This is a genomic window from Paracoccus sp. PARArs4 (assembly GCF_947311865.1).
GTDB lineage: Bacteria > Pseudomonadota > Alphaproteobacteria > Rhodobacterales > Rhodobacteraceae > Paracoccus > Paracoccus zeaxanthinifaciens.
Window position 1 is genome coordinate 55,921 of the sequence record NZ_CAMZMW010000011.1, and the last position, 55,904, is coordinate 111,824.

The 55,904-nt window shown below is 66.8% G+C and carries 53 protein-coding genes and 2 tRNA genes (2 of these 55 only partly in view); 20 read left to right on the forward strand and 35 right to left on the reverse strand.

The window, feature by feature from the left end:
* A protein-coding gene (locus QMZ16_RS10690; protein ID WP_282603237.1) for an oligopeptide/dipeptide ABC transporter ATP-binding protein crosses the window boundary here: on the forward strand, positions 1–223 show its 3' portion. 797 nt of this gene lie to the left of the window's left edge; the window shows 223 of its 1,020 coding nt (coding positions 798–1,020); its start codon lies beyond the left edge, outside the window; it ends in the stop codon at positions 221–223.
* A 78-nt stretch (positions 224–301) separates the two neighbouring features.
* On the opposite strand, the gene QMZ16_RS10695 is transcribed toward QMZ16_RS10690, so the two are convergent.
* Positions 302–378 (reverse strand) — tRNA-His (locus QMZ16_RS10695).
* Positions 379–480: 102 nt separating this feature from the next.
* Here QMZ16_RS10695 and QMZ16_RS10700 point away from each other — a divergent pair.
* Complete coding sequence (locus tag QMZ16_RS10700) at positions 481–693, forward strand: DUF6324 family protein (RefSeq protein WP_282603238.1); 213 nt, start codon at positions 481–483, stop codon at positions 691–693.
* Here the strand turns inward: QMZ16_RS10700 and QMZ16_RS10705 are convergent.
* Positions 674–1,135: an MmcB family DNA repair protein gene (locus tag QMZ16_RS10705; RefSeq protein ID WP_282603239.1), complete on the reverse strand. Its 462-nt coding sequence runs from the start codon at positions 1,133–1,135 to the stop codon at positions 674–676. The two genes, QMZ16_RS10700 and QMZ16_RS10705, sit on opposite strands and share 20 nt — an antisense overlap.
* A gap of 112 nt (positions 1,136–1,247) precedes the next feature.
* On the opposite strand from QMZ16_RS10705, the gene QMZ16_RS10710 reads away from it, so the two are divergent.
* Positions 1,248–1,595 (forward strand): RidA family protein, encoded by a 348-nt coding sequence (locus tag QMZ16_RS10710; protein WP_282603240.1) that lies wholly within the window; start codon positions 1,248–1,250, stop codon positions 1,593–1,595.
* Here the strand turns inward: QMZ16_RS10710 and lpxB are convergent.
* From lpxB to QMZ16_RS10750, 8 genes are all read right to left on the reverse strand, one after another.
* Entirely contained in the window at positions 1,579–2,733 is a 1,155-nt protein-coding gene (gene lpxB / locus QMZ16_RS10715; protein WP_282603241.1) for a lipid-A-disaccharide synthase, read from the reverse strand. The genes QMZ16_RS10710 and lpxB overlap by 17 nt on opposite strands.
* A 63-nt stretch (positions 2,734–2,796) precedes the next feature.
* Entirely contained in the window at positions 2,797–3,618 is an 822-nt protein-coding gene (gene lpxI / locus QMZ16_RS10720; RefSeq protein WP_282603242.1) for a UDP-2,3-diacylglucosamine diphosphatase LpxI, read from the reverse strand.
* Positions 3,615–4,403 carry an acyl-ACP--UDP-N-acetylglucosamine O-acyltransferase gene (gene lpxA / locus QMZ16_RS10725; RefSeq protein WP_282603243.1) on the reverse strand — a complete coding sequence of 263 codons (789 nt, stop codon included), beginning with the start codon at positions 4,401–4,403 and terminating at the stop codon, positions 3,615–3,617. The genes lpxI and lpxA overlap by 4 nt, the downstream gene beginning before the upstream one ends.
* Positions 4,396–4,875, reverse strand: a complete 480-nt coding sequence (gene fabZ / locus QMZ16_RS10730) for a 3-hydroxyacyl-ACP dehydratase FabZ (protein WP_022707617.1) — start codon at positions 4,873–4,875, stop codon at positions 4,396–4,398. Before fabZ ends, lpxA begins: the two co-directional genes overlap by 8 nt.
* Positions 4,876–4,933: 58 nt before the next feature.
* Positions 4,934–7,012 carry a hypothetical protein gene (locus tag QMZ16_RS10735; RefSeq protein WP_282603244.1) on the reverse strand — a complete coding sequence of 693 codons (2,079 nt, stop codon included), beginning with the start codon at positions 7,010–7,012 and terminating at the stop codon, positions 4,934–4,936.
* Positions 7,009–9,717 carry a DUF4159 domain-containing protein gene (locus QMZ16_RS10740; protein ID WP_282603245.1) on the reverse strand — a complete coding sequence of 903 codons (2,709 nt, stop codon included), beginning with the start codon at positions 9,715–9,717 and terminating at the stop codon, positions 7,009–7,011. Before QMZ16_RS10740 ends, QMZ16_RS10735 begins: the two co-directional genes overlap by 4 nt.
* On the reverse strand, positions 9,717–10,589 hold the full coding sequence (locus QMZ16_RS10745; protein WP_282603246.1) for a DUF58 domain-containing protein: 873 nt from the start codon (positions 10,587–10,589) through the stop codon (positions 9,717–9,719). The genes QMZ16_RS10740 and QMZ16_RS10745 overlap by 1 nt, the downstream gene beginning before the upstream one ends.
* Positions 10,586–11,593, reverse strand: a complete 1,008-nt coding sequence (locus QMZ16_RS10750) for a MoxR family ATPase (protein WP_282603247.1) — start codon at positions 11,591–11,593, stop codon at positions 10,586–10,588. Before QMZ16_RS10750 ends, QMZ16_RS10745 begins: the two co-directional genes overlap by 4 nt.
* Before the next feature lie 63 nt (positions 11,594–11,656).
* On the opposite strand from QMZ16_RS10750, the gene QMZ16_RS10755 reads away from it, so the two are divergent.
* The 7 genes from QMZ16_RS10755 (at position 11,657) to metK (ending at position 18,673) form a co-directional block, all read left to right on the forward strand.
* A complete protein-coding gene (locus QMZ16_RS10755) occupies positions 11,657–12,202 on the forward strand; it encodes a DUF1285 domain-containing protein (protein WP_282603248.1) in 546 nt (181 codons plus the stop codon).
* Positions 12,202–12,957, forward strand: coding sequence for a TIM barrel protein (locus tag QMZ16_RS10760; protein ID WP_282603249.1), 756 nt, complete (start codon positions 12,202–12,204; stop codon positions 12,955–12,957). The genes QMZ16_RS10755 and QMZ16_RS10760 overlap by 1 nt, the downstream gene beginning before the upstream one ends.
* A gap of 10 nt (positions 12,958–12,967) precedes the next feature.
* Positions 12,968–13,138 carry a hypothetical protein gene (locus QMZ16_RS10765; RefSeq protein WP_022707610.1) on the forward strand — a complete coding sequence of 57 codons (171 nt, stop codon included), beginning with the start codon at positions 12,968–12,970 and terminating at the stop codon, positions 13,136–13,138.
* Positions 13,139–13,300: 162 nt separating this feature from the next.
* Entirely contained in the window at positions 13,301–15,121 is a 1,821-nt protein-coding gene (typA, locus tag QMZ16_RS10770) for a translational GTPase TypA (RefSeq protein WP_022707609.1), read from the forward strand.
* Between the two features lie 256 nt (positions 15,122–15,377).
* The gene (locus QMZ16_RS10775; RefSeq protein WP_282603250.1) at positions 15,378–16,016 is read left to right on the forward strand and encodes a WHG domain-containing protein; all 639 of its coding nucleotides are present in this window, start codon (positions 15,378–15,380) and stop codon (positions 16,014–16,016) included.
* An 87-nt stretch (positions 16,017–16,103) separates the two neighbouring features.
* Complete coding sequence (ahcY, locus tag QMZ16_RS10780; RefSeq protein ID WP_282603251.1) at positions 16,104–17,489, forward strand: adenosylhomocysteinase; 1,386 nt, start codon at positions 16,104–16,106, stop codon at positions 17,487–17,489.
* Positions 17,490–17,494: 5 nt separating this feature from the next.
* The gene (metK, locus tag QMZ16_RS10785; RefSeq protein WP_022707606.1) at positions 17,495–18,673 is read left to right on the forward strand and encodes a methionine adenosyltransferase; all 1,179 of its coding nucleotides are present in this window, start codon (positions 17,495–17,497) and stop codon (positions 18,671–18,673) included.
* Between the two features lie 36 nt (positions 18,674–18,709).
* Here metK and QMZ16_RS10790 read toward each other — a convergent pair whose 3' ends face one another.
* Positions 18,710–19,171: a type II toxin-antitoxin system RatA family toxin gene (locus QMZ16_RS10790; protein ID WP_022707605.1), complete on the reverse strand. Its 462-nt coding sequence runs from the start codon at positions 19,169–19,171 to the stop codon at positions 18,710–18,712.
* Positions 19,172–19,250: 79 nt separating this feature from the next.
* Here QMZ16_RS10790 and QMZ16_RS10795 point away from each other — a divergent pair, with 79 nt between their 5' ends.
* The gene (locus QMZ16_RS10795) at positions 19,251–19,424 is read left to right on the forward strand and encodes a hypothetical protein (RefSeq protein WP_348984666.1); all 174 of its coding nucleotides are present in this window, start codon (positions 19,251–19,253) and stop codon (positions 19,422–19,424) included.
* Positions 19,425–19,559: 135 nt separating this feature from the next.
* Here QMZ16_RS10795 and QMZ16_RS10800 read toward each other — a convergent pair whose 3' ends face one another.
* Positions 19,560–20,387 carry a neutral zinc metallopeptidase gene (locus QMZ16_RS10800; protein WP_282603253.1) on the reverse strand — a complete coding sequence of 276 codons (828 nt, stop codon included), beginning with the start codon at positions 20,385–20,387 and terminating at the stop codon, positions 19,560–19,562.
* A gap of 119 nt (positions 20,388–20,506) precedes the next feature.
* Between QMZ16_RS10800 and QMZ16_RS10805 the strand changes: the two genes are divergently transcribed.
* The 4 genes from QMZ16_RS10805 (at position 20,507) to QMZ16_RS10820 (ending at position 25,567) form a co-directional block, all read left to right on the forward strand.
* A complete protein-coding gene (locus QMZ16_RS10805) occupies positions 20,507–21,085 on the forward strand; it encodes a YqaA family protein (protein ID WP_022707601.1) in 579 nt (192 codons plus the stop codon).
* Entirely contained in the window at positions 21,082–21,558 is a 477-nt protein-coding gene (locus tag QMZ16_RS10810; protein WP_282603254.1) for a disulfide bond formation protein B, read from the forward strand. Before QMZ16_RS10805 ends, QMZ16_RS10810 begins: the two co-directional genes overlap by 4 nt.
* 161 nt (positions 21,559–21,719) lie before the next feature.
* Positions 21,720–24,422, forward strand: coding sequence for a DNA gyrase subunit A (gene gyrA, locus QMZ16_RS10815; protein WP_282603286.1), 2,703 nt, complete (start codon positions 21,720–21,722; stop codon positions 24,420–24,422).
* Positions 24,423–24,478: 56 nt separating this feature from the next.
* Positions 24,479–25,567, forward strand: a complete 1,089-nt coding sequence (locus tag QMZ16_RS10820) for an AI-2E family transporter (protein WP_282603255.1) — start codon at positions 24,479–24,481, stop codon at positions 25,565–25,567.
* Positions 25,568–25,617: 50 nt separating this feature from the next.
* On the opposite strand, the gene QMZ16_RS10825 is transcribed toward QMZ16_RS10820, so the two are convergent.
* The 4 genes from QMZ16_RS10825 to QMZ16_RS10840 form a co-directional block, all read right to left on the reverse strand.
* Positions 25,618–28,065, reverse strand: coding sequence for a DUF3772 domain-containing protein (locus QMZ16_RS10825; protein ID WP_282603256.1), 2,448 nt, complete (start codon positions 28,063–28,065; stop codon positions 25,618–25,620).
* 8 nt (positions 28,066–28,073) lie between these two features.
* Positions 28,074–29,105, reverse strand: coding sequence for a cysteine synthase A (locus QMZ16_RS10830; RefSeq protein ID WP_282603257.1), 1,032 nt, complete (start codon positions 29,103–29,105; stop codon positions 28,074–28,076).
* A 96-nt stretch (positions 29,106–29,201) separates the two neighbouring features.
* On the reverse strand, positions 29,202–30,272 hold the full coding sequence (locus tag QMZ16_RS10835) for an NUDIX domain-containing protein (protein ID WP_282603258.1): 1,071 nt from the start codon (positions 30,270–30,272) through the stop codon (positions 29,202–29,204).
* Entirely contained in the window at positions 30,269–31,126 is an 858-nt protein-coding gene (locus QMZ16_RS10840) for a DUF2059 domain-containing protein (RefSeq protein WP_282603259.1), read from the reverse strand. Before QMZ16_RS10840 ends, QMZ16_RS10835 begins: the two co-directional genes overlap by 4 nt.
* A 110-nt stretch (positions 31,127–31,236) precedes the next feature.
* Between QMZ16_RS10840 and QMZ16_RS10845 the strand changes: the two genes are divergently transcribed.
* Positions 31,237–31,326, forward strand: a tRNA-Ser gene (locus QMZ16_RS10845).
* 50 nt (positions 31,327–31,376) lie between these two features.
* On the opposite strand, the gene QMZ16_RS10850 is transcribed toward QMZ16_RS10845, so the two are convergent.
* The 14 genes from QMZ16_RS10850 to QMZ16_RS10915 all read right to left on the reverse strand — a co-directional run bounded on the left by QMZ16_RS10850 (position 31,377) and on the right by QMZ16_RS10915 (position 46,861).
* Positions 31,377–32,273, reverse strand: a complete 897-nt coding sequence (locus QMZ16_RS10850) for an alpha/beta hydrolase-fold protein (RefSeq protein ID WP_282603260.1) — start codon at positions 32,271–32,273, stop codon at positions 31,377–31,379.
* 16 nt (positions 32,274–32,289) lie between these two features.
* Positions 32,290–33,756, reverse strand: a complete 1,467-nt coding sequence (locus QMZ16_RS10855) for a hypothetical protein (protein ID WP_282603261.1) — start codon at positions 33,754–33,756, stop codon at positions 32,290–32,292.
* Between the two features lie 4 nt (positions 33,757–33,760).
* Positions 33,761–34,600 (reverse strand): hypothetical protein, encoded by an 840-nt coding sequence (locus QMZ16_RS10860; protein ID WP_282603262.1) that lies wholly within the window; start codon positions 34,598–34,600, stop codon positions 33,761–33,763.
* Positions 34,597–35,922 (reverse strand): DUF3131 domain-containing protein, encoded by a 1,326-nt coding sequence (locus QMZ16_RS10865; protein WP_282603263.1) that lies wholly within the window; start codon positions 35,920–35,922, stop codon positions 34,597–34,599. Before QMZ16_RS10865 ends, QMZ16_RS10860 begins: the two co-directional genes overlap by 4 nt.
* Positions 35,919–37,697 carry a glycosyltransferase gene (locus QMZ16_RS10870; RefSeq protein WP_282603264.1) on the reverse strand — a complete coding sequence of 593 codons (1,779 nt, stop codon included), beginning with the start codon at positions 37,695–37,697 and terminating at the stop codon, positions 35,919–35,921. The genes QMZ16_RS10865 and QMZ16_RS10870 overlap by 4 nt, the downstream gene beginning before the upstream one ends.
* Positions 37,697–38,827 (reverse strand): acyltransferase, encoded by a 1,131-nt coding sequence (locus QMZ16_RS10875; RefSeq protein WP_282603265.1) that lies wholly within the window; start codon positions 38,825–38,827, stop codon positions 37,697–37,699. Before QMZ16_RS10875 ends, QMZ16_RS10870 begins: the two co-directional genes overlap by 1 nt.
* Positions 38,824–40,527 (reverse strand): DUF3131 domain-containing protein, encoded by a 1,704-nt coding sequence (locus tag QMZ16_RS10880; protein ID WP_282603266.1) that lies wholly within the window; start codon positions 40,525–40,527, stop codon positions 38,824–38,826. The genes QMZ16_RS10875 and QMZ16_RS10880 overlap by 4 nt, the downstream gene beginning before the upstream one ends.
* Positions 40,528–40,530: 3 nt before the next feature.
* Positions 40,531–40,986 (reverse strand): hypothetical protein, encoded by a 456-nt coding sequence (locus QMZ16_RS10885; protein ID WP_282603267.1) that lies wholly within the window; start codon positions 40,984–40,986, stop codon positions 40,531–40,533.
* Complete coding sequence (locus QMZ16_RS10890; RefSeq protein ID WP_022707585.1) at positions 40,983–41,399, reverse strand: ATP-binding protein; 417 nt, start codon at positions 41,397–41,399, stop codon at positions 40,983–40,985. Before QMZ16_RS10890 ends, QMZ16_RS10885 begins: the two co-directional genes overlap by 4 nt.
* Complete coding sequence (locus QMZ16_RS10895; protein ID WP_022707584.1) at positions 41,399–41,746, reverse strand: STAS domain-containing protein; 348 nt, start codon at positions 41,744–41,746, stop codon at positions 41,399–41,401. Before QMZ16_RS10895 ends, QMZ16_RS10890 begins: the two co-directional genes overlap by 1 nt.
* Complete coding sequence (locus tag QMZ16_RS10900; RefSeq protein WP_282603268.1) at positions 41,743–42,954, reverse strand: SpoIIE family protein phosphatase; 1,212 nt, start codon at positions 42,952–42,954, stop codon at positions 41,743–41,745. The genes QMZ16_RS10895 and QMZ16_RS10900 overlap by 4 nt, the downstream gene beginning before the upstream one ends.
* A gap of 80 nt (positions 42,955–43,034) precedes the next feature.
* Complete coding sequence (locus QMZ16_RS10905) at positions 43,035–43,505, reverse strand: molybdopterin-dependent oxidoreductase (RefSeq protein ID WP_282603269.1); 471 nt, start codon at positions 43,503–43,505, stop codon at positions 43,035–43,037.
* Positions 43,506–43,625: 120 nt separating this feature from the next.
* Positions 43,626–44,804 carry an MFS transporter gene (locus tag QMZ16_RS10910; RefSeq protein ID WP_282603270.1) on the reverse strand — a complete coding sequence of 393 codons (1,179 nt, stop codon included), beginning with the start codon at positions 44,802–44,804 and terminating at the stop codon, positions 43,626–43,628.
* Positions 44,804–46,861 (reverse strand): TonB-dependent siderophore receptor, encoded by a 2,058-nt coding sequence (locus QMZ16_RS10915; protein WP_282603271.1) that lies wholly within the window; start codon positions 46,859–46,861, stop codon positions 44,804–44,806. The genes QMZ16_RS10910 and QMZ16_RS10915 overlap by 1 nt, the downstream gene beginning before the upstream one ends.
* Before the next feature lie 187 nt (positions 46,862–47,048).
* Between QMZ16_RS10915 and QMZ16_RS10920 the strand changes: the two genes are divergently transcribed.
* On the forward strand, positions 47,049–48,020 hold the full coding sequence (locus QMZ16_RS10920; RefSeq protein WP_282603272.1) for a siderophore-interacting protein: 972 nt from the start codon (positions 47,049–47,051) through the stop codon (positions 48,018–48,020).
* A 174-nt stretch (positions 48,021–48,194) separates the two neighbouring features.
* On the forward strand, positions 48,195–49,472 hold the full coding sequence (locus tag QMZ16_RS10925) for an MFS transporter (protein ID WP_342662162.1): 1,278 nt from the start codon (positions 48,195–48,197) through the stop codon (positions 49,470–49,472).
* 42 nt (positions 49,473–49,514) lie between these two features.
* On the opposite strand, the gene QMZ16_RS10930 is transcribed toward QMZ16_RS10925, so the two are convergent.
* On the reverse strand, positions 49,515–50,729 hold the full coding sequence (locus tag QMZ16_RS10930) for a multidrug effflux MFS transporter (RefSeq protein ID WP_282603273.1): 1,215 nt from the start codon (positions 50,727–50,729) through the stop codon (positions 49,515–49,517).
* Positions 50,730–50,823: 94 nt separating this feature from the next.
* On the opposite strand from QMZ16_RS10930, the gene QMZ16_RS10935 reads away from it, so the two are divergent.
* Positions 50,824–51,399 carry a TetR/AcrR family transcriptional regulator gene (locus tag QMZ16_RS10935; protein ID WP_282603274.1) on the forward strand — a complete coding sequence of 192 codons (576 nt, stop codon included), beginning with the start codon at positions 50,824–50,826 and terminating at the stop codon, positions 51,397–51,399.
* A gap of 6 nt (positions 51,400–51,405) precedes the next feature.
* Here the strand turns inward: QMZ16_RS10935 and QMZ16_RS10940 are convergent, their stop codons facing one another.
* The 4 genes from QMZ16_RS10940 to QMZ16_RS10955 form a co-directional block, all read right to left on the reverse strand.
* The gene (locus QMZ16_RS10940) at positions 51,406–53,670 is read right to left on the reverse strand and encodes an adenosylcobalamin-dependent ribonucleoside-diphosphate reductase (protein WP_282603275.1); all 2,265 of its coding nucleotides are present in this window, start codon (positions 53,668–53,670) and stop codon (positions 51,406–51,408) included.
* A gap of 64 nt (positions 53,671–53,734) precedes the next feature.
* The gene (locus tag QMZ16_RS10945) at positions 53,735–54,571 is read right to left on the reverse strand and encodes a lysophospholipid acyltransferase family protein (RefSeq protein ID WP_282603276.1); all 837 of its coding nucleotides are present in this window, start codon (positions 54,569–54,571) and stop codon (positions 53,735–53,737) included.
* Positions 54,568–55,296, reverse strand: a complete 729-nt coding sequence (locus QMZ16_RS10950) for a GNAT family N-acyltransferase (RefSeq protein ID WP_282603287.1) — start codon at positions 55,294–55,296, stop codon at positions 54,568–54,570. The genes QMZ16_RS10945 and QMZ16_RS10950 overlap by 4 nt, the downstream gene beginning before the upstream one ends.
* A gap of 209 nt (positions 55,297–55,505) precedes the next feature.
* Entirely contained in the window at positions 55,506–55,685 is a 180-nt protein-coding gene (locus QMZ16_RS10955) for a DUF3553 domain-containing protein (protein WP_282603277.1), read from the reverse strand.
* A 39-nt stretch (positions 55,686–55,724) separates the two neighbouring features.
* On the opposite strand from QMZ16_RS10955, the gene QMZ16_RS10960 reads away from it, so the two are divergent.
* On the forward strand, positions 55,725–55,904 hold the 5' portion of the coding sequence (locus QMZ16_RS10960; RefSeq protein ID WP_282603278.1) for a histidine phosphotransferase family protein. 438 nt of this gene lie beyond the right edge of the window; 180 of the gene's 618 nt are visible here — the first part of the coding sequence; the start codon lies at positions 55,725–55,727; the stop codon falls past the right edge of the window.

Here is a 55,904-nt window from a genome sequence, read left to right on the forward strand (position 1 = left end):
CGAGGTCCAGACCGCAAGGACGATAGTGCCGCTGACGGGCGACCTGCCCTCGCCCATGGCGCCGCCCTCGGGCTGCGTCTTCCGCACGCGCTGCCCGCGCGCCACGGATCGCTGCGCCGCCGAGGTGCCCGCGCTGATGGGCAACGACCACGCGACCGCCTGCCACTTCCCCGGCCCCCTGACCGAGGCCGAGATCGCGCGCGCCCGCGGAGAGGCCGCCTGACGCAAGAACGCCCGCCATGCGACATGCGTGGCGGGTGATCCATCGGCGATGGACATGAACCGGACATCTGGGGGAAGATGGTACCGCCTCCCCGGCTCGAACGGGGGACCTCTAGATCCACAATCTAGCGCTCTAACCAACTGAGCTAAGGCGGCACTGCGCGGGTCTTTAGCCCTGTCACGAGATGGTTGCAAGCCCTCCTTGCCCGGAAAATGACGTTCGGATACAGAAAGTTCTTCCAAGCGAAAGGACAGGCCATGGGTATCAACAGCGAAAGCGAAGTTTCGACCAATCTGCAGGTCGGCCCAACGGATCAGGGGATGGTCCGCATCTACATCCAGGGCGACGGAATCGACCTTCCGATGGATTTCGACCCCGAGGAAGCGACCGAGATCGCCGAGGAACTGATGGCCGCCGTCGAGGCTGCCCAGCTGATGACCGGCAAGGGCGCTAAGAAGCCGAAGCGCTGATCCCCTCGGGATCGGTCAGCCCCTGAAGGCGCAGCGCCGCGGCGCGTGCGAAATCGCGCTGCACCCTGGTGCGGCGCGCAGGCGCCAGCTTCGCCTCGGGCGCCATGCGGATGATCTCGGCGCCGAATCCGTCGGCCACGATCAGGCCGGTATCCTCGGGCAGCAGCTCGGTCGGGAAATCGCGGTCCACCGCCCAGAAATAGCGGTCGCACCAGTCGAGATAGCCCTGCCACTTGCGGTCGGACCGGAAATCCGCGCGTCCGCTCTTGCATTCGACGATCCACAATTCGCCCTTGGGGCCAAGGCTGATCACATCGACGCGCAGCCCGCGCACGGGCGTGAACTCGCTAAGGACGGCGTGGTCCAGGCTGCGCAGCAGGCGGCCCGTCCCGCGGGCAAGCCGCTGCCCCGGCATCGCGGGCATCGTCTGGTCAATCTGCATGCAGAAACTCTAGAACAAACCAGCAACGCCCGCAACCCGCCTTGCGGCGATCCCCCGCCACGGCTAGCGTCCGCCCGCCGGGACGTGCCCGGCCTACTATCAGGAGAACAGGATGACCGACATCCAGCGTTTCGAGACCGGCCAGCGCATGAGCCAGGCGGTCGTGGCCAACGGCTTCGTCTTTCTTGCGGGCCAGGTCGGCGAACCCGGCACCTCGGTGACCGATCAGACCAAGGCGATCCTGTCGCAGATCGACGAGCTGCTGGCGAATGCAGGCACCGACAAGACCAAGATCGTCTCGGCCCAGATCTGGGTGGCCGACATGTCCGACTTCGCGGAAATGAACGCCGTCTGGGACGCGTGGGTCCCGCAGAATCACGCACCCGCGCGCGCGACCGGCGAATCGGCGCTGGCGACCCCCGACTACAAGGTCGAGATCATCGTCACCGCGGTCCTGTGATCGCCTGAATGACCGAGCGCGCCGCGCGAAGGCCCGGCGCCTCACCCCCCTTGCCCAGACGGTCCATGGTCAGATCCATCGCGTCCAGCTGGGCATTGCGGGCCTTCGGATCCTCGAGCGCGGCCTGAAGCGCCTCGGCCAGCGGTCCGGGCTGACATCGCCCCCCAAGGAATTCCGGCACCACGCGGGTCTCGCTGACCAGGTTCACCAGGGTCACCGTATCCGTGCGCAGCAGCATCCCCACGATCAGGCGCGACAGCGGCGCCATGTCATAGCCGATCACCATCGGCACCCGGTGCGCGGCCAGCTCCAGGCTGACCGTTCCCGACGCCGCAAGCGCCAGATCGGCCGCCGCGAAGGCCGCACGTTTCTCCTGCCGTTCTTCGATGACGATGGGGGCGGTCGGCCAGCGGCGGGTCATGTCGCGCACCATGCCGGCGACACCGGGCACGGTCGGCAGCACCACGCGGATCTCGGGGACACGGTCGCGCAGGCGCATCAGCGCCTCGTCGAAGCGGGCGCCGAGGCGCGAGACCTCGGACCTGCGAGAGCCGGGCAGGCACAGCACCACCGGCGCATCGGGCGCGATCCCGTGGCGGCTGCGGAACAGCTGCGCATCGTCGGGGCCAGCGACATTCCAGGTGGCGACCGGATGGCCCACGAAATCGCAGGTCATGCCGGCAGCCTGCATCAGCGGCGGTTCGAACGGCAGGATGGCCAGAACGTGGTCCACGACCTTCGCCATCTTGGCCGCGCGGCCCGCGCGCCATGCCCAGACCGACGGCGCGACGTAATGGACGACGCGCATGTCCGGACGCGCCTCCTTGACCAGCCGCGCCACGCGCAGGCAGAAATCGGGGCTGTCGATGGTGATCAGCACATCCGCGCCGCTGTCCAGGACGGCCTGCGCCGTCTGCGAGATCCGGCGCCGGAGGTGGCGGTATTTCGGCAGCACCTCCCAGATGCCCATCAGGCTCAGCTCGTCCATGGGAAAGATGCTGTCGATGCCGCGGGCGGTCATGCCCTGCCCGCCGATGCCGATGAACTGCGCGTCCGGGTCCAGCTGCGCCAGCCCCTCCATCAGCGCCTCACCCAGCTGGTCGCCCGAGGCCTCGCCCGCGATCAGAAAGTAACGCATGTCGTCCGCCCTGCTGCCTTCGCCTTCATGAATGGACCAGCCCGGCGGACCCGGGCCAGCCCCTCAGCCCTGCTGGCCGTCAAAGGGACCGGCCGACCACAGGAAGATGCCTGCGGCTTCGGCACGGCGCACGGATTCGTCGCGATCCAGAAGGATCACCTTGCCCGCCTGCCACGCGATCCCGCCAAGACCGGCCTCCGCCGCCTGGTCCACGGTATCGGGACCGATGGTCGGCATGTCGATGCGCAGGTCCTGCCCGGGCTTGGGTGCCTTCCACAGCATGCCCCTTGCCCCGTCTGCGCGGGGACGCAGATGCGTGTGCTGCCCTGCGAATTCCAGCATCGCCCGCGTTCCCGGAAGGCTCTCGATCGCAAGGCAAAGGCCCTGTGCGACGACGGCGCCCTGGCCCACATCCAGCGGCCCGAGGGTCTCGACGATCCGGGCGGCAAGCGCTGCGTCGCGGCGGTCGGCAGTGGTGACCTCGCCCACGATCACGCCCTCGTCGGGCGTAAGATCTGGCGCTATTTCACTTGCAGAAGAAATGCTTAGATCGTTTTCCTCGAAAATGTCGAGGACCGTGCGCAAGGCCGCATCGTCGCCGGATTGCATCGCCGTCAGAATGCGCGGGACCAGCATCGCCGTGCGCTGATCGAAGCTTTCGGGATCGAGGCGCGGGCGCTGGATCGCGCCTGCAAAGACCACGCGGTCGATCCGTTCCTGATGCAGGTGATCAAGGAAGGGCACCAGCCGTTCCAGCCGGAACGGGGTCGCCTTTATTCCATCGGGCTCGAAACCCTCCAGCGCATAGACCTGCGGATCGTCGATGGCGCGGGCAAGGATCGCCGGAAGCGCCCCCCGGCCCGCGATGATGGCCGTCCTGCTCATGCGGGGCGTGCCGGTGTCAGGAAGCTGCGATCCGAGGGGCCGAGGATGAAGTCGAGGACCTCACGCTCCATCGCGCCCATATCCTGATCCGCACGGGCACGCGCGGTTTCGCGGAACGAACCTTGCGACAGCGTGGACAGCATCTCCCGAAGTGCCGAGATATCCGCACGCGTCGCGCCGCGGCGCTTGAGCCCGACAAGGTTCAGGCCGTCCAGATGGCCGCGCGGCCCCTGCACCAGGCCGAAGGGGATCACGTCGGCGGTCACCATCGTCACCGCCCCGATCATCGCGCCCCGACCGATGCGCACCCACTGGTGGACACCCGACAGCCCGCCGACGATCACGTCGTCGCCCAGCACGCAGTGCCCCGCGACCGATGCATGGTTCACAAGGATCACGCGGTCGCCGATATGGCAATCATGGGCGACATGGCTGCCCGCCATGAACAGCCCGTCATCGCCGATCACGGTGACGCCACCACCGCCTTCGGTGCCGGGGTTCATGGTCACATGCTCGCGGATGCGGTTGCGCTTGCCGATCTCCAGCCGCGTGCGCTCGCCCTTGAACTTGAGGTCCTGCGGCACTTCCCCGATCGAGGCGAAGGGAAAGACGATGGTCTCCTCATCGATCGAGGTGTTGCCGGTGACGACGACATGCGATTTCAGCGCGACGCCATCTGCCAGGCTGACCTCGGGGCCGACCACGCAGAACGGGCCGATCTCGACCCCCTGCCCGATGCGGGCGGCCGGATCGACCACCGCGCTTGGATGGATCAGATCAGCCATCGGCCTTCAACGCCATCATGGCCGTGAATTCCGCCGAGGCGCAGAGCTGGCCGTCGACCATCGCCTTGCCCTCGAACTTCCAGATCTTGCCGCCACCACGCAGCGCGCGGCAATGCAGCTCCAGCACGTCGCCCGGAACCACCATGCGGCGGAACTTGCACTTATCGATGCCCATGAAATAGGTCGCCAGCGGCTTGTCGATGATGTTCATGCTGACGCCGACGATCACCGCCGAGGTCTGGGCCATCGCCTCGATGATGGTGACGCCCGGCATGATCGGCTCGTCCGGGAAGTGCCCCTGGAAGTGCGGCTCGTTGTTGGTGACCATCTTGATGCCCACGCCGCTTTCATGGGCGACGATGTCGCGGACCTTGTCGATGAACAGGAAAGGATAGCGGTGCGGAATGATCCGCTTGATCAGCGACAGGTCCGCATGGGTCGTCGGGGCGGGATTGGGCGTGTCGTCAGCCATTTGCATTCCTTCGGGCGGTTTCGATCCGGTTACCAATCGGGGGGGCGGATGGCAAGCTTTACGCCATTCGCCCGCGTCGTCCTTCGGCCAGCCAACCCGTCAGGATCAGGCCGGAAATCAGCAGAAGCCACGCCCATCCCGGCAGAAGCGGGCGCCGTTCGAGGCCGGTCACGGTTGCGGCATCGCGCGGGGTGATCCCGATCCACGGGCCGCCAAGCGACTGCCCCGAGGCATTGCGCCCGGGGCGCACCTGCCGCAGGTCCGGGATGCCGTCCGACAGGCGCGTGACACTGCCGCCCGATGCCTCGATCAGCGGGGCCATCAGGGGCGCATCGGCAACCGTTTCCTCGAATTCCTTCGGCGCGGCGGGACCAAGCGCCACGACGCGGCGCAGATCGCCCTCTTGCAGCAGATAGAGGCCGGGTTCATCCGCCCGCCAATCCGCGACGAAGCGGCCAGGCCCGTCGGGTGTCAGCGTCAGCTGCTGCACGGATCCGTCGGGCAGCGTCACCGTGACGGGGTCGACACCCTCGGACAGGCTGCGGCGGATGATCCGCATGTCGAGGCCGTCGATCTCGGCCAGAAGGGTCTCTTCCTCCAGCTCGGGCTCCTTCATCGACCAATGAGCGATCCGGCGCAGCAATTCCTGCTGCGGCCCGCCCCCGTCAAAGCCGCGCCCCCACAGCCAGACCTGGTCGGAGCCCAGCATCGCGACGCGCCCTTCGCCCACGCGGTCCATGACCAGAAGGGGACGATCCTCGGTTCCGGTCATGACGACCTGCGCGTCGGGATCGGGCTGCATTTCGGCCATGCGCAGCCAGCGGCCCCAGTCGGGATCGGTCCCGCCCTGCGGCAGATCGGCGGTCACCGGATGGCGCAGCCCTTCGTCGGTCAGGCGCGGCTGGAAGGGCGTGTCGATGATCCGGCCCGTCGGCTCGGCCGGAAGGATGCGCCCCAGGGGTGAGAGGTTCAGGCTCTCGACCGAGGCCATCTCGGGGCCGGCCGCCACGAGGATCGCGCCGCCATCCTCGACATAGCGCGCGATGTTGTCGAAATACTGCTGCGGCAGGATCCCCCGCACGCGGTATCGGTCGAAGATGATCAGGTCGAAATCGTCGATCCGTTCGAGGAACAGTTCTCGTGTCGGGAAGGCGATCAGCGACAGCTCGGTCACCGCGGCCCCGTCGAACTTGTCGGGCGGGCGCAGGATCGTGAAATGGATCAGATCGACGGAAGCGTCCGATTTCAACAGGTTGCGCCAGGTTCTTTCACCGGCATGCGGTTCACCGGAGACCAGCAGCACGCGAAGGCGGTCGCGCACCCCGTTGATGCTGATGGCCGCCGCGTTGTTGCGGTCGGTCAGTTCGCCATCAACGGCGTCGATGGCAAGGCGGATCACGTTCTGGCCCGCATGGCGCAGCGTGACCGGCAGTTGCAGGCTGCTGTCCAGCGGCACGGCAAAGACCTGCTCCGTCTCTCCGTCGACCGAGATCCGCAGGGGCACGCTGCCCTGCTGCATGTCGGCGGGGACGCGGCCCTGATCCTCGATCCGCAGGCTGATGCGGACCTCTTCGTCGATCAGTCCGAAGCCGGGGGATTCCTCGATCACCAGGCGGCGGTCCCAGTCGTCCGGCCGTCCGGTCAACAGCACATGCGCGGGCGCGGGCAGGTTCGAGGGCAGCATCGACGGATCGTGCAGGCGGCCATCGGTGATCGCGATGACACCGGCCAGCCGGGCCTCGGGTTCGGCGGCGACGGCGCGGGCGATGGACTGGCCCAGCATCGTGCCGTCCGGATCATCGCCAAGCGTGACGCGGCGCAGCTCGGTCCCCGGCAGGGCCGCGATGCCCGCAGCAACAGCCTCGGCCGCCGCATCCGTCTGCTGCCGTCGGCCCGGCAGGCGTTGGCTGGCCGAGCGGTCCTCGATCAGGATCACGATATCGGACAGTCCCGCCCGCGTGCCGACCTCGATGGCCGGTCCGGCGATTGCCAGCGCGGCGGCAAGGCCCGCAAGCCCGCGCCATGCCCAGCCGCGCAGCCCGCGCCACAGCGCGAATCCCGCCACGACGACCGCCAGCGCCGCCAGCGCGGCGATGACCCACAAGGGCAGCGCCGGATCGAAGCGCAGTTCGGTCATCGACCCACCTCCTCGGCCCGCAATCTTTCGAGCAATGCGGGCACATGCACCTGATCGGATTTATAATTTCCGGTCAGGACATACATCATCAGGTTGATTCCGAAGCGCAGGGCGGTCTCGCGCTGTTCCTCGCCTTGCCAGCCCTGGCCGATGGGGAATACCGGATAGCCGTCATCGTCGATGGCCCAGGCTTCGGCCCAGGAATTGCCGCCGATCACCACGGGCGTCACGCCGTCGTTCAGCCTGCGGAAGGGCGCATCCCCCGCGTCCTGCGCGATGGGCGCGGCCTCGACCCACAGGGTGCCGCCCTGCCAGCGGCCCGGAAATTCGTCCAGAAGATAGAAGGTGCGCGTCAGCACGTGGTCATCGGGGATCTGCGCCAGGGGCGGAATGTCCAGCGGTGCGGCCAGCCGCTGCAGCGCGTCCAACATGTCAGGTCCGCCGACACCCGACAGATCGCCGTCCCGCGTATCGAAGAGGATCATCCCGCCCGAACGCAGGAACGCGTTCAGCCGCAGATAAGCCTGCGGCGACGGTGCCGGCTGATCCGCCGTGACCGGCCAATAGAGGAAGACCAGCGGCGCAAGATCGTCGCGGTCCAGATCCACGGCGACAGGTTCCCCGGGCTCGACCGAGCTGCGCTGCCGCAGGGCCGCCGTCAGGCCGCGCAGTCCTTGAAGAGAGGTCGTGTCGATCCCGTCATCGCCGGTCTGGACATAGGCCAGCGCAACCTCCTGCGCGGCGCGGACGATCTCGGGGTTTAGGTCCTGCGCATGGGCCTCGGGCGCGGTCAGGAATGCCGCCAGCACCAGCGCGACGACCTTGCCACCCCGCGCGATCCAGGCCGAGCCTGCCGCATCCAGCGCCATCAGCAGCGCGGAGAGGGCGATCAGGAACGCGGCCAGCGGACGACCCTGCCCCCGATCCGCCGCCTCGACCGTCGCGCCGGGCCATTGGGCAGCCACCAGCGCGCGACCGGCGTTCAGCGCCTGCCTGCGCTCTCCGGCGGCATAGATGCCCGCGGGGCGCCCGAAGGCCGGTCCATCGGCCATCGCGCGATCCGCCACGGGCGCGACGCCCTCGGGGTCGTCAGCCACGCCGAACCCGTCGATGACCGAGGCTGCGGACCAGAAGCTGGGCCTCTCGGCGGTGGTATCGAGCTGTGAGGGTTGCGCCCGCGCCGTATCGACCAGCCGCCCCAGCATCTGCGGAAAGAGACCCGAGAGCGGCAGGTTCGACCAATCGGGATTGGCGGTGACGTGGAACAGCACGACCTGACCCTGCCCCAGCCGGCTGCGCGTCACCAGCGGCGTCGCATCGTCCAGCTGCGCAAGTACACGCTCGGCCAGGTCGGGGGCGGGCTGGGCCATCAGCTGCGCGCGGACCGTCACCTCGGATGGCGGCGTCAGGCCCGCGAAGGGACCTTCGGGCGGAAAGGCCGCGATGGCACGCGGCTCTCCCCAGCTGAGGGCGCCGCCGATGTCGCGACCGCCCTGCCGCATCGTCACGGGCAGCAGCGGCTCCTGCGCAAGACCGTCGAAGGCGGCCATGCGCGGCCCCGCGAACCGGATCAGCAGCCCGCCCGCATCGACCCATTCGGCAAGCTCTCCTATCTCGGCCAGCTGGACCTGATCGGCCAGGATCACCACGTCGGGCGCGGCGTCCAGCACGTCGCCCAAGGCACCCTCGACCAGATCGGCGTCGGGGGCCAGCGCCTCGCGGATATAGTGCATCTGGGACAGCAGTTCCTGCGCCTCGGCCTGGGCATCGGGCTGGCCGACCAGCGCGACCTTGCGCCGGCGCAGGCGGTCGTCGGTCAGCACGATGGCACCGGCATGGGACTGGCCGTCGATGACATAGCGCGTGATGCGGTTGCGCAGTTCGGGCTGAAGGTCGATGGGGATGATGCGGGCACCGTCGGGCTGCCTATCGCCCGGCGTCAGGCGTGCCAGTTCGCGTTGCAGGCCCTGCGGGTCGGGGCCGATGGCAAGAACTTCGGAATCCGAATTGTGCAGCAGAAGCGAGGGACCGCCATCTGCCCCGAGCGTCAGGCTGGGCGGCAATCCCGCAGGCGGCACGACCGTCACCGGACCGCGATCCGCCAGCGCGCGCAGCCAATCGGTACGGGTCGGATGATCCGCGCCATCGGTGATCCACAGGGTCTGGAGCCGGTCCAGGCCGGACAGGATCGCCGTCGGATCACCCGGCAGCGCGGTCGGCCACGAGGCGGGACGCGCCGCACGCAGCGCCGAAAGAAGGCTGTCGGCTGGCTGCAGGGTCAGGGGCTCGTCCCGGCCATCGGCCATCAGAAGGGCTGCGGGCCGCCCCTCGGCCGCGGCATCCGCCAAGGCGCGTTCCGCCCGCGCCTGCCGCCCCGACCAGTCGGGTGCCGCCTGCCAGCCCGCATCCATGACGACCAGCAGTGGCGCATCGCCGCGAACGGTCGCGACAGGGCGCCAGATGGGTGCGGCAAAGGCCAGGATCAGCGCCGCGATCGCGGCAAGGCGCATCAGCAGCAGCCACCAGGGCGTACGCCGCGCGACGGGCGAGTGATCGCGCAGCCCTTGCAGCAGCGCCACGCCCGGAAAGACGACGCGGCGCGGTGCGGGCGGCGTCGCGCGCAGGATCATCCACAGCACCGGCAGCGCGATCAGCGCGGTCAGAACCCATGGCGCGGCAAAGCCGAGCGGCCCCAGAAGCAGCATCAGCGCCCTCCGCCAAGCGCGGACCACAATGCGGCAAGCCGCGTGGCCGGATCTTCGTCGGTGACGTGGCAATCGCTCTGCCAACCGCGGCGGGCCGTCTGGTCGGCCAGCCATTCGCGCCGCTCGTTCAGGCGCGCAAGATACGCCTCGCGCAGCGATCCCGCATCGCGCGACAGGTGACGCTGTCCGCCTGCCATGTCACGGAAATCGACCGCGCCGTCGAAGGGGAAATGCGCCTCGTCGGGGTCGAGGATCTGCACGGCGATCCCCCGCACCCCCATCCCCGCCGCATGGTCCAGAAACCCCGGCAGCCAGTCCGGATCGGTCAGAAAGTCCGAGATCAGGATGACCCGCCCCTGCGGACGCAGCGCCGATGCCTGCGCCGCATCACCCGGGGCATCGGCCAGAAGCGCCTCGGCCATGCGGTCGGCCTGAAGTCGCCCGGCCCGCGCGGGCTGGCCCAGCAGGGCGACCTTCTCTCCTCCGCGCAGAAGCAGCATCGACAGCGCCAGCGCGATCAGCCGCGCGCGCTGCAGCTTGCTGTCGCGCCCGTCGCCGGCATAGCGCATCCCCTGCCCGCCCGAGATCCAGATCGCCGCGCTCTGGGCGGTCTGGGCCTCGCGGTCGCGCACGAATTCCGCGTCCGAGCGGGCCGAGCGGCGCCAGTCGATGGCCCGCAGCCCGTCGCCCGAAGATGCGGGGCGATATTGCCAGAAATCCTCGCCCGGACCGGCGCGGCGCAGGCCGTGGGCACCGGGCGCGACCATCGCGGCCAGCCTTTCAGCCGCAAGGATCAGCGCGGGCAGATGGCCCGAGGCGGCCTCGGCCTCGGCCCGCAGCTGCGGTGCATCCTGGACGATCGGTTGCCTCATGCCGCGTGACGGCCCCCGAAGCGGTCGTCGACCAGCTGCGCGATGATGCCGTCCACGCTGTCGCCCCGCGCCCGCGCCGCAAAGCTGAGCGCCATGCGATGCCGCAGGACCGGCGCCGCCATTGCGGCCACGTCCTCCACCGTCGGGGCAAAGCGCCCGTTCAGCACCGCACGCGCCCGCGTCACCAGCATCAGCGCCTGCGCGGCACGCGGCCCCGGACCCCACAGCAGCGCATCGCGTACGAAGCTTGCGGCCTCGGGGGCCTCGGGTCGACACAGCCGCACCAGGTCCAGGATCGCCTCGACCACGGTTTCGCCGACCGGCATCTGGCGGATCAGGCGCTGAGCCGCGATCAGCTCGTCGGGGGTGAAGGCCGCATGGGCCGCGCCTTGCTCGACGCCGGTGGTGGCCAGCAGGATCTCTCGTTCCGTGTCGCGATCCGGGTATCCGACATCGACCTGCAGCAGGAACCGGTCCAGCTGGGCCTCGGGCAGCGGATAGGTACCCTCCTGCTCGATCGGGTTCTGGGTGGCCAGCACGTGGAACGGCCGCCCGAGCGCGCGGTGCTGCCCGCTGACGGTCACCTCGCGTTCCTGCATCGCCTGAAGCAGCGCGGATTGCGTGCGGGGGCTGGCGCGGTTGATCTCGTCGGCCATCAGAAGCTGGGTGAAGACCGGCCCCTCGATGAAGCGGAAGGCGCGGCTGCCGTCGGGCATCGTGTCCAGCACCTCGGACCCCAGGATGTCGGCGGGCATCAGGTCCGGCGTGAACTGGATGCGCTGGCTGTCCAGCCCCATCACCGTCGCCAGCGTATCGACCAGCATCGTCTTGCCCAGGCCGGGCTGCCCGACCAGCAGCGCGTGTCCGCCGGACAGGATCGCGGCCAGCACCTGCTCGACCACGTCGTGCTGGCCGACGAAGCGACGCTCGACGCTGGTGCGGGCCGAAACCATTTTATCGGTCAAAGACTTGACTTCCTGCACCAGAATATCGTCCGACATCATGACAAGGTCCTTCCGCTGCTTTAGGAAGAGCATAGGGAACCAGAAGGGGGGCGACCAGATCGAATGCCCGATAACGGTGACAAAAGCGTGAGTGCCGAGGGCCTTGCCGCGGCTGCCAGCAAGGCGTCGAAGGGCGGGCTGCCCCCGGTGCATCTGTGGAACCCGCCCTATTGCGGCGAGATGGACATGCAGATCCGCGCCGACGGGACATGGTGGCACGAAGGCACGCCCATCGGCCGCCCCGCACTGGTCCGGCTGTTCGCCTCGATCCTGAAACGAGAGGATGACCGCTTCTTCCTGGTCACCCCCGTCGAGAAGGTCGGCATCACCGTCGAGGACGCGCCCTTCATCGCCGTCGATGCCGAGATCGCGCCCGACCGGATCGAGTTCACGACGAATATCGGCGACAGCGTCGTCGCGGATGCCGAAAACCCGATCATCCTGCGCGGCACCGATCACGAACCGCGCCCCTATGTGCATGTGCGTCGGGGTCTGGAGGCGCTCATCGACCGCAAGACGTTCTACCGCCTTGCCGCGGCGGCGCAGCCGGGGCCGGATGGCATGCTGGGCCTGCATTCGGGCGGCGCGTTCTTCCCGTTGGAGACGTGATGCCGCGTTTCGCCGCGAACCTGACGATGCTGTTCACCGAGATGCCCCTGCCCGCCCGCTTTGCCGCCGCGGCCGAGGCGGGCTTCACGGGCGCCGAGGTGTTGTTCCCCTATGACACCGCGGCGCCAGAACTGGCGCGCGCCTGCAAGGCCGCGGGGCTGGATTTCGTCCTGCTGAACGCGCCGCCCCCGAACTGGGCCGGAGGACCGCGCGGCTTCGCGGCGATCCCCGGCCTCGAAGAACGTTTCCGCCGCGACTTCGAACGCAGCCTGCGCGTCGCGCGGGCGCTGCAGGCGCGGCACATCCACATCATGGCCGGCAAGGCCGATGGCGACGACGCAATGGAGACCTTCGTCGCGAACCTGTCCTGGGCGGCCGAGCGTGCGCCCCATGCCAGCCTGACGATCGAGCCGATGAACCTGCAGGACAACCCGGGCTATTTCCTGCACGATTTCGACACCGCGATCGAGGTTCTGGACCGGATCGGGGCGCCCAATCTGGGCCTGCAGTTCGACAGCTATCACGCGCAGCGGATCACGGGCGACGGGTTGGCCGCGTGGCGGCGGCTTGCCCCCTATGTCCGTCATGTGCAGATCGGGCGTTCGGGCGACCGCCACGAACCGGTGGGCGGCGATTTCGACCACCCCGCCTTCTTCGAGGCGCTGGACGATCATGGCTACAAGGGGTGGGTCAGCGCGGAATACGTGCCGGAACGCAACACCGAAGCGGGTCTTGGGTGGCTGAACGCGGGCTGATCTGCACCGGATGCGGGAACCCCGCGCGATCCTGCGTCGTTTCGCCAGCAGATGTCAGAATGCCGCAGAGGGCGGCGACCCCGAAGAACCAGCAGGAGCCAAGCTTATGAATTCCATCATCTATATCGTCGGCCTCGTCGTGATCGTCCTGTTCATCCTGTCCTTTCTGGGCCTTCGCTGAACAGCGACCCTTCAGACGGCACTGCACAGAATACGGGCGCCCCGGTGGCGCCCGTTCGCATTTGTGACGTTTTCCGCAACACGTGGCGGCATTTCATTTGCGTACTGGTAATGGGGCCTCTTATCGGCTAGGGCCAGCCGCGAAGCGCAAGGAAGGCCCCTTATGGATATCCGCAACATCGCAATCATCGCCCACGTCGACCACGGCAAGACCACCCTGGTCGACCAGCTGTTGAAGCAATCCGGGGCGTTCCGCGAGAACCAGGCCGTGGCAGAACGCGCCATGGACAGCAACGACATCGAGCGCGAGCGTGGGATCACCATTCTCGCCAAGGCGACCTCGGTCGAATGGAAAGGCACGCGCATCAACATCGTCGACACGCCGGGCCACGCCGATTTCGGCGGCGAGGTCGAGCGCATCCTGTCGATGGTCGATGGCGTCTGCCTGCTGGTCGATGCCGCCGAAGGCCCGATGCCCCAGACGAAATTCGTGACCTCGAAGGCGCTGGCGCTTGGCCTGCGTCCCATCGTGGTGCTGAACAAGGTCGACAAGCCCGCCGCCGAACCCGAAGAGGCGCTGAACGACGTGTTCGACCTGTTCGCCAACCTCGGCGCCAGCGACGAGCAGCTGGACTTCCCCCATCTCTATGCCTCGGGCATCGGCGGGTGGTGCGATGACAGCCTGGAAGGTCCGCGCCAGGACATGTCGGCCCTGTTCGACCTGATCCTGAAGCATGTCGAACCGCCCAAGCAGGTCGAGAAGGCCGACGAGCCGTTCCAGATGCTGGCGACCACGCTTGGCGCCGACAACTTCCTGGGCCGCCTGCTGACCGGCCGTGTCGAGGCCGGCCGCGCCAAGGCCGGCGACACCGTCAAGGCGCTGTCGCGCGACGGCCAGCGGATCGAGCAGTTCCGCATCAGCAAGGTCCTGGCCTTCCGCGGCCTGACCCAGCAGCCCATCGACGAAGCCGTCGCCGGTGACATCGTCACGCTGGCAGGCATGGCCAAGGCGACCGTCGCCGACACCATCTGCGCCCCCGAGGTCGAGGCCGCGATCCCCTCGCAGCCGATCGATCCGCCCACCATCAGCGTCACCTTCGGCATCAACGACAGCCCGCTGGCCGGTCGCGACGGCAGCAAGGTCCAATCGCGCGTCATCCGCGAGCGCCTGATGAAAGAGGCCGAATCGAACGTCGCCATCAAGATCGAAGACACGCCCGGCGGCGAGGCCTTCGTCGTCTCGGGTCGTGGCGAATTGCAGATGGGCGTCCTGATCGAGAACATGCGCCGCGAGGGCTTCGAGCTGTCGATCAGCCGTCCGCGCGTGATCTTCGGCGAGGAGAACGGCGAGCGTATCGAACCGGTCGAGGAAGTCATCATCGACGTCGATGACGACTATACCGGCGTCGTGATCGAGAAGCTGACCGGCGACCGCAAGGGCGAGATGGTCGACATGCGCCCCGCAGGCGTCGGCAAGACCCGCATCGTGGCCCATGTGCCCTCGCGCGGCCTGATCGGCTATCACGGCGAATTCATGACCGACACGCGCGGCAACGGCGTGCTGAACCGCATCTTCCACGGCTGGACCCCCTTCAAGGGCGCCATCCAGGGCCGTCGCCAGGGCGTCCTGATCAGCATGGAGGACGGCGTGTCCGTCGCCTATGCGCTGTGGAACCTGGAAGATCGCGGCAAGATGTTCATCGGCTCGCAGGAGCAGGTGTACCAGGGCATGATCATCGGCGAGCACTCGCGCGACAACGACCTGGAAGTGAACCCGCTGAAGGGCAAGAAGCTGACCAACGTCCGCGCCTCGGGCACGGACGAGGCCGTCCGCCTTACGCCGCCGGTCCGCATGTCGCTGGAAGAGGCCATCGCCTATATCAACGACGACGAACTGGTCGAGGTGACGCCCAAGAACATCCGCCTGCGCAAGCGGTTCCTGGACCCGCACGAGCGCAAGCGCCAGGCGCGCAGCGACGCCTGATCGCGGGATAATAATTGCGGCCCGATCATTATCGGGCCGCAATTCCTGATCTGTCCATTTGGACAGATCGCACATTTTCACACATTCGTTATAATTTATTAATCGGGCCCCCGTGTCCCGGGAATTAATTATTGATAATTGCGCAACCGTCGGTTGAACTTTCCCAGGGTTTGCACACATATCGAAGCCTACTGTTTTTACGCGTTCCCTGTTCGACCAGTCGAAAATATGACCCCGTCAACAAGGTCTTGATGCGATGGACGTCCTGAATTCCTCCAAGTCCCCCCTGGGGCTGCATGAACGCGCGATCGAGGTTGCCCTCGATCTGCTCGACGACATGCAGTCGATCACGCCTGGCATCTCCGACGTGGCCGAGACGCTGGATTGCGACGAGGCTCGTCTGCGCAACCTTTTCGGGTCGGATAACGGGCTGCTGATCGCGGCGGTCGAACAGGCGCTGATCCTGCTGATCGACGCATGCACGAAATCGACGGTGCGGGTCGATCCCAACGATCCGGTCGCGCAGTTCACCGCGATCGGCGACGCCTACCTGGAATGGGCCGACGCCCATCGCGCGCAGTTCCGCCTGATGTCCGACGAAAGGCTGATGGCGGTCCTGAAGGAGCCGCGCCTGCGCCGCTACCTGGATGCGCTGGCCGAGCTGATGAAGCGCCTGCTGAAGCGCGCGCGCGACAACGGCCAGCTGCATCCCAAGGAAGATATCGACATGATGGTCCTGTCCTCGCGTTGCTTCGCCTATGGCATGGCGCGGATGATCGTGGACGGGCGGATGCAGGAATGGGCACCGGGGCATGATCCACTGGACATCGCCAAGGCCCTGACGCGCGACTTCGTCCGCCGCATGGCCAGAAGCAGCGTGCCGCAATCGGTCTAGGGATTAGGCCCTTTCGGACACGCTGCGCTTGAGGTATCCCCTTGACCAAACACGTTGGACGAGGGCGAAACTGATGAAGGCGAAGCCGTGACCGATTACATCATCAAGGATATCGCGCTGGCCGATTACGGCCGCAAGGAACTGGACATCGCGGAAACCGAGATGCCGGGCCTGATGGCGCTGCGTGCCGAATACGGCAACGAGAAACCGCTGAAGGGCGCCCGCATCGTGGGCAGCCTGCACATGACCATCCAGACCGCCGTCCTGATCGAGACGTTGGTCGATCTGGGCGCGGATGTGCGTTGGGCCTCGTGCAACATCTATTCGACGCAGGACCATGCGGCGGCGGCCATCGCGGCCTCGGGCGTGCCGGTCTTCGCAATCAAGGGTCAGTCCCTGGCCGAGCATTGGGACTACCTCGATCGCTCGTTCCAGTTCGAGGACGGTCCGAACCTGATCCTCGACGATGGAGGCGACGCCACGCTCTACGTGCTGCTGGGCGCACGCGCCGAGGCGGGCGAGGACATCATCCCGGTCCCGGAATCCGAGGAAGAGGAAGTCGTCAAGGCGCAGATCCTCAAGCGCATGGCGCAGTCGCCCGGCTGGTTCACCAAGACCCGCGACCAGATCCTGGGCGTGTCCGAGGAAACGACGACCGGCGTGCATCGCCTGTACGATCTGCAGAAGAACGGCCAGCTGCCCTTCCCCGCGATCAACGTCAACGACAGCGTCACCAAGTCGAAATTCGACAACAAGTACGGCTGCAAGGAATCGCTGGTCGACGGCATCCGCCGCGCGACCGACGTGATGATGGCCGGCAAGGTCGCCGTCGTCTGCGGCTATGGCGATGTCGGCAAAGGCAGCGCCGCCAGCCTTCAGGGCGCCGGCGCCCGCGTGAAGGTGACCGAGGTCGATCCGATCTGCGCCCTGCAGGCCGCGATGGACGGGTTCGAGGTCGTGACCCTGGAAGAGGTCGCGGGCACCGCCGACATCTTCGTCACCACCACCGGCAACCGCGACGTCATCCGCATCGAGCATATGCGCGAGATGAAGGACATGGCGATCGTCGGCAATATCGGCCATTTCGACAACGAGATCCAGGTCGCCAGCCTGCGCAACCACAAATGGACCAACGTCAAGGACCAGGTGGACATGATCGAGATGCCCTCGGGCAATCGCATCATCCTGCTGAGCCAGGGCCGCCTGCTGAACCTCGGGAACGCGACCGGGCACCCGTCCTTCGTGATGTCGGCAAGCTTCACCAACCAGGTTCTGGCGCAGATCGAGCTGTGGACCAAGGGTGACGAGTACAAGCCCGGCGTCTACATCCTGCCCAAGCACCTGGACGAGAAGGTCGCGATGCTGCACCTGGAAAAGGTCGGCGCGAAGCTGTCGAAGCTTTCGAAGGAACAGGCCGACTATATCGGCGTTACGCCCGAAGGCCCGTTCAAATCAGATCATTACCGGTACTGATACATATGACCGAATATTCGCTCTTCACCTCGGAATCCGTGACCGAGGGCCATCCCGACAAGATCGCAGACCAGATCAGCGACGCCATCCTCGACGCCATCCTGGCCGAGGATGCGCGCGCCCGCGTCGCCTGCGAGACCATGGTCAAGACCGGGGTGGCGATCATCTCGGGCGAGATCACGACCAGCGCATGGGTCGATCTGGAATCGATCGTGCGCGGCGTCATCAACGATATCGGCTATACCAGCAGCGATGTCGGCTTCGACGGCGCGACCTGCTCGGTCATCAACATCATCGGCAAGCAATCCCCCGAGATCAATATCGGCGTGGACCGCGAAAGCCTCGAGGAACAGGGCGCGGGCGATCAGGGGCTGATGTTCGGCTATGCCTCGGATGAAACCGACGTGCTGATGCCGGCGCCGATCACCTATGCGCACCGGCTGGTGGAACGTCAGTCCAAGATGCGCCGCGACGGCACGCTGTCCTGGCTGCGCCCCGATGCGAAATCGCAGGTCACGCTGCGCTATGGCGCCGATGGCCGCCCCGAGGGGATCGACGCGGTCGTGCTGTCCACGCAGCACAATCCCGATATCGGCCTGAACGACCTGCGCGAGGCGGTGATCGAGGAGATCATCAAGCCGGTTCTGCCCTCGGAATGGCTGTCTGCGGATACGAAGTACTTCATCAACCCCACCGGCAAGTTCGTCATCGGCGGTCCGGTCGGCGATTGCGGCCTGACAGGGCGCAAGATCATCGTCGACAGCTACGGCGGCATGGCCCGTCACGGTGGCGGCGCGTTCTCGGGCAAGGATCCGTCCAAGGTCGACCGCAGCGCCGCCTATGCGGGTCGTTGGGTTGCCAAGAACATCGTGGCTGCGGGCCTTGCCAGCCGCTGCGAGATCCAGGTCAGCTACGCCATCGGCGTGGCCGAACCGACCTCGATCAGCCTCAACTGCTTCGGCACGGAGACCGTCCCGGTCGACAAGATCGTCGCGGCCGTGCGCGAGGTGTTCGACCTGCGCCCCTTCGCGATCATCCGCGAACTGGACCTGCTGCATCCGATCTATCGCCCGACCGCCAGCTATGGCCATTTCGGGCGCGATCCCTATGCGCTGAACGGCGGGACCGCGTTCAGCTGGGAACGCACCGACAAGGCCGAGGCACTGAAGGCCGCGACCACCTGATACCGAAAGGCCGCCCCTTGGGGCGGCCTTTTCCGTTCAGCCGTACAGCTTCTTGGCGCGATCCTCGAACGCGCGGACGATGCGCGACATGGCCTCGGTAAAGACCACGCCGATCAGCCGCTGCAGGATCATGTTCTTGAACTCGAAATCGACGAAGAACTCGACATGGCAGCCCCCGTCCGGGCGGTCCACGAAGGTCCAGCCGCTGCGCATGTACTTGAACGGGCCGTCCAGATACTCGGTGTCGATTTTCAGCATGCCGTCCTGGTTTCGCGGCCACAGCACGACGCGACTGCCGAAGCGTTCGCGGAACACCTTGAAGCTGATGACCAGATCGGCCGCGATCTCGGTCGCGCCGTCGGGGCGTTCGTGGCGCGACCGGATGCGCGCCGCGCTGTTCCACGGCAGGAACTGGGGATAGCTTTCGATATCGGCCACCAGATCGAACATCTGCTGGGCGGTATAGGGAAGGTTGCGGCTGTCTTCGGTATGCGGCACGGGCGAGGCTCTTGAGTTTCGAGGCAGGCTCTGGTTCGTTTCCGGAAGCACTTAGCAGGCAGGGGCCGCGATGAACAACATGATCTGGCTTCTGCGCGCGGCGAAATGGGTTCGCAGGCCGCCAAGCGCAAGAATGGTCAAGCTGGTCTTCGGCATCATCGCAGCCGGACTGGCACTGCTGCTTCTGGAAAAGCTGGGATGGTGGCCCGAATGGGCCACGATGGACACGAAGCGCCCCCGCATCCCGCGCTGATCAGCGACGGGCCTTCACGCGGACGGGTTCGCGGCGCGGCAGCCCCAGATGGGCGGTGATACCGAAGGCGGTCAGCAGGCCGAAAAGGCCGAGGATCGTCGTCATGTCGCTCTCCTGTTCCTCTGTCAGACTTGGTTACGGCGTCCTGACCGAGAATGTGTCACATTGTCTCATATCGCCCGAGCGGAAGCCCTGAAGGAACCATGTCTGGCGCTGCTCGGCCGTTCCGTGGGTAAAACTGTCGGGCATCGGTGTGGTTCCGGCGCTGGACTGGATCACGTCATCGCCCACCGCATGGGCCGCCCCCAACGCCTCCTGGATATCGCCCTGCTCCAGCGTGCCGAAGCGGTCCTGCGCCCGGCGCGCCCACAGCCCGGCATAGCAGTCGGCCTGCAGCTCCGCCCGGACCGAGATCTGGTTGGCGCGCGTCTCGGACCCCTCGGAGCGGGCGCGGTTCACGGCGGACAGCACGCCCGTCAAATTCTGGACATGGTGCCCGACCTCGTGGGCGACGACATAGGCGGCGGCAAAATCGCCGCCCGCGTTCATCCGATCGCGCATCAGGTCGAAGAAATCGGTGTCGAGATAGATCTTGCGGTCGCCGGGGCAATAGAACGGGCCCATCGCCGATGATGCCCCGCCGCATGCCGACTGCACGACGCCGCTGAACAGCACCAGCGTCGGATCGGCATAGGCGATCCCGGCCTGTTCGGGCAGCGTGGTCGCCCAGATCTCCTCGGTATCGGCCAGCACGACCGAGACGAACTCGCCCCATTCCTGATCCTGGCGGTCCAAGGGCGCATTGCCGCCACCGCCCACGATCGGGCTGACGTCGATCCCGAAGAAATACCCGACCGCAAGGACGACCAGCATGCCGCCCAGACCCAGGCTGCCTGCCCGCGCCCCGCGCGCGCCGCGCCGATCCTCGATATTGCCGCTGCCGCGTCTGCCACGCCACTTCATCGCTGCGCCCTGCATAAATCCGATCAACGCACCATCACAGCCTTGCGACATGGGCGCAAGATGCTTGACCTTCGAAGGCCCAGACCGGATGCAGGACCAAATGTTACGAGGGATTGTTCATGCTGCGCAGGCTTTACGACTGGACGATGGGTCTTGCCGCCCACAGGCACGCCGACACGGCGCTGTTCTCGGTCAGCTTCATCGAAAGCTCGGTCTTTCCGATCCCGCCGGACGTGCTGATGATCCCGATGGTGCTGGCCAAGCGCGCACGCGCGTGGATCATCGCGGGGATCGCGACCCTGGGCTCGGTCCTGGGTGCGCTGCTGGGCTACTGGATCGGGGCGCTGCTGATGGACAGCATCGGCCAGTGGGTGCTGAACCTCTATGGCAAGCAGCATGCCTATGACACGCTGGCGGCGCAGTTTGCGGCGCATGGCGGCTGGGCGGTCCTGTTCGCGGCGCTGACGCCCTTCCCGTTCAAGGTCATCACGATCTTCTCGGGGGCGGTCGGTTTCTCGTTGCCGCTGTTCATCCTGACCTCGATCCTGGGGCGCGCGGGGCGCTTCTTCATCGTGGCGGGGCTTCTCTATCGCTTCGGCCCGCCGATCCGCGACTTCATCGAGCGGCGGCTGGGCCTTGTCTTCACCATCTTCATGCTCTGCCTGATCGGCGGCTTCGCAGCTCTGAGGTTCATGTGACCGGATATCGTCTCTCCATCCTTGCGGGCGCCGGATCGGCGCTTCTGCTGATCGCCGCGCTTGGCTTCCAGGCCGCCGGCTATGCCCCATGCGAATTGTGCATCCTGCAGCGCTGGCCGCATGTCGCGGCGGTGGCGGTCGCGGGCCTCGTGTGGCTGACGGGCCGCGTGCGCGCGCTGGCCGTGCTGGGCATGATCGCCGCCGGTGCTGCGATGGGCTTCGCCATCTTCCATGTCGGCGTCGAGATGCAGCTCTGGGACGGGCCGCAGCACTGCTCGGGCAGCGTGGGCGATTTCGCCCGCATGTCCACCAGCGACCTGATGGAGCGCCTGCAATCCGCCCCCGTCACCCGCTGCGACGAGGTTTCCTGGAGCTTCCTCGGCATCTCGATGGCCGGATGGAACGCGATCCTGTCGGCAGGGCTGGCCGCGATCTGGGCAACGGCTGCGATGCGCGGCGGTCGGGGGCGCTGAGAAGCCCCTGATTCCGCACGCGCGATTGCCCCGCGCGTCGTGCTCGGCTATACGGAACTTCGACTAGATCTTGAGGAAGACCCGTGGCCGACACCCCAGAAGACGATCTGCCCGAAACCCCTGAGAACGGCGAGGAAGGCGGGACCGAGACCCGCCTCGTGATGCATCACGACGGCCCCATGATCGACATCTCGTCCGAGATGCGCACGTCCTATCTGGACTATGCGATGTCGGTCATCGTCAGCCGCGCGATCCCCGATCTGCGCGACGGCCTGAAGCCGGTGCATCGCCGCATCCTCTATGCCATGAACGAGACCGGCAACACGGCCGACAAGGCGTATCGCAAGTCGGCCCGCCCGGTGGGCGACGTCATGGGCAAGTACCACCCCCACGGCGACAGCGCGATCTATGACGCGCTGGTCCGCATGGCGCAGGACTTCTCGATGTCGCTGCCGCTGCTGGACGGCCAGGGCAACTTCGGTTCGATGGACGGTGATCCCCCCGCCGCCATGCGCTACACCGAGGTGCGCATGGACAAGCCCGCGAACTTCCTGCTGATGGATATCGACAAGGAAACCGTCGATTTCCAGGACAACTATGACGGCAAGGACCGCGAACCGACCGTCCTGCCCGCGCGCTTCCCCAACATGCTGGTCAACGGCGCGGGCGGCATCGCGGTCGGCATGGCCACGAACATCCCGCCCCACAACCTGGGCGAGGTCGTGGACGCCACGCTGGAACTGATCGCCGATCCCGACCTGCCGACCGAGCGCATCCTCGAGATCATCCCCGGGCCGGACTTTCCGACCGGCGGCCTGATCCTGGGCCGTTCGGGCGCGCGCAAGGCCTATCTGGAAGGGCGCGGCAGCGTCATGGTCCGCGCCAAGCACCATATCGAGGAGCCGCGCAAGGACCGCTTCGCCATCGTGCTGGACGAGATCCCCTACCAGGTGAACAAGGCCAGCCTGATCGAGAAGATCGCCGAGCTTGCGAAGGAGAAGAAGGTCGAGGGCATCTCCTCGGTCCAGGACGAATCCGACCGCACGGGCATCCGCGTCGTGATCGAGCTGAAGCGCGACGCGACGCCCGATGTCGTGCTGAACCAGCTGTTCCGCTTCACGCAGATGCAGACCAGCTTCGGCTGCAACATGCTGGCGCTGAACGGCGGCCGCCCCGAGCAGCTGAAGCTGCGCGAGTTCCTGACCCACTTCATCAGCTTCCGCGAGGAAGTCGTCGCCCGCCGCACCGCGTTCGAGCTGCGCAAGGCGCGCGAGCGCAGCCATGTCCTGTGCGGCCTGGCCGTCGCCGTCAGCAATGTCGACGAGGTCGTGGCCACCATCCGCAGCAGTGCCGACGCAGCCGAGGCCCGCACCCGGCTGATGGAACGTCGCTGGCCCGCCCACGACATCGCGGAATACCTGCGCCTGATCGACGACCCGCTGCACCCGGTCAACGATGACGGCACCTACAACCTGTCGGAAACGCAGGCCCGCGCCATCCTGGAGCTGCGCCTGCAGCGCCTGACCCAGATCGGCGTCAAGGAAGTCACCGACGAGCTGCAATCCCTGGCCGAGGCGATCCGCGAATATCTTGCGATCCTCGCGTCGCGCGACCGGATCATGGGCATCATCTGCGACGAGCTTCGCGAGGTGAAGGAGCTGTTCGCCGTTCCGCGCCGCACCGAGATCACCGAGTGGTCCGGCGACATGATGGACGAGGACCTGATCGAGCGCGAGGAGATGGTCGTCACCATCACCTCGGGCGGCTATATCAAGCGGACCGCGCTGGCCGAGTTCCGCGCGCAACGGCGCGGCGGCAAGGGCCTCTCCAGCATGGCCACCAAGGAGGACGACGTCGTCACGACGCTGTTCGTCGCCAACACGCACACGGAACTGCTGTTCTTCACGACCGACGGCATGGTATATCGCCTCAAGACCTGGCGCCTGCCGCTTGGCGGCCGGACCGCTCGCGGCAAGGCCATCGTGAACATCCTGCCGATCGACGGCGGTGTCAGCATCGCGGCGCTGATGCCCGTCGACGCCCCCGAGACCGAGTGGGAGAATTACCAGGCCGTCTTCGCCACGTCCGAAGGCGATGTCCGCCGCAACGCGCTGTCGGATTTCACCAACGTGAAATCCAACGGCAAGATCGCGATGAAGCTGCCCGAGGGCGTCAGCCTGATCGGTGTCCGCATGGCCACCGAAGAAGACGACGTGATGCTGATGACCGCGGCAGGGCGCGCCATCCGCTTCCCCACCACCGCGGTCCGCGTCTTCAAGGGCCGCGACAGCACCGGGGTCCGCGGCATCCGCCTGGCCGAGGGCGACGAGGTCGTCAGCATGTCGGTCATCCGCCACTTCGAGGCCGAGCCCTCGGAACGCGCCGCCTATCTGAAGATGCGCCGCGCGGTCGCGGGTGCGCTGGATGACGGAGCCGAACCCGACGAGGACGAGGACGCCGCCCCCGAGGGCCAGATCAGCCAGGAACGCTATGCCGAGATGTCGGCCGCCGAGGACATGATCCTGACCATCACCGCCAAGGGTGCGGGCAAGATCAGCAGCAGCCACGACTATCCCGTGCGCGGTCGCGGCGGTCAGGGCGTCATGGGGATGGACAAGGCCATGCGCGGCGGCGCGCTGGTCGCCAGCTTCCCCGTCGATCCCGACGACCAGATCATGCTTGCGACCTCGACCGGGCAGTCGATCCGCGTTCCGGTGGATGGCATCAGCTTCCGCTCGCGCAGCGCGGGCGGTGTGCGGGTCTTCAACACCGCGCAGGGCGAATATGTCGTCTCGGTCGCGCGGATCGCGGAACAGGGCGTCACCGATCCCCTTGTCGACGAGGCCGACGAGACCGAGGACTGATACAATCACCCGATCCCGAACACCGGGATCGGGTTTTTCAATGAACGAGGGCCGCATTGGAGCATTCTAACGAAACCGTCCTGCGCGAACGCCTGCAGACGGGTTTTCTTGGCCTCATCGCCTTTTCGCTGCTGCTGATCATGCTGGTGCAGGCGCGGTTCATCCTGATCTCGCTTGCCATCGCGATCATCCTCTTCTCGCTGACATCGGACGCGATCCACGCGATCTCGACCCGGCTGAAGGTCGCGAAATGGCTGGCGACGACGCTGGCGCTGATCGGGATCGCGCTCGGGCTTCTGTGGGTCTCGACCACCATCGTGGCGCAGGTCAACGAGATCGTCTTCATCGCGATCACCTATGCCGAGCAGGCGCAGGCCGCCCTGCCCGCCCTGACCGAGCGTCTGGGCCCCGAGGCGCAGGAACGCATCATGACGGCGCTGACGAATTTCAACATCACGGGCTGGATCCGGTCGCTTGCGGGTCAGGCATCGGGCATCCTGTCGGGCAGCGTCCTCGTGATCCTGTTCGTGGGCTTCATGTTCGCCGAACAGGTCTGGTTCCCCGTCAAGATGGAGCGTCTGACCGGCGACAGCGTCAAGGCCGTGCAGGCGCGCCGCATCATCGCCTCGATCATGCATCGGGTGAACCGCTACCTGGTGGTCAAGACCGGCGTCAGCGCGGTCACGGCGGGCATCGTCTGGCTGATCTTCCGCACCATGGGGCTGGAGCTGGCGACGGCGGTGGCGATCCTGACCTTCATCCTGAACTTCATCCCCTCGGTCGGGTCGATCGTGGCCACGGTCATCGCGATCATCCTGGCCTTCGTGCTGTCGGGCGACACCACCGTGACGCTGGCCATCGCCGTCCTGTGCTCGGCCACGCAGTTCCTGATCGGCAACGTGCTGGATCCGATGCTGCTGGGCCAGACGCTGCGCCTGTCCAGCTTCGGGATCATCCTGTCGCTGGCCTTCTGGGGTGCGGTCTGGGGCGTGCCGGGCATGTTCCTGGCGGTCCCGATCATGGTGGCGCTGATGATCGTCTGTGCCCATATCCCCTGGCTGCGCACGGTCGCGGTGCTGCTGTCACGCGAGGGGCTGCCCGACGATGGCAGCGGGGACGAAGAAGCGACCCTCGCCAAGGCATGAAAAAAGGGCGCCCGATATGGGCGCCCTTCTTCGTTTCCCGGACCCCGAACCTACCGTCCGTCGCCATCCATGTCGTCGCTGTCGGGCAGCGACCGCGCGACCTCGGACAGCGCCTCGCTCTTGGCGGGCGGGGTCGAGGCGGCGGCGGGCTTCTGTTCGCCCTGCAGCGCCTCGGGGTTGCGCAGCCAGATGTCGCGCTGTGCGAACGGGATCTCGATCCCGGCCTCGGCGAAGCGGCGCACCACCTCGTGCAGCAGGTCCGACGTCACGCCAAGGCCCGTCCCCACATCGGCAAGGATCGCGCGGATCTCGAAGTCCAGCGAATCCGCGCCAAGGCCCCGGAACAGGACCGCGGGGGGCGGGTCGATGCTGACCAGCGGGTGATCCTCGACCACCTCGCGCAGGATGTTTTCCACCTTGCGGGTGTCGGTGCCATAGGCGACGCCGACCGGCACGATGATCCGGCCTACCTTGTTGTGGCGGGTCCAGTTGGTGACCGGCTGGCTGATCAGGTCGCTGTTCGGGACGATGACCTCGGTCTTGTCGAAGGTCTCGACCTGGGTCGACCGGACCGAAATGCGCTTGACGATGCCCTGCTGGCCACCCGCGCTGATCCAGTCGCCCACGCTGACCGGACGTTCGATCAGCAGGATGATGCCGGACACGAAGTTCGACACGATGTTCTGCAGACCGAAACCGATACCGACCGACAGCGCACCTGCGACGATGGCCAGCGACGACAGGTCGATCCCCGCCGAGGTGATCGCCATGATGGCCGCCAGCACGATGCCGACATAGCCCAGCCCCGACACGAGCGCGTTCTGGCCGCCCGCATCCAGCTTGGTCTTGGGCAGGATCGAGTTGCGGAACGCGCCCTGGATGCCCCGCGTGACGACATAGCCGATGGCGAAGACGATCAGGAAGGTCAGGATCGAACCCGGCGACAGCGTGATCCCGCCAAGCGAGATCCCCTCGCGGAAGGCGACCCAATACTCGGCCAGTTCCTCGCCCGAGGCGCCCCAGATCATCAGGAAGACCGGCACCGACAGGATGACCAGCGCGAAGCCGATCAGCAGCGGGGCCAGCCCGTCGCGCGCACCCTCGGCACCGCGCTGCAGCATGTTGAACAGGTCCGCGATGAAGTCCTGCAGCAGGATCAGCAGCGCGATCAGCGCCAGCGAATACAGCCAGGGCCAGACCATCAGGTTGCCGAAGTTCACGAAGCCCGCCGCGATGGCCACGACCGCAAGCGGCGCGACGATGCGCGTCAGCGACCCCGCCCATGCCACGATATAGTGGCGATAGCTGAGATCCTGGCTGCCGGAATCGCGCGGGATGCGGCGCAGGATGTTGCCAAGACGGAACATCACCAGCGCCGTGATCGTCACCACGACCAGGTGCCAGACGCCCGCTGCGCCATCGCTGAAGGCGACGGGGACGCGGCCCACCTGAACCTCGCCCTGCTCGTACAGGCCCGACAGCGGCAGCACCGCGCGGGACAGGATGAAGTGCAGCGCCATCAGCCCCGCCAGCGCATTGACCCAACGGCCCGCGCCAAGGCGTGCGTTCTCGGTCATCTGCAACGAGGTATAGGCGATGGCCTGACGCGGGAACATCGCGCGCGACAGCCAGATGCCGCCGAACAGGATGACCGCCGCGACCGGCAGCGCGTTCAGGAATGGCGTCGTCCAGGGACCGGGCAGCCCGGTCGCCTTGATCGCGCTGATCCCCAGATAGATGCCCAGCATTGGCAGCGCGATCTGCCCGAGCGAGACGACGAATGCCAGAACCGCACGCGAATAGTCCGAGGCCCGTGCCGACAGGCGGGACGGCAGGCTCTCGATCCAGTTGCGCCCAAGCGTCAGGATCAGGGCCGCCGCGACAAGATACAGCAGCACCTTCGGCAGGTTCGGGCGCAGGTCTTCCCACACCTCGTCCGAGGCGTCGCTGCCCGAAACCTCGCCGCCGACGCCCTCGATCAGGGCGACGCCGTCGGTCGCCGCATCCGCCCAGCTGGTGGGCAGCAGGGGCGATGGCGATTGCTTCGTCAGCTCCAGCGCGGCGCGTTCGCGCGTGATCTCGTCGATACGGGCGATGATCGCGCTGGCGCGGGATGCGGCCTCGTTGGCGGCGATGCGCGGCGCCTGCGCCTCGGACAGCTGTTCGTTCAGCTGTTCGCGGCGGTCGGCGACGCTGGCATCCTCGGTCTCGCCCTCGGCGGGTTCCGCGCCAAGCGCGTCGATCTGGTTGCGGATCATCGAGATCCGGTCGCCATTCACGTCCTCGGCGCGGTGCAACTGCTCGCGCCAATCGACCAGTTCATCGCGCAGCTTGCCCAGCTCGGCATTGGTCGCCTGCGGGTCCGATACGACCTGTTCGGCCTTCTCTGCGGTTTCGTTCCACTGTTCGTAATCCGGCGCCTGCCCTTGCTGTGCAAACGCCGGGACAGCGCAGACAGTCATGATGGCCAGTAGGATCGTGGCCAAGAAATGTCGCATGTGGTCCTTCAGCCTTCGAATACTTGCGGAAGATCGGGCGCACCGCGTTCCAGCCAATCGGGGACCGGCAGGCTCTTGGAGCGCAGGAATTCCGGGTTGAACAGCTTCGTCTGGTAACGCGTGCCGTAATCGCAAAGGATGGTGACGATCCGGTGGCCCGGACCCATTTCCCTTGCCATGCGGATCGCACCCGCGACGTTGATCCCCGACGAGCCGCCAAGGCACAGCCCCTCGTCCTTGAGCAGGTCGAAGACGATGGGCAGCGCCTCGGCATCGGGAATGCGCCAGCTGTAATCGGGGGTGAACCCTTCGAGGTTCGCGGTGATGCGCCCCTGCCCGATCCCCTCGGTGATCGAGCTGCCGGGGCTGTCGAACTCGCCCGTGGTATAGAAGGAATGCAGCGCGGCACCCTCGGGGTCGGCAAGGCCGATCTTGACGCCCTTGGGCTGCAGCGCCTCGGCGATGCCCGCCAGCGTGCCGCCAGAGCCGACCGCGCAGACGAAGCCATCGACCTTGCCCTCGGTCTGTTCCCAGATCTCGGGGCCGGTCGTTTCGACATGGGCCTGCCGGTTGGCGACATTGTCGAACTGGTTCGCCCAGATCGCGCCGTTCGGCTCGGTCCTTGCCAGTTCCTCGGCCAGGCGACCCGAATAGCGGACATAGTTGTTCGGATTGCGGTAAGGTGCCGCCGGAACCTCGACCAGGGTCGCGCCGGCCAGCCGCAGCATGTCCTTCTTCTCCTGGCTCTGGGTTTCGGGGATCACGATGACGCTGCGAAAGCCCATCGAGGCGCCGACAAGCGCCAGCCCGATGCCGGTATTGCCCGCGGTCCCTTCGACGATGGTGCCGCCCGGGCGCAGCTGGCCGCGCGCGATGGCATCCTTGATGATGAACAGCGCGGCGCGGTCCTTGACCGACTGGCCGGGATTCATGAACTCGGCCTTGCCGAGAATTTCGCAACCGGTTTCCTCGCTGGCGCGTCGCAGGCGGATCAACGGGGTGTTGCCGATGGCGTCGGCGAGGTCAGAGCAGATACGCATGGCGATACGGCATCCCTTCGTGATTGTTCGACATTTCGTTCCTAAACATGCGCGGCCCCAAGGGGCAAGGTCGCCAGCCCCCCGGGACCGAACGGATCAACCGGCGGCCAGTTCCCGCCGCAACCTGTCCACGCGGGCATCCAGCCATAGGGACAGGGTCGTCAGCGGACCATTGCTGATCTGCCCGCGATCCACCATGTCCGACAATTGTGCGCGCGGCATCAGGTGCCCGCGGATATCCTCGGATTCGGTTTCCAGGCCATGGACCCCGGCCACGCCGTCGTGAAGGTCGGCGATCCCGACATATTGATACAGGTATTCGCAGACCGCGCCGGGGCTGGGATAGTAGCTGAAGGCGGGAAACAGCCGATGCACGTCCAGCGCGGCTTCCTCCTGCGCCTCGCGCAGAATCGCGGCCTCGACCGTTTCGTCGCCATCGACGCGGCCCGCGATGGGCTCCAGCAGCCAGGGCTGCGGATCGCCGCGCAGCGCGGGGGCAAAGCGGAACTGCTCGATCACCAGAACGCGGTCGCGGACGGGGTCCCAGGGCAGCATGACGACCGCGTCCCCCATCAGGAACGCCTCTCGGGTCATGGTCCCGCTTTGGCCGCCGTCATGCAGGCGGTGGGTGATCTGCTGGCGCTCGCCGACGAAGAAGCCGACATAGGGCTGATCGCGCGTGATCACCGTGACCGCATCGGCGCCCCGTTCCGGCACGACGCCCTGCCCGGTCGGCGCAGTGGCCTGCGCGCGCAAGCGGCTGCTGCCCCAGATCGCCATCATCGGCAGGCGCCAGCGCAGGGTCGCGGCATCGACATGATCCGGCGCGGCAAGGATCTGCATCGCGATCTGCGCCGCAAGCGCGGGATCGGCCTGCGCGGGGGCCGGATCGGGATTGCCTGTTCCGGCGATGCCCATGACCCGGCGGCCCGCCACCTCGAACGACTGAAGCCCCATCACCAGGGCATAGCGTTCCAGCGCTGCATTCGGCGCGACCTCGATCCCCTGAACCTCGCCCCCATCGGCAAGGACCGGCCAGGCATCGGCATCGATGCCCGCCCGGCCCTGCGATACCAGATGCCCCGGAAGGGTCGCGCCCACGCCCCGAAGGCCAAGCGCCCCCAGCATTTCGGGCGCAGCAAGCACACCCAGCAGAATCGTCGTCAAAGCTCTCTCCCTCCGCTGCGCAGGGCAGCCGCCAGCCCCATGCGATAGGATGTCTGGCTGAATATCCTATCGAAGCCCGCGAACATCGCGCGGGCCAGCGCACGACCGCGATCGGACACGGCGAATTCGCCATAGGCGTCCAGATCCTCGTCCTCGACGGGGGCATAGGCGATCATGAAGAACCCTTCCAGCCATGCCGCCGCCTCGGCCTCGATCTGGGGCTGCTGTTCCCATGCATCGGCCAGCATCTGCCCCTCGTCGGGCGGCATGTCGTAACCGCCCCCCTCGGCAAAGCCCTGCGAGAACGCGACCGTCGCGTTCAACCCGCTTTCGACATTCGGCGTCACAAGGTCGGCATCGCGGATGATGCGCCGGATCGCGGCCGAACGCGCCCCGCCGCGCGTCAGGTCGCGCATGAACGCCTCGCGACCCTGATCCTCGATCCCCTCGGTCAGCATGGCCCGCCGCGCCGAAGCTTCGAGGTCCAGCAGCCTGCGTCCAAGGGCCGAGCGATAGAACCGCAGCCCAGCCTCGACCTGCGCCGCGTCAAGGCGTCCAAGCGCCCCTGACAGCCCCTCGCGGAACGCGTCCTCCAGTTCCTCGGGGTCGTGGATGCGGTGGACGATCTGCGGCCAGGGCTGCCCCGCCCCGGCGATCACGCCTTCGTCCTGCAGTCGCGTCGCCTCGGCCACGGCCTCGTCGCGGATGATCTCCATCAACTGGTCCATGCGCATGACCTGCCAAAGCTGGTCCGCGACCTGCCGTTCGGGGGCCTGGACCTGCGCCTGAACGGGCACACGTTCGGCGATGGCGGCGCCGGGCAGCAAGGCCGCCAGCACGAGAAGTCTGAGCATCCACAACGCCTTTCGAGAAAAAATTCATCGTCCTGCGTTTTTTTCGCCGATACCCCCTTGTGCTTCAACCCCCGTAACTTTAAACGCCGCTTCACCACACCAGAAAGCGCGGAGAGGTGCCGGAGTGGTCGAACGGGGCGGTCTCGAAAACCGTTGAGCCTTCACGGGTTCCGTGGGTTCGAATCCCACCCTCTCCGCCACTTTCTCGTGGTAAGCTTAACCCGAAAATCCAGCACGTTGCGCAGGGCGATCACTCGCCATATCCGCGTGTCAGCAGCGCATCCAGATGGATCAGCGCATCGGGCAAGGCCTCGCGCCAGAACGGCCAGTCATGGCCGCCGGGGCGCACGCGAAAGATGCCGGGCAGGCCCGAGCTTCGCGACGCCAGATGCATCTCGGTCGCGCCCTCGAGGAAGGGATCGTCCGCGCCCAGATCGATCAGGATACGCGGAATACGGGTGGGCGACGCGGTCGCAATCAGGGCATCGGGCGACAGGTCGCTCCACGTCCGGGTCAGGCGGGCATCTGCGGACAGATCCGCGCCCAGCACCCCCGCATATCGCGTCCGATAGGCATCGTCGCTCAGCGACAACAGCTGCGCATCGGTGCGAAACGCCGGGCTGAGCGCCGCGACACCCGCGAACATGCCCGGATTTCGCAGGTGATGCACGATCCCCGCAAGCCCGCCCATCGAGATGCCCAGGATCGCCCGCGCCTCGCCCGTCGCGATCGCGGGATAGCGCGCCTCGAGCGCCGGGATCATCTCGGTCAGGAACATCGTCTGCCAACGGACCTGCCCGTCGGCATCGTCGAGGAAATAGGTCGCGATCTCGTTCGCCTCGTCCCGGCGCCCATCCGGCGCGATGGCGATCAGGGGCCTAATGGTGCCGCTGGCGATCAGCGCGTCCAGCATCTGGTCGATCCCCGCCAGCGTGAACCAGTCCGAGGGCTGCCCGGTCCCGCCGCCATGCAGCAGCCAGACGACCGGGTAATCGCGCTTGTCCGTCCCGTATCCGGGCGGAAGATACAGCGAATATCCGACCGGGCGGCCCAGAACCTCGCTGCCGATGACATTCTGCATCCGCACCTCGGCGCCCGCAGCCGAAGACAGCAGCAGCCCGAGGCACAGGGTCAGGAAACGCAGCATCGTCGGATCTCCTCGGTCAGAACATCAGCTTGTAGGACAGGCTGACCGACCCGCCCAGAAGGCCAGGCCCCGGGCTTGGGCCGCGATTCCACGGCCATCGGTTCGCGCTGTAGTTCGAATAGTTCAGCGTCACGCGGTCGTTCAGCCGGTAGCTGGCGGTATAGCTGTAATCGGGGTTCCACGGCTTCTGCCGGTTCGCCGGATAGGCATAGAGCGTCAGCCCCACGCGCAGCTTGTCGGTCACGGACATCCCGCAACTGAGCGACCCGGAATCGTTGCCGGGGTTTGACAGGCCGATGCTGACGGAACAGGCGGCCTCTTTCTGGAAGGGAAGGTGCAGCGTGGGCAGCTTGTAGGACGCCCGCAGGCTGCCCTTCAGCAGCGACGAGACCAGATCGCTGCCCCCGCCGGAAAACCGTGCGCCATAGTTCGAATAGCTGAGGCCAAGCTTCTCGGTCACCCGCATGTTGACGGCATAGGTGAAGTCGGGGTCCCAGGGCGCCTGCTGCCCCGAGATCGGGAACCTGACCAGCGCCAGCGACAGCGAGACGCGGTCGTTCAGCCGGGCATTGCAGCCCAGGGTGACCCGCAGCTTGCCGAAGGCGTCGTCGAAATCGACATGGTCGGTATATTTCAGCCCCGCTCCGGTCGAGAGCGAGCATGACAGGCGATACCTCTCGGCTAGCGTCATCGGGCCGGGTTCGGGTGCAGGCGGCGCGGGCGCGACGGGGGCCGGAATGTCGATGGCGCGCGCGGTAACGGGCTGCGGTGCGGGGGGCGCAGGTTCCGGCGCGACGGGCTCGCACGCATCGGGATAGAACGGGTCGGGTTCCAGGCAATCCGCATCGGTCGGCAGAAGGTTGTTCTGCACTGGGTCGGGCGGGACGACCGCTTCGGGCTCGGGCTCTGCCACCGGCAGGACGTCCGGCAAGGGCGGCCCCTGCGGTTCGGGGGCCGGTTCGGGCTGCGGCGGCGGAGGTGGCGGCGTGCCCGTCCCGGCAAGGATCCATCGCGCCAGGTATTGCGCCACGCCAAGGCCGTCCACGTCATCGGGCGGCAAGGGAGGCTTCGGCGCGCCGATGGCAGGCACGATCAGGATGACGCCCGCATCGTTCGCGATCTCGCAGGCATCGCCCTTGCGGCAGGTCAGCATGTATTGCGCGAAGGGCCTGCCGTCGGCCGCGATGACGATGGCGGACCCGTCCGGGAACAGCCGGTAATCGAACCCGCCGATGCGCCCCGACTGAAAGCGCGACCAGCTGAAGACATTGGGCACGTCCTTCAGCACTTCGGTCGCGCCGGGCACGACATTCTCCGAGGTGTCCACGCTGCGGGGGCCGGGTGTGGCCTGCTGCCAGGCGGGCAGCGTGGCGGGGCGCAGCTCGGACGGCCAGACAAGGGGGTAATCCTGCGCGAAGGCCGGCGCGGCCGTGACGATCAGCGCCAGAAGCGCCCAGCCCGCCCTGTATCCGCGCCCGACCATGCCATCACTCCTGACACAGCTTGGCGTTCAGGGCGCGGATCGCACCTTCGATCGACAGCTCCGCGGCATTGGGGTCCAGCGCCTGCACCAGCGCCGTTCGCGTGCGCTGCCCCATCACCCCGTCATCTGGGCCGGGGTCCTGCCCCGCCTCGATCAGCAGGCGCTGAAGCGTCTGCACGGTCGAGGTGCCGGGCGTGATCAACTGCAATCTGCATTCGCGATCCGGCTGGACCGAAGGGCCCAGATCGACCAGCGCCGGGTCGGGCTGCGCCTCGGGCGCGGGAACGTCGCGCACCGCGGCGGGCCGCTCGGGATCGTCGTTCGGTGCGGGGGCCGTGGACGACGGCGCATTGGCCGCGCTTTCGATACCGGCGGCGGTCGCGATGCCCGCAACGGAGTCGATGGCGCGTTCGGGGTCGGTCACGCCCGCATCCTCGGGCAAACCCGCGATCCCGCGCGCGGTCGGGATCGCGAAATCGGCGGCCGCGACCTCCTGCCCCAGCAGGCAGCGCTGAAGGGCATCGGCAACCGGGATCGCCGCGTCGGGCGCTGCATCGCCGCTGCGGGTGCAGCCCCCATCGTTCCCGCACTCGATCGCGATCTGCCAGCTCGGCGCGTCCAGGCTGTCGGACAGCACCGCCGAAAGATCGCTTGCCAGCTGATAGGCGAAGCCCGCCACGCGCCCCTCTTGCCAGATACCGGGATAGCGGGCGGTCGGCACGTCCGAGGTGCGACGTTCGACATTGCTGGCCCCCGGCAGGGGGCGGTCGAAGTTCGGGCCGACGCAGGGCTCGGACAGCGCCGGTCCCGCCCAGACCAGCAGGATGGCGGCCGCCCGTCTCATGGTGCGACCCGGACCAGGGGGCCATGCGCCTTGAAGGCCAGCGCGACCAGGACGACGGCGTTGGTGTTGGCGGTGGTCGATCCGTTCACCGCGCCGGTTTCCTCGTATATCCCCTCGGGCCAGCCTTTGGCGGGGTCGGCGAATTCCTCGACCGCATCGACAAGGCGGGCGGTGTAATCGGTGCCGAACAGCGCGTCCCAGCCGAAGGCGGCCTTGGTCGCCAGCGTCCGGCGGCTGTCGATCCGTTCGCCCTGGAAGGTCATCACGGCCCAAGGCGCGCCCCCGCCCCAGACGGTCGAATAGGCGAAATAGGGCGCCTCGTGCAGGTGGCTCTCGGTCACGGCGGTCAGTTTGCCCGTCTCGGCAAAGCGCCCCTCTTGCGCGCGATAGATGGCGGTCGCGAACCGGTGGGAGCGGTCGTCGAAGCCGAATTCCAGCCCGTCGAACAGGTAAGGCTCGCTGACGACGAAGGCCGGGGTCGTGGCGCGGTGCAGGCGCGTGTCGACGGGGATGGGCTGCCCCTCGACCCGCTGGACCATCAGGTCCCCCGACACGTCATAGGCCCGGAAGACGTCGAAGCCGAACAGCATCATCGCCTTCGCGGCATATTGCTCGTAGCCGACACGGCCCTCCTGGTTGCGGCGGATGTTGCCGTCGCTGACATTGGTGCCGATCAGCTCTCCTCCATCCACCATCTGGTCCAGCTGCCAGCCGTTCATCAGCGCTTCGACCGCCGGGGCCAGTTCGGGATGGTTGCGCTGCACCAGACCCATCGTGCCGACGATCCGCGCCACGTCCAGCGCCGACCAGCCCAGCCCCAGTTCGACCGGCTGGTTGCCGTAATCGACCAGCTGCAGCGTGCGGGTGTGATAGGCCTTGTTGGGCAGCACGTCCTGGAACAGCCGCAGGTCGGACAGGCTGGCGATGGCGCGGTCCAGCCGGTCATGCGCCTCGGACCGGTCGATCAGGCCCAGCCGTTCCGCCGACAGGATCGCCACGACATAGGACCCCGTTTCCCACATCGTGGTCGAGGGATAGGCATGGACCGAATTCGCAAGCCCCGTCCCCTCGTCCACGTTGTTCTGGAAATAGGTCCAGGCGATGCGCGCATGCTCCATGTCGCGATCCGAGCTTTCACCACGGATCGCCAGCGGCAGCGGGTCGAGGTCGTCGAAGGGTTGCATCATGTCCGGTCCCGCACTCGCGTCGGGCTGCGGCTCGCCCAATGTCTCCAGCCACAGGACAAGCACCAGCCCCAGGATAAGCGCAAGGATCATCACGATATGCCCCCGTGCCCGAGCGAGATTGTCACGAAAGCTCATGCTGCGGCCTCCTTGGTGGCAGGCGGTTGCCAGAGCGCGGCGGCCACGATCCCGGCCATCGCCACGCAGTTGTTCAGCCCCCAAAGGGCATTGGTCACGACGCCGGTCAGCGTGTGGGGCGTCCCGCCGACGGCCAGCGCGCCCAGGCCCCACAGCACGCCCGCGCCGGTCAGCACCAGCACCGCAAGCTGCGGCCGGACAAGATGCAGGAACCGCCCCGACTGGCGGTCCTTGGGCGTGACGGGAAACGAGATCTTCTGCCCGCGCGCCACGGCCCAGATCGCCCGCAGCCCCACCGGAAAGAACGCGAGATAGCTGGCCTTGGCCGCATATCCCGCGATGCCCCAGGTGCCGACCATCATGCTCAGCTCCAGCAGGATCATGAAGGGGATCACATGCTCGAAGAAATCGTTGGAATAGGCCGAGACCGGCGCGATCCCCGTGAACAGGTAGATCGCGGGCGCGAACAGGAAGACCACGTTCCAGATCGCACCAAGATAGCTGTAGAAGGTCGCGCCGTACATCATGCGCTGCGGCAGGGTCAGGCCGCGCCGGAACAGCGAATTGTCGTTGAACATGATGTCCAGACTGCCGCCTGCATACTTGTATCGCTGGATGGTCCAGGTCAGCAGGTCCTGCGGCGACAGCATGCGGCTCTCGACATAGGGGTGCTGCCAGGACTTCCAGCCGCGTTCGCGGTCAGAATGAAGCACGATCGAGGTATAGATGTCCTCGGAGACGTGGAAGCGGTAGGGCGTCAGCACCTCGGCGGTGACGGCCTCGGTGCGGATCGCCTCGAGCAGCTCGGGCGAGACTCGGCGCTCGCGGCTCTCAAGCGTGATCTCCTCCTCGGCGGCGATGACGCGGCGCTCGACCGCCTCGCCGAAGCTGCGCAGCGCGGCCTCCATCACGGCCTCTCGGCGGTGGATCGACCCCGCCCCGCAGCAGAAGGCGGCGTTGACGCGGTTCCGGCGGCGCTGGATCACGTCATAGAACATCTGCGGGTCGTTCACGAAGGGATCGGCCCCGACGCGCATCCGCCCGAAGATGCGGCCCAGCCGACCGGGCAGCCTGCGACCTTCGGGCAGGTCGTAGAACCATTGCGGCGTCTGGACCCACGCCATCTTGGGATCGCGGAAATAGCCCAGGGTCCGCGACAGGATCGTCGGAAAGGGGCGCGTGTCGGCATCGCAGATCACGATCAGATCGCCCGAGGTCCGCTCCATCGCGTTGCGCAGGTTGCCGGCCTTGAAGCCCTCGTTCCCCTCGCGCGTGATATAGCCGACACCCTCCTGCCGGGCGACGGCTTCCATCTCGGGGCGCTTGCCGTCGTCCAGCACGTGGATGCGGATGTCGATGGGATGGGGATAGTCGATGGCCTTGGCATCGACGATGCCCAGCCGCACCAGCTCGGGTTCCTCGTTATAGGTCGCGAACAGCACATCGACCGTGATCGGGCGGTCCGGATCGGGGTTGTCGGGATCGATGTCGCGCACGGTTGCAGGTGCTTCGGGAACCCGCACCGGCTGGTCGCGCCACAGGTTGTAGACGAACAGCACGAGGCCCAGATAGGCGCAGGTCTCGGCCACGACCAGCGGGATCGCGAACCACAGCGCGTCGGGGTTCAGCGAATGGCCCCACCGCCAGATCACGTACCACGCGCCGACGAACAGCGTCAGCGTCGCAAGGAACTGCCACAGCATCTCTCGTGCCGCGGAATAGGGCAGCGGATCGGGCGGGCGGCGATCCTCGAATTCGCGGAAGTAATCGTCCATCACGCCTTCCCTTGCCGTTTCCAGGGCACCGGCCCCAGCCCGATCGTCCAGGCCAGCACGTCCGTCCGCTCGATCAAGCGCGAGACGCCGTAGGCCGCCGGCAGGACGCAGGCAAAGCGCAGCACCACCAGCAGCGCGGGCGACAGGACGCCCGCCAGCCCGGTCTTGACCACGACGATGTCGAAGATGTCGATGACCATCGGATGCACCAGGTAGATGCCGAAGGTGTATTTCGCCATGCGCGACCAGCCGGGGGACCAATCGGCATATTGCCGCCCCAGGAACAGGCTGAACATGAACAGCGGCATCAGGAAGTGACCGTAGTAATCCCAGCCCGTGCGCACGCCCCATTGCCCCGTCAGCAGGGCCGAGCCGAAGAACGGGAAGGTCGCAATATAGGCCATCGAGGCGAAATACAGCGCCCCCCGCCCGACCAGCTTGGATTCACCGCGCGGCAGCCCGTCCTGCCACAGCGAATACAGCGCGAAGGCCGCGAACCCGTAACCGACATAGCCCCAGACCTTGGTGATCCGGACAAGATAGTCGCGCGTCAGCGGCGCAAGATCCAGCGAGTAGAGGAAGGTCTGCACGTGATCCATCGCGCCGAGCGTCGCGAACAGCCCCACCCCCAGGATCGGGTATCGCATCGCCAGACGCATCACCGGATAGAACAGGAAGATCGCGAACAGTGTGGGCAGGAAGTGCATATGGTACTGCGACTTGCCCAGCAGGAAATAGGCGACCCAGGTCTTCACCTCGGATATCTGGTCCAGATAGCCGGGGGCGTAGCCGAAGGCATATGCCTTGACCAATCTGAACAGCCCGTAGAACAGCGTCCAGAAGGCGAAGGGAACCAGCAGCCGCGACGCCTGCGTGCCGATCGCCTCACGATAGGTCGGCCTGTGCCGATCGATCCGCAGCGCCATCAGGAACAGCGAGAAGAAGAAGAACATCTCGGAGCCCGAGAACTCGCCGAGCGAGCGAAGGAAGATCGGGACCACCCGCTCGCCCACGCTTGCATCCGGGAAGGGACGGCCCGCGAAATCGGTCGTGCTGTGGATCAGGACGACGCCCACCGCGGCCCAGACGCGGTTGGCATCGAACCAGACCATCCGTCCCCTTGCGCTCATGGTGCGGCCCATTCCGCGCGGCAGGCGGCAGGCAGGACGACGCGCGGTTCGGGCTTGGCGAATTCCTGTTCCTCGGGGCGGCACTCGGTCGCGGCGATGCCGTTCTCGCGGTCCAGCGGGCGGCAGTACTTGAACTCGTCCCACGGAACGGTCGGCTGGATATCCACGCCCGCCGCGCAGGCGCAGCAGGTGGCCTCGACCACCATCTTGTCGGGCAGGCACTTGTTCGCGCGGATGTCGGTCCCCGCATAGGCCGTGTCCCAATAGCTGGTATTGTCGTTCTGGAACCGCATGATCGGCCCCTGCGCCTTGTAAAGAAGGGCGGCCAGGATGATGCCGTTGTTATTCGCGGTCCGCAGCGGGATATAGCCGTTACCGTTCTCGTAGAGCCCCTCGTAGAAGCCGCCCTCGGGGTCGGACAGATCCGCCACCGTATCGAACAGCAGGTCGGTATAGGGCACGTCCCACAGCGCCCACATCCCCAGTGCCGCCTTGGATGCCACGGCGGCGCGGTCGGGCTGATAGACGTCGCTCGGGTCCAGCGTGTTCCAGGGATACCCGTCCGCGAAGATCGAATCGTAGACGAAATAGGGCTTGCCCTCGACCTGGTGTTCGGATCGGGCGGTGATGATGCCCGTCGCCTCGAAGCGGCGCTGCTGGACCAGGAAGATGCGATGGGCGAATTCCGCGCGCCAGCCCTGCGAGGCGACGCCCGGCCCGTCGGGATCGGGCACCGGCAGGTCCCAGCCCATCTCCAGCCCGTCCAGGAGATAGCTTTCGGTCAGGACGTAGTTCTGGTTGTGGAACACACGCGGATCGCGGCCGTCATAGGGCACGTCCACGTCATAGATGTTGGTGTATTTCAGCGGATGCGGGTCCAGCGCCCCGGTGACGTCGAAGCCCCACAGCGCAAAGCCCTTGGCGGCATATTCCTCGTATCCCAGCCGCCCTTCCTGGACATAGCGCGTCTGGTTGTCGCCGCCCACGATAGAGCCGAACAGCCGCCCGTCATCGGCGACGATGTTGCAATAGTTCCAGCGCATTGGCACGTTGTCCACGCCGTTCGCCAGATAGGGATAGCGTTCCTTGAGGATGCGCAGCCAGACAAGCATCCGCCCCATGTCCAGCACCGAGAACCCGACCTCGCCGGGCTGGTTGGCATAGTTCACCTTCTCGCCGGTCTGGGTGTTGTAGACCTTGTTCGGCGCCTCGCCGCGATAGAGGTCGAGATTGCGCAGCGTGCCGATCAGCTTGGTCGCGCGGCGGTCGAATTCGCGCTTGTCGATGATCCCCAGCTCGTGCGCCGCCACGAGGCCGCTGATATACGAGGCCGTGTCCCACAGCGTCGTCGAGGGATAGGAGCCGACCGCGTTCACGAGGCCCGTATCCTCCTGGTAGCTGTTCACGAAATATTGCCAGGCGGTGCGGGCCATCGCCATCTCGCGCTCGGTCAGGGCACCGTGGCGGCCGAAGAACTCGCCCTCTTGGGTAGGGCGCGACATCAGGAAATCGGTGCGCGACTGGCGGTTCGGATCGCGCAGCGCGGGCGGCAGCAGGTCGCCGACCGGCGTGTCGCCCGGAAAGAGCGGCGCGGTCACCGGCGCCGACGCCTCTTGCGAGCGGGCGGGGTCCGCTCCTTGGTCGATCACCAGTGCGCCCCCGATCAGGGCTGCCACCACTGCAAGACCGAGACGCCGCATGACCTATCCTCCTGCCGTTTCACCTTCCGGGCGGGTCAGCGCGTCCAGTTCTGCGCGCAGAAGCCGCGTTTCGGTCAGCGCCTCGTTGCGCCGCCCCTCGTCCATGCCCCCGGTACGGAAATCGTCCTGCAGAGCGCGATAGCTGTCGGCCAGCGTGACGCAGCCGATCGTGTCCAGAATGCCGATCAGCGAATGAAGCCCGCGGCGCGTCTCCTCTTCGGTCGCGGGCGCCTCGAGAAGGGCCAGGTTGCGTCCGATATCGTCCGATGCCGCGCGCAGCAGTTGGGGGACGACCATCGGGCCGACCTCGCCGCTCAGCTCCTCGATGCGGGATTGCAGTTCCTCGGGATGGGCAAAGCGGCGTTCAACCGGCTCGGGCGTGGCGACGGGCCTGCGGCGCAGCACGATCGCCGCCCCAAGCGCCAACGCGGTCGCCGCTGCCAGAAGGATCCAGATCATGCCCCCTCCTGCCTGTCGAAGGCCAGCCGCAGCAGGTTGCGGCCCTGCGCCGGAACGAACTCGACCCCGTCTGCGCAGTGAGAGATCAGCGACAGACCGCGGCCGCCTTCGGCCAGCGGATCGATCTGATCCAGATCCGCCACATCCTCGAACAGGTCGGCAGGGCTCTGGTCGCCCGCATCGACGATCTCGATCCGGACGCGCGCGGGTTCGACGGATGCGGCGATGCGGATCGTCTCGGGGGTGCCGCTGGCACGGGCGTGACGGATGGCATTGGTCAGCGCCTCGGCCACGGCAATCTCCAGCGCGGTCAGCTTGTCGGGGGTCAGCAGATCGGCCAGCGCCCGGCACAGATCGGGCAGCACGCGGTCCACCTCGGCCTCGTCGGGGCGGATATCCTCGACCCAGGCCATCAGGGACGCTCGCTCATGGCGGCAAGGGCTGCCGCGCGGCTGGGATAGATCGCGAAGACCTTGTCCATGCGCGTGATGCGGAACATCTTGTCCACGTTGCCCGTCAGGCTGCAGATCGCGATCTCGCCCCGGTTGCCGATCTTCTTGAGCACGCCCACCATCGCGCCCACCCCCGAGGAATCGACGAATTCGACGGCGGACATGTCGACCAGCAGCCGATCCTCGCCATTGCCCAGCAGCGCGATCAGCTCGTCCCTGAACGCCGTCGCATTCGCCGCCGTCAGCCGCTCCAGGCCGGGATCGACGACGCAGATTCCATTTTCGTGTCCGGGCAACGCCTTGATCATGGCTTGCTTCTCCTCTCGCAGACCAGCACGCTCAGGTCATCGTCAAGTGGGATGCCGTTGCGCCATTCTGTCAATGCCGCGAGCATTTTCGCGGGAATATTCGCAGGGGTTGTGGCCGATGCGACGACGACCTCGGCAATGCGGCTGTCGTCGAAGGCGGTGCCCGCAGCGTCCTCGGCCTCGTGCGCGCCATCCGACAGCAAGACCAGCGAGGAACCCTGCGGGAAGGCGACCGATGCGTTCTGGAAATCCATCTGCCCGATCAGCGCGACGGGAAAGCCGCCCTCGCCCACGGGCGTGATCGCGCCGTCGTCCGACACCAGCAGCGCCGGGGGATAGCCCGCCTGGCAATAGTGCAGCCGGTCCGTCGCGCGGCAGATGACCCCGCAGAACATGGTGAAATAATCCTGCCCGTCCGCATCGAAGAAACGTTCGTTCAGCCGGGCCACAAGCGCCGCCGGATCGGGCGATCCGGGCTGCGTGGCCACCTGGCTGCGGAAATAGTCGCTGGTCAGCAGATGCCCAAGCGAGACCGACAGGAGCGATGCGTTCACCCCGTGCCCGGCCACGTCGATCGCGTAGAAGCCGATCATCCCGTCGCCCAAGTCGTAATAGGCGAACATGTCCCCCGACAGGATGTTCGACGGCTGGAAGGCGGAATGGAACTGCGTGTCGCCCAGCTCGGCATGGGGCGCGGGCAGCAGCCGCTTCTGCGCGCGGGCGGCGATGCGGATGTCGTCCTCGATCCGCTGCTTGGCCTCGGCGATGGTGCGGTTGCGTTCGGCCAGCAGCTTCTCATGCGCCAGAAGGCGGGTCACGCTGCGGACGCGCGCGGTCAGGCTGGCGGCATCCAGCGGCTTGGCCATGAAATCGTCGACCCCGGCCTCGAGCGCGCGGTCGCGTTCGCCCCGCTGCCCGCTGCCGGTCACCATCAGGATGTGGACATAGGCCTCGGACCGATCGGCGCGGATCTGCCGGACGACCTCGTGGCCGTCGAGGCCCGGCATGTCCAGGTCGCAGATCAGCAGCTGCGCGCCGGTATTGCGCACCAGCGCCAGCGCCTCGACGCCGTCAGCGGCCTCGATCGGGATGAACCCCAGCTTGCGCAATATGGCCGAGGCATAGCTGCGCTGGAACGCGTCGTCATCGGCCACGACGACAAGCCAGCCGTGAACCTCTTCCCCCTGCATCGGTGTGCTGATCGGCATCGAATACCTCATCACGACCTCGTTACGGGTTCAGGGTAATCACTTTCGCGCCAAGCACAACCTGTGGTTTCAAGGGCTTCCTATTCGGCGCCCGTGATCCGGTCCAGCTGCCAGATGCTGCGCGAATAGGCGATCTCGGTCTGGTATTCGGGATCGCTGTCGAAGGGATAGACGACCCAGAGCGGCCCCTTGTCGCGCGGCGACAGGATCTCGCCGTCCTGCATGTAGGCGATGATGGGGGCGTCCTCGGTCACCTCGGCGACGGGGATCTCGACGGCATAGTCGTTGATCGCGGTCGCCATGACGCTGCCATCCTCGACACCCGCCTCGGCCAGCAGGGTCGCAAGCGCGACGCCCGTGAAGGTCACCTCGCCCTCGGTCCAGTTGGTCGAGGTGGTGAACTCGGTCACGGGAAGCTCTTGCAGGGCCTCCAGGTCGTAGTGATGGGTGTTTCCTCCGGCAGTGACCGTCAGAAGCACGTCCTGGGCCATGGCGGGCATTGCCATGGTCGCAAGGAATGCGGCGGCGATGACTTCGGTACGGGGTGACATGCAAGGGGCTCCGGCGATGTTGGTGGATATGCTGTCCAACATACCGCCAAAGCCCCCCGGCTTGCAGCGTGCAAGGGGCTAGGGCCCCTGTCCAAAAGGTCAGGCCCGGTGACGCGCGGGTCAGGTTTTGCTGACCGAAATCGCGACCGCGGACAGGACCGCCAGCCCGACCGAGATCGCGAACAGCGTGCCGAAACCCGCCTGCTGCGCGACCACGCCCGCGACGGTTCCCATGCCCATGCCCAGCATGCCGTCCATGCATTGGAACAGGGTGAAATCCACCCCGCCCTGCGCCTTGTCCGACCAGCGCATGAACTGCGCATAAAGCGCGGTGAACCCGAAGGACAGCATCGCCGACCCCGACAGAAGGCAGATCCCCGCCAGGACCATCACCGGCAGCGGTGCCCATGCAAGGACCGCCATCAGCGCGCCCTGCCCCGCAAGCGCCATCAGAAGCGTCGCGCGGATCCCGTTGCGCCGGACCGAGGCCCCGCCGACCAGCGCACCCAGCAGGCCAAGAACCAGGCTGCCGAACCCGCTGAGGATGCCGATGGTCGCCAGCGGCAGCCCCAGGTCGATCAGGAACGGGCCATACATCCCCATCGCGAATTTCTGCGCCAGCACGAAGCTTGCGGCCAGCGGCAGGCCCTTGCGGATCTCGGGGCGGGCGAAGGCACGGCGCAGGCTGGGGGCCGGGGCGGCCTCGGGCGCCGGGGGTGCGTTCCGGGCGGTCAGCGCGAACCAGCCCAGCAGCAGCGCCACCAGCGCCGCCAGCAGCCAAACCGAGTTTCGCCAGCCAGTCGCCGCCACCAGCACCAGGACCAGCCCGCCACCGATCGCGGACCCGACATAGGCGCCCCCGACCTGCGCCGCGTTGCCCCATCCCTGCTGATGGCGCGCCAGCGTGCCGACCGCGTGCCCGTCCACCGCGATATCCGCAGTGGCCGTCGCGATGGCGACCAGCATCAGGCAGGCCAGCACCGGCAGCAGCGGCACCAGCCCCAGCCAGCCGGTCAGGATCAGTCCCGCTACGGCCACGGTCCCGGTCGCCAGCACCACCTGCGGGGTGCGCGGAGCAAGGCCCGGCCTGATCCGCAAACGCTCGACCCGCGGGGCCCAGAGGAACTTCAGCGCCCAGGGCGCGATCAGCAGCGACAGCAGGCCGATCCGATCAAGCGGCAGCCCCTGGTCGCGCAGGACGGCCGGCAGGCCGCCCCATGTCAGCCCACCGATGACGCTCTGGGCAGCATAGGCCGCCCAGAGGCCCGACAGGACCCTCGTTCCTTCGCCCGGACGCATCAGAAGCGGCGGCTGATGCTGGCGGTCCAGGTGCGCCCCTCGTCGCGATAGCAATAGCCTGCGGTGCAGGTCTGCTTGTCCTGGTCGAACAGGTTCTTGACGTTCAGCTGCATCTCGACGCCCTCGGCCTGCGGCATCTCGTAGCTGACGGCCAGATCGACGAAGGTGCGGTCGTCGTTCTCGAAGCTGTTCTCGTCATCGCCGTAGCTGCTGCCGACATGACGCAGGCCCGCGCCCAGTCCCAGGCCCTGCATCGGTCCCGCCTGCACGTCGTATTTCGCCCAGACCGACAGGGTGTCGTTGGGGCTTGCCGACAGCTCGTTCCCGTCGGTTCCGGCGGCACCCTTCTCGATCGTGACCTTCTGGTGGGCATAGCTTGCCAGAAGCGACCAGCCATTCGACCAGCTGGCCTGCGCCTCGACCTCGAAGCCGCGGCTGTTCAGGTCCAGCTGGCGCTGGCGGTTCACGCCGGTCGACGCATCCAGCACCACGCCGTCGCGCTGGTCGATGTCGAACATCGCCGCCGAGAACAGCAGGTTCGTCCCCTCGGGGGCGTATTTCACGCCGATCTCGCGTTGGGTGGCCTGCGTGGCCTCGGCGGGGGTGCCGTTCTCGTCGTCGCCCACGGCATAGACGAAGCCCGTATTGGGCGAGAACGAGGTCGAGACGCTGCCATAGGCCATCACCCCGTTCCCGAATTCATAGCTCAGCGCGGCCCGACCCGAGCGACCGTTGTCGGTGCTGTCGGTCACGGTGCCATCATCGGCGGTCGAGCTGCTCTCGACCCGGTCGAAGCGCGCGCTGACGAATGCCTGCCAGCTGTTCCAGCTCAGCTGGTCGTGGACATAGATGCCCGCCTGCTCGGTCACCTGCGACCCGTCGAAGACCAGCGCCGCCGCCGCAGTTTCCGCAGCCGACACATAGCCGAGCGTCGCCGCGCTGTCGTAATCGGTGCGGCTGATGTCGATGCCCGCCAGCACCTCGTGATCGACGCCGCCTGTCGCGACGGTCCAGCGGATACCGCTGTCCAGGGTCTGGGTCTCGACCTCTTCGCGGTAATGGCCCCAATACCGCGCCAGCGCGTCGCCCGAGGCATAGTAACCGCTGTATTCCAGATCCGCCGCGACGCGGGCCGCACGGAAGCTCTGGCGGAGGGTCAGGTCGGGCGTCAGGTCGTGTTCGACCTCGTAGCCGATGCGCCACTGGTCCTGGTCGAAGTCGTTATAGTCGGGATCCCCGTTGTAGATCCGCGACGCCACGCCATAGGACGGGTTGTAGAAAGCCGCCGTGCCGCCCGTGGTCGAGGTCGAATACTCGGCCAGGATCGTCGCGCGGGTGAAGCCGTTATCCCAGCTGAGCGCGGGGGCAAGATAGGTCTTGTCGTCCTTGTAGCCCGCCAGATCGCTATTCGCATCGCGATGCAGCCCCGTCAGGCGATAGCTGAAATCGCTGCCTTCGGAAACGGGGCCGGACCAGTCCGCCGCGATCTCGGCGCGGTCGTTCGCGCCGGTCGTCGCGCGGATCTCGCGATAGGTTTCGTCCTTGGGGCGCTTGGTCACGAGGTTCACGATTCCGCCCGGTCCGCTGACACCATAGAGCGACGAGTTCGGCCCCTTCAGCACCGCCACGCCTTCCAGTCCGTAGGGCTCCGTCTTGAACCACGCCGTCGGAGAGTTGACCTGCTGCAGCCCGTCGCGGAAGAACCCGTTATAGCTGGTCGGGAAGCCGCGCAGGAAGAACGCGTCGAAGCGGTTGTCGAAGCCGTAATTGTTCGGGTTCGCCCCGGCGGTATAGCTCAGCGCCTCGTTCAGGAAACGCGGCGCCTGATCCTCGACCTGGTCCTGCGTGATGATCGACACGGCCTGCGGGATGCGGGCGACGGGCGTATCCAGTCGGGTCGCCTGCCGGCTGCTGATCGCGACATAGCCGTCCTGGACCAGCGTGGTGTTGCTTTCGGCCTCAAGCGTGATGCCGTCCAGCATGTAGGGGGCGTCCTGCGCCGATGCGGCGATCGCGGCGCAATTCGCCAGCAGGAATGCGATCAGGGGTCGTTTCATGGGGCCATCCTTCGATGCGGGGCTTACCGGAAGACAGGCGCGACCGCCCCGCGAAGCGCCGTTCGCGGGTGGGGTTCTGGCTGCCCTCGGGGCTGATTGGTGACGGATAACTGATCGAATCTATCGGAATTGTCAATTGTCCGACCGAAAGACTATGCTATAGCTGCCGAAAGAGACAGGGGCAGCCATGGCACATCTTCGCACTTACCGCAGCACGGGCCTGATCGCGCAATCATCGGGTGCCGCGATCGCCGCATTGAAGGCCCGCGCCGCCGCGTGGGATGTGCCGCTGACCGAGACGCATGAGGAACTGACCATGTCGGTCTGGGGCTGCGAACTGCGCCTCGTGCCGCATGTGGACGGCATGTCGGTCGACCTGTCCGCCCCCGAGGAAAGGCTGATCGGCAACCTGCGTGACAGCGCGACCGAGATCTTCGCCGAGGTCGGGCTGGACATCGCCTGGGATCGCGTCGATGCCGGCGCGCTGGCGCCCGGCCTGTCGCTGATGCGCGTCCTGCGCGTGACGCGCCCCAGCCCCGGCTTCGTCCGGGTCCGCATCGCCGCGCCGGATGCCGCGCGCTTTACCGAGGGCTCGATGCATTTCCGCCTGCTGCTGCCCCCCAAGGGGCGAGAGCCCGTATGGCCCCGCGTCCAGCCGACCGGGCGCGTCGGATGGCCCGAAGGTCCCGACAGCCTGCACCGCGCGGTCTATACCGTGGCGGATCACGGGCCGGGATGGCTGGATTTCGACATCTTCCGCCATGATCGCAGCCCGACCTGCGACTGGGTGAACGGCGACCCGACCGGACAGACCGTCGCGATCATTGGCCCCGGCGGAGGCGGCATTCCCACCGCCGCACGCGTGCACCTGTTCGGGGACCAGACCGCCCTGCCCGCCATCCGCCGCATCCTGTCCGAGGCACCGGGCCAGGTGACCGCGACCATCCGCTGCGCCAGCGCCGATCTGGGCGACACGGCCAGCGACCCGCGCGTGGCGGTTTCGGACGATCTGACCGCCGCGCTGTCCACCACGGCCATCGCGCCAACCGAGTTCGTCTGGTTCGCCGCCAGCGCCGACGAGGCCCGCGCCGCGCGCAAGCACCTGCAATCGCGCGGGCATGACAAGAAGGACATGACGGTCGCCGCCTACTGGTCCTGAAACCGCCGCCAAGTCATGCATTTGACGAAACCCTGCCATGCAAGCGCCTAAAATTTCGCGGATGCGGTTTCTGGCGCAGTTTTGTTCCGCTAGGGCGTGGGTCCGATTTGCGGGAGCCTTCCCGCGGCTACAACTTGGACGAATGACATGACCGACGCTTCCTCGACCGGGGGCATGGCCGAGCCTTCGGCAGCCCCGACCCCATTGAACAAGCCGAGCAGGGTCCTGCTGGCCAGCCTGATCGGCACGACGATCGAGTTCTTCGATTTCTACGTCTATGCCACCGCGGCCGTGCTGGTCTTCCCCGCGCTGTTCTTCCCGGGCGAGGATCCGACGACCGCGCTGCTGGCCTCCTTCGCCACCTTCTCGATCGCGTTCTTCGCGCGTCCCCTGGGCGCGGTGGTCTTCGGCCATTTCGGCGACCGCGTGGGCCGCAAGGCGACGCTGGTGGCCGCGCTGCTGACCATGGGCATCTCCACCGTCATCATCGGCCTTCTGCCGACCTACAGCCAGATCGGCGTGCTGGCGCCGCTGCTGCTGGCGCTGTGCCGCTTCGGTCAGGGCTTCGGCCTTGGCGGCGAATGGGGCGGCGCGGTGCTGATCGCGACCGAGAACGCCCCTCCGGGCAAGCGCAGCTGGTACGGCATGTTCCCGCAGCTGGGCGCGCCTGTCGGGCTGTTCCTGTCCTCGGGGATGTTCCTGCTGCTGCTGACCTTCATGTCGCGCGAGGATCTGCTGGCATGGGGCTGGCGCGTGCCGTTCCTGTTCTCGATCGTGCTGATCGCGGTCGGCCTGTGGGTCCGCCTGTCGCTTGCTGAAACCAAGGCCTTCCAGAAGGCCATCGACAGCCATGACCGCGTGTCCGTGCCCTTCGTCGAGGTGTTCCGCAACCACAAGCGCAGCCTGTTCCTGGGCACCTTCGTCGCGCTTGCGACCTTCGTGCTGTTCTATATCGGCTCGGCCTATCTGCTGTCCTACAACGTCAAGGTGCTGGAGATGACCCTGCCCGAGGCGCTGGAGGTGCAGGTCTGGGGTGCCGTCGTCTTCGGCGCGCTGATCCCCTTCGCAGGCAAGATCGCCGACCGCTGGAGCCGCCGGAACCTGCTGATCCTGGTCACGATCCTGATCGGCGCGTTCTCGTTCGCGCTGGACCCGCTGCTGTCGGGCAGCCGCGCGGGCGTCTTCACCTTCGTCACCATCGGCATGGCGCTGATGGGCGTCACCTATGGCGTGATCGGCGCCGCGCTGGCCGCGCCCTTCCCGACGCATGTGCGCTATACCGGCTCGTCGCTGGCCTTCAACTTCGCGGGCATCGTCGGCGCATCGCTGGCGCCCTATATCGCGACCTGGCTGCAGGCGACCTACGGGATGGCCTATGTTGGCTACTACGTCCTCGTGGCGGCCGTGATCTCGTTGATCTGCATCCTGGCCTCGGGCCGGAACGAGGTCTGACGAACGCGCGCCCAGCCGGTTCCGCACCGGCAGGGCGCATCCTTATTGGCCCGCCGCGGCAACGGTCGGGCGCATCGCACGGCTGCCGAAGAACAGCCCCGAGGCCGCCAGCGACGGCACCAGCAGCCCCATCGCCATCGGCATGGCAGACCCGCTGCCCCCAAGCGCCACCAGCGAGGACACGGCAAACGCGATGGCGAACTGGATCGCGCCCAGCAGGGCCGAGCCGATCCCCGCGCGGTCATGCGCGACCTCCATCGCCATGGACATGGCATTCGCCGACAGCAGTCCGACCATCCCGATCGCGATCCACAGCGGAGCCACGAACAGCCACATCTGCGACGTTCCCGACATCGCGACCAGCACGGCAGACGCCGCGACAAAGACCGGCAGGCCCCGCGACAGGATGCGCGCGGGCGAATGCCTGCGCAGCAGGATCGTGTTCACGCGACCGAAGACGACAAGCGCGGCGGCGATCAGCGCGAAGATCAGGCCGAAGGACAGCGTGTCCTGCCCGAACCGACCCTGGAACACGCCCGAGGATCCGGTGATGAAGGCAAACATCCCGCCCTGCACGAAGCCCGCGACCAGCGTCATCGACAGGAACGACCCCCGCCCCAGCAGGCGTGCCGCGCTGGCGGCACCGTCACGGAACGGGCGGGGCTGACGCTCGGGCGCGGGCAGCGTCTCGGGCAGGACCAGCAGCGTCAGGACCAGTGCGACGGCACTGACCGCCGCCATCGCCACGAAGATCGAGCGCCAGCCGAATGCCTGAAGCAGCAGGCTGCCAAAGGTCGGCGACACGATCGGACCGACCGTCAGCAGCATGACCAGGACCGTCATCACCTGTGCCGCCTGCTGGCCGCTATACAGATCCTTGACCACCGCGCGACCCACGACCATGCCTGCGCTGGCACCGATCGCCTGAAGGAACCGCAGCGCGTTGAAGCTGGCGATATCGTCCATCATCGGCAGCAGGACCGAGGTCGCAAGGAACAGCACCGTCCCCGCCAGCAGCGGAAGCCGGCGCCCGAACCCGTCCGCCAGCGGTCCGATCAGCAACTGTCCGACGCAGAGGCCAAGGAAGAAGATCGACAGGGACAGCTCGGCCCCCGCATGGTCGGTCGCCATCGAATCCGCCAGATCTCCGATGGCCGACAGGTACATGTCCGTTGCCAGTGGCGGAAACAGCGACAGCAGCCCCAGGGTTGCGGTTATCGCCGCCGCATGTTTCGAGGAGAGTTGGATTTGAGGCATATGGCGTTCCTTGTCTTGCATAATGGACTTCAGTCCATTTGCAATTAGTGGACGGAAGTCCATATATCAAGAATGGCCAAGGCAGGAGGACAGGATGACCGACAAGACACGCAGAACGGGCCGCCCGCCCAATGCCGAGGCGGGCGAGGCGCTGAAGGCTGCCGCGCTGCGGCTGGTCAGGGAACAGGGTTATGACGGGGTGTCCATCTCGGCCATCGCGACGGCTGCGGGGGTCGCGCGGCAGACGCTGTACAACCGTTGGGCCACCAAGGCCGATCTCGTCCTGGAAGCCGTGTTCGAAGAGACGGCAAGATACGCCGACAGACCGGCCCCCGATCCGCAGGCCCCCGTCGCCGATCAGCTGCGGGTCTTCCTGACCGGCGTCTTTGCGCATCTGGGTCGCGACGGCGACACGCTGCGCGCCCTGATCGCCGCCGCCCAGCAGGATGCCTCGTTCGGCGAGGCCTTCCGCACCCGCTTCGTCCAGCCGCGAGAGGAGATGGTGACCGAGATCCTGAGCCGCGCAAGCGAACGCGGCGAGCTGCCCGAAGGCCGCTCACCCCGCCTGATGTCCGAATTCATCCACGGCGCGTTCTGGTACCGTCTGCTGAACGGCCAGCCCGTCGATGACGCGCTGGCGCAAGAGATCACGGACGCGGTCTTCGCCTGATCTCCGTCATCCGCATTTCGAGTGGCCGCAGGACGGGCAGGTCATGCAGCCCTCGACCATGCGCATGCCGAATTCTCCGCAGGCCGGACATGCGGGACCGCGCGGGGCCTCGCCCACGGCCATCACCTCGGATTGCGGGTCGGATTTGAGGCCCAGCCCCTCGCCCGCAAGGAATCCGGTGGCGATCATGTGCTGTTCGATCACGCCGCCGATCGCGGCCAGGATCGAGGGGACATAGCGCCCCTTCATCCACGCGCCGCCGCGCGGATCGAAGACGGCCTTCAGCTCCTCGACGACGAAGCTGACATCGCCCCCGCGCCGGAACACCGCCGAGATCATGCGCGTCAGCGCGACGGTCCAGGCGTAATGCTCCATGTTCTTGGAATTGATGAACACCTCGAACGGGCGGCGGTGGCCCCCCTGCACGATGTCGTTGACCGTGATATAGATGGCATGCGCCGAATCCGGCCATTTCAGCTTGTAGGTCGACCCTTCCAGCGCGGCGGGACGGTCCAGCGGCTCGGTCAGATAGACGACATCGGCGCCCTGATCGGCCTCGGGGGCGGCCTCGGTCGTCTCGCTGACCGACAGGACGCTGCCGGTGACATCGTTCGGGCGATAGGTGGTGCAGCCCTTGCAGCCCAGATCCCAGGCGGCAAGATAGACGTCCTTGAACGCCTCGAAATCGATATCCTCGGGGCAGTTGATCGTCTTGGAAATGCTGCTGTCCACCCATTCCTGCGCGGCGGCCTGCATGGCGACATGATCGCGCGGGGCCAGCGTCTGGGCGTTCACGAAGTAGTCCGGCAGCGGCGCATCGCCCTTCAGGTCGCGCCACATCTGGACGGCGTAATCGACGACCTCCTCCTCGGTCCGGGTGCCGTCCTTCTGCAGGACCTTGCGCTTGTAGGCATAGGCGAAGACAGGCTCGATCCCCGAGCTGACATTCCCGGCATAGAGGCTGATCGTGCCCGTCGGCGCGATGCTGGTCAGAAGCGCGTTGCGGATGCCATGCGTTGCGATGGCGTCGCGCACATCGGGATCCATCCGGGACATGAAGCCCGATCGCAGATAGGCATCGGCATCGAACAGCGGAAACGCGCCCTTCTCCTTGGCCAGATCGACCGAGGCCAGATAGGCCGAGCGCGCGATGGCCTTCATCCAGACCCGCGTCTGCGCGACCGCATCCTCGGCGCCGTAACGCAGGCCCAGCATCAGCAGCGCATCGGCAAGGCCCGTGACCCCCAGCCCGATGCGGCGCTTGGCCTGCGCCTCGGCCGCCTGGCTGTCCAGCGGAAAGCGCGAGGCATCGACCACGTTGTCCATCATCCGCACCGCCGTCCGCACAAGGTCGTCCAGCGCCTCGGGGTCCAGCCGCGCAGCATCGGTGAAGGGATCGCGCACCAGCCGCGCAAGGTTCACCGACCCCAGCAGGCAGGCGCCATAGGGCGGCAGGGGCTGTTCGCCGCAGGGATTCGTCGCGGCGATCGTTTCGGCATAATGCAGGTTGTTGGCCTTGTTGATGCGGTCGATGAAGATCACGCCGGGTTCCGCGTAATCATAGGTCGCCCGCATGATCCGGTTCCACAGGTCGCGCGCCTTAACGCTGCGGAAGGTCTGCCCCTCGAATTTCAGGTCCCAGTTGCCGTCGGACTTCACCGCCTCCATGAAGTCGTCGGTCACCAGCACCGACAGGTTGAACATGCGCAGGCGGGCGCTGTCCTGCTTGGCCTCGATGAAGCTTTCGATATCGGGGTGGTCGCAGCGCATGGTCGCCATCATCGCGCCGCGCCTGCTGCCCGCCGACATGATCGTGCGGCACATCGCATCCCAGACATCCATGAAGGACAGCGGCCCCGAGGCATCGGCCGCCACGCCCTTGACCAGCGCCCCGCGCGGCCGGATCGTCGAGAAGTCGTAGCCGATGCCGCCGCCCTGCTGCATGGTCAGCGCGGCCTCCTTCAGCATGTCGAAGATGCCGCCCATGCTGTCGGGAATGGTGCCCATGACGAAACAGTTGAATAAGGTCACCGTGCGCCCGGTGCCAGCCCCCGCAAGGATGCGACCGGCGGGCAGGAACTTGAAATCCGTAAGCGCGCCGTAGAACTTCTCCTCCCACGCGGCGGGGTCGGCTTCGACCCGTGCAAGGTCGCGGGCGACGCGCCGCCAGCTGTCCTCGACCCCCGCATCGACGGGTTGCCCCTCGGCATCCTTCATCCGGTATTTCATATCCCAGATCTGTTCGGCGATTGGGGCGGCAAAGCGGGTCATCGGACGTTCCTTTGTGGCAGCAGGGACGGAAAACACGATATGCAGTATGTAGGATCGCGCTAGGTCAGCACCGCCCAAGCGCTTCGGTCAAGCCCTTCCTGATCGCCGCTTCTGATTTTGCTGCCAAAGTTTTTCGCGTCTCGGCGCGGATCGGCAGGGGCGCGTGCAGGCGCACGGTCGCGCGGCCCTGATGGCGCACCGAGAGCACCGCCAGAAGATGCGAGCCAAGCTCCATATCCGCCCACCAGCCGTAGAATCGCGGATCCTGCCCCGCAGGCGCATGATAGGTCGCGCTGATCGGCTGGATCGCCAGACCCTGCGGCAGCCCCGGATCGAGGAAGCCCTGGAACAGCGTCGGCTTGAAGGGCAGCACCCGCCGCCCGTCGGTCGAGGTGCCCTCGGGGAAGAACAGAAGCCGGTGGCCGGCACGGATCCGGGCGGCAAATTCCTCGGCCTGCTGGCGCGCAAGCTTCGGATCGCGGGTCACGAAATGCGTGTTCGTCACGCGGGTCAGGATGTTGATGCCCGGCCAGCCCGCGACCTCGGACTTGCTGACGAAGAAGACCGGCATCGCCGCGTTGAAGACGAGGATGTCGAGCCAGCTGGAATGGTTCGCCACGACCGCACCGGGGCCCTGCATGGGCACGCCCTCGCGCTGCCAGCCGATGCCCATGACCCACAGGACCAGGCGGCAGACGATCTGCACATGCGGACCGGTCCATGGACGGCGGGGGCCGTGGAACAGCCGCTCGACCCCGCGCAGGGGCAGGATCAGCAGGACGCCGATCAGCAGGATCAGGATCGCGGGAACCCCGCGCCGCAGCACGCGAAGCCAGTCGCGCGGGCCGCGCGGACGGCGCAGCGCGATCGGCTCGGCCTCGCGCCAGGTTGCGGGTGTCATGTCGCCTGCTGCCAGCGGCTTTCGTAGAACTGGCGGTGCTTGGCCGACATGGCCGCCGTATCCATCAGCAGGAACACGTCGGTCGTGTTGAACTCGTGGTCGATGAAGGCCCCCTCGCCCACCTGACCGCCAAGCCGCAGATACGCCTTGATGAGCGCGGGCATCGCGACCATCGCCTCGCGCCGGTCGATGTCCTCGGGCGCGATCAGGTCCATCCGCTGAAAGCCGGCATCGCGGGCGCGCGGGCGCAGATCCTCGGGGGCAAGGTGCTTGTGGTGCAGCCAGCTGAGCGAGGGCGCAAGCATCTGCGCATCCGTCCCGTGAAAGCTGGCGACGCCGAACAGGATCTCGATCCCGTGGTCCAGCACGTAATCGGCCAGCGCGTTCCACATGATGAACATGCCCGATCCGCCGCGATACTCGGGATGGACGCAGGACCGCCCCAGCTCGAGCAGGGGTCGCCCGCAATTGCGCAGGGGCTGCAGATCGTATTCGCCGTCGCAATAGAAGCGCCCGAAGCCCGCGGCACGATCGCCCGGCAGCAGGCGATACACACCGACCACGTGGTCCAGCGCCTCGGCATCGCGGCGGGTGTCGATCAGGCAAAGATGATCGACGACATCGTCGAACTCGTCCTTTTCCAGACGGGTGTCGTGATCGACCAGCGGACCGGTGCCGCCCAGTTCTTCTATGAACACCTGATAGCGCAGCCTTTGCGCGGCCATCAGGTCCTGCGGGTCCTTGGCGATGCGGATCTGAAAGAAGCTGGTATCGACGCGGTTCACGGGGCCTCGGGCAGTCGGTCTGGGTTGGGCACTGTCTAGGTGCGGGGCGTCATCATTGCAACATCGCAGGTCCGGGCGATGCGCGTTAACAAAGTTTTGCTTGCCTTGTGCAACTTGTGGTTGCAATCTGCATCAATGATAACAGCAACTTACGCGCCGTCGAAGCGCAGGATTTCCAATGCCACACGACGGCCGTCCAGGACGCGCTTGCCTGCCTCGGTGAAATTCACCGTGATGCGGTCTCCGATGCGGGACTGTACCTGCCCCTCGCCCCATTCGGGTGCGTCGGGGTGACGTACGATCATTCCGGGTTCGAGGATCTCGTTCAAGGCAACCGCTCCGCTTGGTTCAGCAGAGGTTAATCGAACATGTCCCAGGTGACAACGCCGCCCCAGGGGGGCGATCTTGCCGCACTTCTCGGATCGCGACTGTGCCACGACCTCGTCTCTCCGCTTGGCGCGATCGGGAACGGGGTGGAGCTGCTGGAGATGTCGCCCGACTTTCCGGGCATCGCCAAGGCACCCGAGATCCAGCTGATCGCCGAGGCC

Excerpts from the sequence above, each read along its gene's own strand:
- QMZ16_RS10710 (WP_282603240.1), top strand. The coding sequence starts at position 1,248 with ATGACCGACATCCAGCGTTTCGAGACCGGCCAGCGCATGAGCCAGGCG.
- QMZ16_RS10755 (WP_282603248.1), top strand. The coding sequence starts at position 11,657 with ATGCCCGATAACGGTGACAAAAGCGTGAGTGCCGAGGGCCTTGCCGCG.
- QMZ16_RS10760 (WP_282603249.1), top strand. The coding sequence starts at position 12,202 with ATGCCGCGTTTCGCCGCGAACCTGACGATGCTGTTCACCGAGATGCCC.
- QMZ16_RS10940 (WP_282603275.1), bottom strand. The coding sequence starts at position 53,670 with ATGACCCGCTTTGCCGCCCCAATCGCCGAACAGATCTGGGATATGAAA.
- fabZ (WP_022707617.1), bottom strand. The coding sequence starts at position 4,875 with ATGGCTGACGACACGCCCAATCCCGCCCCGACGACCCATGCGGACCTG.
- QMZ16_RS10895 (WP_022707584.1), bottom strand. The coding sequence starts at position 41,746 with ATGATCAAGGCGTTGCCCGGACACGAAAATGGAATCTGCGTCGTCGAT.
- QMZ16_RS10805 (WP_022707601.1), top strand. The coding sequence starts at position 20,507 with ATGCTGCGCAGGCTTTACGACTGGACGATGGGTCTTGCCGCCCACAGG.
- QMZ16_RS10870 (WP_282603264.1), bottom strand. The coding sequence starts at position 37,697 with ATGGACGATTACTTCCGCGAATTCGAGGATCGCCGCCCGCCCGATCCG.
- QMZ16_RS10935 (WP_282603274.1), top strand. The coding sequence starts at position 50,824 with ATGACCGACAAGACACGCAGAACGGGCCGCCCGCCCAATGCCGAGGCG.
- lpxA (WP_282603243.1), bottom strand. The coding sequence starts at position 4,403 with ATGGCTGATCTGATCCATCCAAGCGCGGTGGTCGATCCGGCCGCCCGC.
- QMZ16_RS10920 (WP_282603272.1), top strand. The coding sequence starts at position 47,049 with ATGGCACATCTTCGCACTTACCGCAGCACGGGCCTGATCGCGCAATCA.
- metK (WP_022707606.1), top strand. The coding sequence starts at position 17,495 with ATGACCGAATATTCGCTCTTCACCTCGGAATCCGTGACCGAGGGCCAT.
- lpxB (WP_282603241.1), bottom strand. The coding sequence starts at position 2,733 with ATGCGTTACTTTCTGATCGCGGGCGAGGCCTCGGGCGACCAGCTGGGT.
- QMZ16_RS10700 (WP_282603238.1), top strand. The coding sequence starts at position 481 with ATGGGTATCAACAGCGAAAGCGAAGTTTCGACCAATCTGCAGGTCGGC.
- QMZ16_RS10745 (WP_282603246.1), bottom strand. The coding sequence starts at position 10,589 with ATGAGGCAACCGATCGTCCAGGATGCACCGCAGCTGCGGGCCGAGGCC.
- QMZ16_RS10795 (WP_348984666.1), top strand. The coding sequence starts at position 19,251 with ATGATCTGGCTTCTGCGCGCGGCGAAATGGGTTCGCAGGCCGCCAAGC.
- QMZ16_RS10800 (WP_282603253.1), bottom strand. The coding sequence starts at position 20,387 with ATGAAGTGGCGTGGCAGACGCGGCAGCGGCAATATCGAGGATCGGCGC.
- typA (WP_022707609.1), top strand. The coding sequence starts at position 13,301 with ATGGATATCCGCAACATCGCAATCATCGCCCACGTCGACCACGGCAAG.
- QMZ16_RS10890 (WP_022707585.1), bottom strand. The coding sequence starts at position 41,399 with ATGGCCTGGGTCGAGGATATCCGCCCCGACGAGGCCGAGGTGGACCGC.
- QMZ16_RS10705 (WP_282603239.1), bottom strand. The coding sequence starts at position 1,135 with ATGCAGATTGACCAGACGATGCCCGCGATGCCGGGGCAGCGGCTTGCC.
- QMZ16_RS10875 (WP_282603265.1), bottom strand. The coding sequence starts at position 38,827 with ATGAGCGCAAGGGGACGGATGGTCTGGTTCGATGCCAACCGCGTCTGG.
- QMZ16_RS10775 (WP_282603250.1), top strand. The coding sequence starts at position 15,378 with ATGGACGTCCTGAATTCCTCCAAGTCCCCCCTGGGGCTGCATGAACGC.
- QMZ16_RS10860 (WP_282603262.1), bottom strand. The coding sequence starts at position 34,600 with ATGAGACGGGCGGCCGCCATCCTGCTGGTCTGGGCGGGACCGGCGCTG.
- QMZ16_RS10885 (WP_282603267.1), bottom strand. The coding sequence starts at position 40,986 with ATGATCTGGATCCTTCTGGCAGCGGCGACCGCGTTGGCGCTTGGGGCG.
- QMZ16_RS10850 (WP_282603260.1), bottom strand. The coding sequence starts at position 32,273 with ATGCTGCGTTTCCTGACCCTGTGCCTCGGGCTGCTGCTGTCTTCGGCT.
- QMZ16_RS10765 (WP_022707610.1), top strand. The coding sequence starts at position 12,968 with ATGCGGGAACCCCGCGCGATCCTGCGTCGTTTCGCCAGCAGATGTCAG.
- QMZ16_RS10900 (WP_282603268.1), bottom strand. The coding sequence starts at position 42,954 with ATGCCGATCAGCACACCGATGCAGGGGGAAGAGGTTCACGGCTGGCTT.
- QMZ16_RS10930 (WP_282603273.1), bottom strand. The coding sequence starts at position 50,729 with ATGCCTCAAATCCAACTCTCCTCGAAACATGCGGCGGCGATAACCGCA.
- gyrA (WP_282603286.1), top strand. The coding sequence starts at position 21,720 with ATGCATCACGACGGCCCCATGATCGACATCTCGTCCGAGATGCGCACG.
- QMZ16_RS10910 (WP_282603270.1), bottom strand. The coding sequence starts at position 44,804 with ATGCGTCCGGGCGAAGGAACGAGGGTCCTGTCGGGCCTCTGGGCGGCC.
- lpxI (WP_282603242.1), bottom strand. The coding sequence starts at position 3,618 with ATGAGCAGGACGGCCATCATCGCGGGCCGGGGGGCGCTTCCGGCGATC.
- QMZ16_RS10750 (WP_282603247.1), bottom strand. The coding sequence starts at position 11,593 with ATGATGTCGGACGATATTCTGGTGCAGGAAGTCAAGTCTTTGACCGAT.
- QMZ16_RS10945 (WP_282603276.1), bottom strand. The coding sequence starts at position 54,571 with ATGACACCCGCAACCTGGCGCGAGGCCGAGCCGATCGCGCTGCGCCGT.
- QMZ16_RS10915 (WP_282603271.1), bottom strand. The coding sequence starts at position 46,861 with ATGAAACGACCCCTGATCGCATTCCTGCTGGCGAATTGCGCCGCGATC.
- QMZ16_RS10905 (WP_282603269.1), bottom strand. The coding sequence starts at position 43,505 with ATGTCACCCCGTACCGAAGTCATCGCCGCCGCATTCCTTGCGACCATG.
- QMZ16_RS10740 (WP_282603245.1), bottom strand. The coding sequence starts at position 9,717 with ATGCTGCTTCTGGGGCCGCTCGGCTTTGCCGCGCCATGGGTTCTGACC.
- QMZ16_RS10735 (WP_282603244.1), bottom strand. The coding sequence starts at position 7,012 with ATGACCGAACTGCGCTTCGATCCGGCGCTGCCCTTGTGGGTCATCGCC.
- QMZ16_RS10880 (WP_282603266.1), bottom strand. The coding sequence starts at position 40,527 with ATGCGGCGTCTCGGTCTTGCAGTGGTGGCAGCCCTGATCGGGGGCGCA.
- QMZ16_RS10825 (WP_282603256.1), bottom strand. The coding sequence starts at position 28,065 with ATGCGACATTTCTTGGCCACGATCCTACTGGCCATCATGACTGTCTGC.
- QMZ16_RS10855 (WP_282603261.1), bottom strand. The coding sequence starts at position 33,756 with ATGGTCGGGCGCGGATACAGGGCGGGCTGGGCGCTTCTGGCGCTGATC.
- QMZ16_RS10865 (WP_282603263.1), bottom strand. The coding sequence starts at position 35,922 with ATGAGCTTTCGTGACAATCTCGCTCGGGCACGGGGGCATATCGTGATG.
- QMZ16_RS10950 (WP_282603287.1), bottom strand. The coding sequence starts at position 55,296 with ATGGCCGCGCAAAGGCTGCGCTATCAGGTGTTCATAGAAGAACTGGGC.
- QMZ16_RS10830 (WP_282603257.1), bottom strand. The coding sequence starts at position 29,105 with ATGCGTATCTGCTCTGACCTCGCCGACGCCATCGGCAACACCCCGTTG.
- QMZ16_RS10840 (WP_282603259.1), bottom strand. The coding sequence starts at position 31,126 with ATGCTCAGACTTCTCGTGCTGGCGGCCTTGCTGCCCGGCGCCGCCATC.
- QMZ16_RS10925 (WP_342662162.1), top strand. The coding sequence starts at position 48,195 with ATGGCCGAGCCTTCGGCAGCCCCGACCCCATTGAACAAGCCGAGCAGG.